This window comes from Thermus sp. NEB1569 (assembly GCF_022385295.1).
GTDB classification, from domain to species: domain Bacteria; phylum Deinococcota; class Deinococci; order Deinococcales; family Thermaceae; genus Thermus; species Thermus scotoductus.
Window position 1 is genome coordinate 650167 of sequence record NZ_CP092445.1, and the last position, 54901, is coordinate 705067.

General features: G+C 65.1%; 51 protein-coding genes and 2 pseudogenes (1 of these 53 cut by a window edge). 23 read left to right on the forward strand and 30 right to left on the reverse strand.

The window, feature by feature from the left end:
* The 9 genes from MI302_RS04135 to gcvPB form a co-directional block, all read left to right on the forward strand.
* A protein-coding gene (locus tag MI302_RS04135; RefSeq protein ID WP_239726299.1) for an HD domain-containing protein crosses the window boundary here: on the forward strand, positions 1-1269 show its 3' portion. The gene continues 261 nt to the left of window position 1, outside the view; the window shows 1269 of its 1530 coding nt (coding positions 262-1530); the start codon falls outside the window, past its left edge; its stop codon occupies positions 1267-1269.
* Between the two features lie 7 nt (positions 1270-1276).
* Positions 1277-1774: a histidine phosphatase family protein gene (locus MI302_RS04140; protein WP_239726300.1), complete on the forward strand. Its 498-nt coding sequence runs from the start codon at positions 1277-1279 to the stop codon at positions 1772-1774.
* A 149-nt stretch (positions 1775-1923) separates the two neighbouring features.
* Positions 1924-3654 (forward strand): NAD-dependent malic enzyme, encoded by a 1731-nt coding sequence (locus MI302_RS04145; RefSeq protein WP_239726301.1) that lies wholly within the window; start codon positions 1924-1926, stop codon positions 3652-3654.
* Between the two features lie 4 nt (positions 3655-3658).
* Positions 3659-4603, forward strand: coding sequence for a DNA double-strand break repair nuclease NurA (locus tag MI302_RS04150; RefSeq protein WP_239726302.1), 945 nt, complete (start codon positions 3659-3661; stop codon positions 4601-4603).
* The gene (locus MI302_RS04155; protein WP_239726303.1) at positions 4603-6336 is read left to right on the forward strand and encodes an ATP-binding protein; all 1734 of its coding nucleotides are present in this window, start codon (positions 4603-4605) and stop codon (positions 6334-6336) included. The genes MI302_RS04150 and MI302_RS04155 overlap by 1 nt, the downstream gene beginning before the upstream one ends.
* Positions 6337-6351: 15 nt before the next feature.
* On the forward strand, positions 6352-7401 hold the full coding sequence (gene gcvT, locus MI302_RS04160) for a glycine cleavage system aminomethyltransferase GcvT (RefSeq protein ID WP_239726304.1): 1050 nt from the start codon (positions 6352-6354) through the stop codon (positions 7399-7401).
* A gap of 18 nt (positions 7402-7419) precedes the next feature.
* On the forward strand, positions 7420-7806 hold the full coding sequence (gene gcvH, locus MI302_RS04165; RefSeq protein ID WP_015716597.1) for a glycine cleavage system protein GcvH: 387 nt from the start codon (positions 7420-7422) through the stop codon (positions 7804-7806).
* A 117-nt stretch (positions 7807-7923) separates the two neighbouring features.
* The gene (gcvPA, locus tag MI302_RS04170; RefSeq protein ID WP_239726305.1) at positions 7924-9240 is read left to right on the forward strand and encodes an aminomethyl-transferring glycine dehydrogenase subunit GcvPA; all 1317 of its coding nucleotides are present in this window, start codon (positions 7924-7926) and stop codon (positions 9238-9240) included.
* Entirely contained in the window at positions 9237-10661 is a 1425-nt protein-coding gene (gene gcvPB, locus MI302_RS04175) for an aminomethyl-transferring glycine dehydrogenase subunit GcvPB (RefSeq protein ID WP_239726306.1), read from the forward strand. Before gcvPA ends, gcvPB begins: the two co-directional genes overlap by 4 nt.
* 72 nt (positions 10662-10733) lie before the next feature.
* Here gcvPB and ribF read toward each other — a convergent pair whose 3' ends face one another.
* On the reverse strand, positions 10734-11618 hold the full coding sequence (gene ribF, locus MI302_RS04180) for a riboflavin biosynthesis protein RibF (RefSeq protein WP_239726307.1): 885 nt from the start codon (positions 11616-11618) through the stop codon (positions 10734-10736).
* Positions 11596-12084, reverse strand: coding sequence for an NUDIX hydrolase (locus MI302_RS04185; RefSeq protein WP_126164687.1), 489 nt, complete (start codon positions 12082-12084; stop codon positions 11596-11598). Before MI302_RS04185 ends, ribF begins: the two co-directional genes overlap by 23 nt.
* Positions 12085-12370: 286 nt before the next feature.
* Here MI302_RS04185 and MI302_RS04190 point away from each other — a divergent pair, with 286 nt between their 5' ends.
* Positions 12371-12871 (forward strand): 2'-5' RNA ligase family protein, encoded by a 501-nt coding sequence (locus tag MI302_RS04190; protein WP_126208981.1) that lies wholly within the window; start codon positions 12371-12373, stop codon positions 12869-12871.
* Between the two features lie 3 nt (positions 12872-12874).
* Here the strand turns inward: MI302_RS04190 and rpoD are convergent, their stop codons facing one another.
* Both rpoD and MI302_RS04200 read right to left on the reverse strand, forming a co-directional pair.
* Positions 12875-14359, reverse strand: coding sequence for an RNA polymerase sigma factor RpoD (rpoD, locus tag MI302_RS04195; protein WP_126203009.1), 1485 nt, complete (start codon positions 14357-14359; stop codon positions 12875-12877).
* A gap of 24 nt (positions 14360-14383) precedes the next feature.
* Positions 14384-15514, reverse strand: coding sequence for a class I SAM-dependent methyltransferase (locus tag MI302_RS04200; RefSeq protein WP_126203008.1), 1131 nt, complete (start codon positions 15512-15514; stop codon positions 14384-14386).
* A gap of 88 nt (positions 15515-15602) precedes the next feature.
* On the opposite strand from MI302_RS04200, the gene MI302_RS04205 reads away from it, so the two are divergent.
* Entirely contained in the window at positions 15603-16820 is a 1218-nt protein-coding gene (locus MI302_RS04205; protein WP_239726308.1) for an aspartate kinase, read from the forward strand.
* Positions 16820-17284 carry a phosphoribosyltransferase gene (locus MI302_RS04210; protein WP_239726309.1) on the forward strand — a complete coding sequence of 155 codons (465 nt, stop codon included), beginning with the start codon at positions 16820-16822 and terminating at the stop codon, positions 17282-17284. The genes MI302_RS04205 and MI302_RS04210 overlap by 1 nt, the downstream gene beginning before the upstream one ends.
* A 42-nt stretch (positions 17285-17326) precedes the next feature.
* On the opposite strand, the gene MI302_RS04215 is transcribed toward MI302_RS04210, so the two are convergent.
* From MI302_RS04215 to MI302_RS04240, 6 genes and pseudogenes are all read right to left on the reverse strand, one after another.
* The gene (locus MI302_RS04215; protein WP_239726310.1) at positions 17327-18310 is read right to left on the reverse strand and encodes a malate dehydrogenase; all 984 of its coding nucleotides are present in this window, start codon (positions 18308-18310) and stop codon (positions 17327-17329) included.
* Positions 18311-18349: 39 nt separating this feature from the next.
* Positions 18350-20080 (reverse strand): DNA primase, encoded by a 1731-nt coding sequence (gene dnaG / locus MI302_RS04220; RefSeq protein ID WP_239726311.1) that lies wholly within the window; start codon positions 20078-20080, stop codon positions 18350-18352.
* Complete coding sequence (locus MI302_RS04225) at positions 20059-22686, reverse strand: adenylate/guanylate cyclase domain-containing protein (protein WP_239726312.1); 2628 nt, start codon at positions 22684-22686, stop codon at positions 20059-20061. Before MI302_RS04225 ends, dnaG begins: the two co-directional genes overlap by 22 nt.
* Position 22687: 1 nt before the next feature.
* Positions 22688-23140: a hypothetical protein gene (locus tag MI302_RS04230; protein ID WP_019549966.1), complete on the reverse strand. Its 453-nt coding sequence runs from the start codon at positions 23138-23140 to the stop codon at positions 22688-22690.
* A 9-nt stretch (positions 23141-23149) separates the two neighbouring features.
* The gene (locus MI302_RS04235; RefSeq protein WP_239726313.1) at positions 23150-25387 is read right to left on the reverse strand and encodes a DEAD/DEAH box helicase; all 2238 of its coding nucleotides are present in this window, start codon (positions 25385-25387) and stop codon (positions 23150-23152) included.
* 41 nt (positions 25388-25428) lie between these two features.
* Positions 25429-26051: pseudogene (locus MI302_RS04240) on the reverse strand (N-acetyltransferase family protein).
* Between the two features lie 147 nt (positions 26052-26198).
* Between MI302_RS04240 and MI302_RS04245 the strand changes: the two are divergent.
* Genes MI302_RS04245 through MI302_RS04255 form a run of 3 tightly spaced genes read left to right on the forward strand, consistent with a single transcriptional unit; the run spans position 26199 to position 29416 of the window.
* Positions 26199-26798 carry an IS607 family transposase gene (locus MI302_RS04245; RefSeq protein WP_172958042.1) on the forward strand — a complete coding sequence of 200 codons (600 nt, stop codon included), beginning with the start codon at positions 26199-26201 and terminating at the stop codon, positions 26796-26798.
* A complete protein-coding gene (locus tag MI302_RS04250; protein ID WP_015716192.1) occupies positions 26773-28359 on the forward strand; it encodes a zinc ribbon domain-containing protein in 1587 nt (528 codons plus the stop codon). The genes MI302_RS04245 and MI302_RS04250 overlap by 26 nt, the downstream gene beginning before the upstream one ends.
* A gap of 28 nt (positions 28360-28387) precedes the next feature.
* Complete coding sequence (locus MI302_RS04255; protein WP_370687361.1) at positions 28388-29416, forward strand: PIG-L deacetylase family protein; 1029 nt, start codon at positions 28388-28390, stop codon at positions 29414-29416.
* On the opposite strand, the gene scpB is transcribed toward MI302_RS04255, so the two are convergent.
* Positions 29363-29884, reverse strand: a complete 522-nt coding sequence (scpB, locus tag MI302_RS04260) for an SMC-Scp complex subunit ScpB (protein WP_041438106.1) — start codon at positions 29882-29884, stop codon at positions 29363-29365. The genes MI302_RS04255 and scpB overlap by 54 nt on opposite strands.
* Entirely contained in the window at positions 29877-30470 is a 594-nt protein-coding gene (locus MI302_RS04265) for an L-threonylcarbamoyladenylate synthase (RefSeq protein WP_239726315.1), read from the reverse strand. Before MI302_RS04265 ends, scpB begins: the two co-directional genes overlap by 8 nt.
* Here MI302_RS04265 and MI302_RS04270 point away from each other — a divergent pair.
* Complete coding sequence (locus MI302_RS04270) at positions 30469-31689, forward strand: type II secretion system F family protein (RefSeq protein ID WP_239726316.1); 1221 nt, start codon at positions 30469-30471, stop codon at positions 31687-31689. The genes MI302_RS04265 and MI302_RS04270 overlap by 2 nt on opposite strands.
* Here the strand turns inward: MI302_RS04270 and MI302_RS04275 are convergent.
* Positions 31664-32116, reverse strand: coding sequence for an EVE domain-containing protein (locus tag MI302_RS04275; protein WP_239726317.1), 453 nt, complete (start codon positions 32114-32116; stop codon positions 31664-31666). The two genes, MI302_RS04270 and MI302_RS04275, sit on opposite strands and share 26 nt — an antisense overlap.
* A 134-nt stretch (positions 32117-32250) precedes the next feature.
* Here MI302_RS04275 and MI302_RS04280 point away from each other — a divergent pair, with 134 nt between their 5' ends.
* Together MI302_RS04280 and MI302_RS04285 are read left to right on the forward strand one after the other, a co-directional pair.
* Positions 32251-33588: an FAD-binding oxidoreductase gene (locus MI302_RS04280; protein WP_239726499.1), complete on the forward strand. Its 1338-nt coding sequence runs from the start codon at positions 32251-32253 to the stop codon at positions 33586-33588.
* A 46-nt stretch (positions 33589-33634) separates the two neighbouring features.
* On the forward strand, positions 33635-34576 hold the full coding sequence (locus tag MI302_RS04285) for a GGDEF domain-containing protein (RefSeq protein WP_239726318.1): 942 nt from the start codon (positions 33635-33637) through the stop codon (positions 34574-34576).
* Between the two features lie 14 nt (positions 34577-34590).
* Here MI302_RS04285 and MI302_RS04290 read toward each other — a convergent pair whose 3' ends face one another.
* The 9 genes from MI302_RS04290 to MI302_RS04330 form a co-directional block, all read right to left on the reverse strand.
* The gene (locus MI302_RS04290) at positions 34591-35670 is read right to left on the reverse strand and encodes a prephenate dehydrogenase/arogenate dehydrogenase family protein (protein ID WP_239726319.1); all 1080 of its coding nucleotides are present in this window, start codon (positions 35668-35670) and stop codon (positions 34591-34593) included.
* Positions 35667-36701 (reverse strand): 3-deoxy-7-phosphoheptulonate synthase, encoded by a 1035-nt coding sequence (gene aroF, locus MI302_RS04295; protein ID WP_038029066.1) that lies wholly within the window; start codon positions 36699-36701, stop codon positions 35667-35669. The genes MI302_RS04290 and aroF overlap by 4 nt, the downstream gene beginning before the upstream one ends.
* A gap of 216 nt (positions 36702-36917) precedes the next feature.
* Positions 36918-37676, reverse strand: coding sequence for a VOC family protein (locus MI302_RS04300; protein ID WP_239726320.1), 759 nt, complete (start codon positions 37674-37676; stop codon positions 36918-36920).
* Complete coding sequence (locus tag MI302_RS04305) at positions 37676-38212, reverse strand: YceI family protein (RefSeq protein ID WP_239726321.1); 537 nt, start codon at positions 38210-38212, stop codon at positions 37676-37678. The genes MI302_RS04300 and MI302_RS04305 overlap by 1 nt, the downstream gene beginning before the upstream one ends.
* Before the next feature lie 66 nt (positions 38213-38278).
* Positions 38279-39091: a menaquinone biosynthetic enzyme MqnA/MqnD family protein gene (locus tag MI302_RS04310; protein ID WP_172955614.1), complete on the reverse strand. Its 813-nt coding sequence runs from the start codon at positions 39089-39091 to the stop codon at positions 38279-38281.
* Positions 39091-40209 carry an aminofutalosine synthase MqnE gene (gene mqnE, locus MI302_RS04315; RefSeq protein ID WP_019549979.1) on the reverse strand — a complete coding sequence of 373 codons (1119 nt, stop codon included), beginning with the start codon at positions 40207-40209 and terminating at the stop codon, positions 39091-39093. Before mqnE ends, MI302_RS04310 begins: the two co-directional genes overlap by 1 nt.
* Before the next feature lie 34 nt (positions 40210-40243).
* A complete protein-coding gene (locus MI302_RS04320) occupies positions 40244-40660 on the reverse strand; it encodes a hypothetical protein (RefSeq protein ID WP_239726322.1) in 417 nt (138 codons plus the stop codon).
* Positions 40661-40665: 5 nt separating this feature from the next.
* Positions 40666-41109, reverse strand: coding sequence for a YqhA family protein (locus tag MI302_RS04325; protein WP_015716635.1), 444 nt, complete (start codon positions 41107-41109; stop codon positions 40666-40668).
* Between the two features lie 9 nt (positions 41110-41118).
* A complete protein-coding gene (locus MI302_RS04330) occupies positions 41119-42153 on the reverse strand; it encodes a substrate-binding domain-containing protein (protein WP_239726323.1) in 1035 nt (344 codons plus the stop codon).
* A 90-nt stretch (positions 42154-42243) separates the two neighbouring features.
* Between MI302_RS04330 and MI302_RS04335 the strand changes: the two genes are divergently transcribed.
* The 5 genes from MI302_RS04335 to purD are packed head-to-tail and all read left to right on the forward strand — an operon-like array spanning position 42244 to position 46619.
* The gene (locus MI302_RS04335; RefSeq protein WP_038029078.1) at positions 42244-42777 is read left to right on the forward strand and encodes a glycerol-3-phosphate acyltransferase; all 534 of its coding nucleotides are present in this window, start codon (positions 42244-42246) and stop codon (positions 42775-42777) included.
* A 9-nt stretch (positions 42778-42786) separates the two neighbouring features.
* Entirely contained in the window at positions 42787-43581 is a 795-nt protein-coding gene (locus MI302_RS04340) for a fumarylacetoacetate hydrolase family protein (RefSeq protein WP_239726324.1), read from the forward strand.
* Positions 43575-44471, forward strand: a complete 897-nt coding sequence (locus MI302_RS04345) for an MBL fold metallo-hydrolase (RefSeq protein ID WP_126164745.1) — start codon at positions 43575-43577, stop codon at positions 44469-44471. Before MI302_RS04340 ends, MI302_RS04345 begins: the two co-directional genes overlap by 7 nt.
* 4 nt (positions 44472-44475) lie before the next feature.
* Positions 44476-45375 (forward strand): phosphoribosylglycinamide formyltransferase, encoded by a 900-nt coding sequence (gene purN / locus MI302_RS04350; RefSeq protein ID WP_019549985.1) that lies wholly within the window; start codon positions 44476-44478, stop codon positions 45373-45375.
* The gene (gene purD, locus MI302_RS04355; RefSeq protein WP_126164826.1) at positions 45372-46619 is read left to right on the forward strand and encodes a phosphoribosylamine--glycine ligase; all 1248 of its coding nucleotides are present in this window, start codon (positions 45372-45374) and stop codon (positions 46617-46619) included. Before purN ends, purD begins: the two co-directional genes overlap by 4 nt.
* Here purD and MI302_RS04360 read toward each other — a convergent pair.
* The 8 genes and pseudogenes from MI302_RS04360 to MI302_RS04395 form a co-directional block, all read right to left on the reverse strand.
* Positions 46616-47491 (reverse strand): annotated as a pseudogene (locus MI302_RS04360) (PolC-type DNA polymerase III); the annotation flags it as partial. The gene purD and the pseudogene MI302_RS04360 overlap by 4 nt on opposite strands.
* Positions 47492-47499: 8 nt before the next feature.
* Positions 47500-48720 carry an IS256-like element ISTth4 family transposase gene (locus MI302_RS04365; RefSeq protein WP_054391492.1) on the reverse strand — a complete coding sequence of 407 codons (1221 nt, stop codon included), beginning with the start codon at positions 48718-48720 and terminating at the stop codon, positions 47500-47502.
* Positions 48713-49777, reverse strand: coding sequence for a PAS domain-containing protein (locus MI302_RS04370; protein WP_239726325.1), 1065 nt, complete (start codon positions 49775-49777; stop codon positions 48713-48715). The genes MI302_RS04365 and MI302_RS04370 overlap by 8 nt, the downstream gene beginning before the upstream one ends.
* On the reverse strand, positions 49774-50130 hold the full coding sequence (locus MI302_RS04375; protein ID WP_239726326.1) for a response regulator transcription factor: 357 nt from the start codon (positions 50128-50130) through the stop codon (positions 49774-49776). Before MI302_RS04375 ends, MI302_RS04370 begins: the two co-directional genes overlap by 4 nt.
* Positions 50105-52615, reverse strand: coding sequence for a sensor histidine kinase (locus MI302_RS04380; RefSeq protein ID WP_239726327.1), 2511 nt, complete (start codon positions 52613-52615; stop codon positions 50105-50107). Before MI302_RS04380 ends, MI302_RS04375 begins: the two co-directional genes overlap by 26 nt.
* Positions 52612-52788 (reverse strand): hypothetical protein, encoded by a 177-nt coding sequence (locus MI302_RS04385; protein WP_019549990.1) that lies wholly within the window; start codon positions 52786-52788, stop codon positions 52612-52614. The genes MI302_RS04380 and MI302_RS04385 overlap by 4 nt, the downstream gene beginning before the upstream one ends.
* Complete coding sequence (locus tag MI302_RS04390) at positions 52785-54533, reverse strand: DUF294 nucleotidyltransferase-like domain-containing protein (protein ID WP_239726328.1); 1749 nt, start codon at positions 54531-54533, stop codon at positions 52785-52787. Before MI302_RS04390 ends, MI302_RS04385 begins: the two co-directional genes overlap by 4 nt.
* A complete protein-coding gene (locus MI302_RS04395; RefSeq protein ID WP_126204344.1) occupies positions 54493-54858 on the reverse strand; it encodes a hypothetical protein in 366 nt (121 codons plus the stop codon). The genes MI302_RS04390 and MI302_RS04395 overlap by 41 nt, the downstream gene beginning before the upstream one ends.
* Between the last annotated feature and the right edge of the window lie 43 nt (positions 54859-54901).

Sequence of the window (54901 nt, forward strand, 5' to 3'; positions counted from 1 at the left end):
GAGGTGCGCATCCTGGCCACCAGCGCCATCCGGGACAGCGAAAACGGCCGGGAGATCCTGGAGGAGGCCCTGGCCCTGGGGCTTTCCCCCAAGCTTCTTTCCGGGGAGGAGGAGGCCCGGCTTGGGGTGTTGGCGGTGGCCAACGCCCTGCCCCTAGAGGAGGCCTTGGTGGTGGACCAGGGTGGGGGGAGTGCCCAGGTTTCCCGCATGCAGGGGCGTCGGTTCCTGTGGGGCAGGGCCCTTCCCTTGGGGGCCTTGCGCCTCACGGAGGGGTTTTTGGCTTCCGACCCGCCCGCCAGGGCCGAGGTGAGGGCCCTGGTCCAGGCGGTGATGGCCCACCTCGAGGCCCTGCCCCTGGAGCCCGGCGTGCCCGTGGTGGGCCTGGGGGGAAATGTCCGGGCGGTGGCCCGCCTGCACCAGAAAAGGCGGGGCTATCCCCTGGATTTCGTGCACGGCTACTACCTGCCCCGGGAGGGAGTGGAGGAGCTTTACGAGGACGTGCTGAGCTTGAGCTTGAAGGCCCGTTCGGAGCTTCCTGGCCTCCAGCAGGACCGGGCCCGGACCCTTCCCGCCACCTTGGTGCTGCTCCGCACCCTGCTGCGCCATACCCGGGCCCCGGGCCTCTGGCTGAGCGGGATGGGGATCCGGGAGGGTGCCCTTTTCCAGCACCTCCTGCCCTCGCCCCACCTTCTCCCCGACCCCCGGGCCTTTGCCGTGGAGAACCTCTTCCGCCGCTATCCCTTTCGGGCGGACCACCGGGAGCGGGTGAAGGCCTTAGCATTGGCCCTGTACCGTGGCCTTTCCCCCCTGCACGGCTACGGCCCGGAGGAGGAGCGCCTTCTCCTGGAGGCCGCCCACCTTCACGACATCGGCATGCACCTGGGCTACCACGAGCACCACAAGCACGGGGCCTACCTGGTCCTCTCCGAGCCCCTCTTGGGAACGCCCCACCGGGAGCAGGTTTTCCTGGCCCTTTTGGTGCGCTACCACCGGCGCGGAGAGCCTTCTTTGGGAGGCTACCGCAACCTCATGGCCCGGGGGGATGGCAAGAGGCTTTGGCGCCTGGCTGCCCTGCTTCGCCTGGCGGAGATGCTGGAGCGCACCCGTTCCGGCCGGGTGAAGGGGGTGCGGGTGGAGCTGGGAGAGAGGGTGCGCCTGACCCTGGAGGCGGAGGAGGACCCGTGGGTGGAGCGCCTGGAGGCGGAGAAGCAAGGGGGGCTTTTCCAGGAGGCCTTCGGGCTTCCCCTCGAGGTGGTGTGGGGAAGATAATGTCCCAATGGAGCTCCTCCTGGTACGGCATGCCCTGGCCCTGCCTCCCGAGGGAGAGGGGGAGGAGGCGGACCGCCTCCGTCCCTTGGCACCCCGGGGGGTGCGGCGGTTCCGCAAGGTGGTGCGGGGCCTTCGGGGGCTTGGGGTCAAGCTGGATCTGATCCTCACCAGTCCCAAGCGACGGGCCCTGGAAACCGCCGAGCTCCTGGCGGACCTCCTGGAGGGGGAAACTCGGGTAACTCCCCTCCTGGCGGCCCCACCCTCGGAAGCCCTCCTGGCCGAGATACCCCATCAGGGCCGGGTGGCCCTGGTGGGACATGAACCTTACCTTTCCACCCTCCTGGCTTGGCTTCTCCTGGGGAACTTCATGGGGGCCTCGGCCCGGGAGCCCCTGGGGGCCCGCTTCCCCTTGAAGAAAGGAGGCGTAGCCTGGCTGGAGGGGAACCCTGTGCCCGGGGGGATGGTGCTTAAAGCCCTGCTTCCGCCCAAGGTTTTCCGGCTGTGAGTGAGTTTCCATCCTTGGCCTCTGGCAAACCCCTTGAGGGTTTTCTGTCGCCGAGAGCCATGTGCCCGTCCTATCCTTTCGTGTGGACTTGGCCCGACCAGGACGTTCCTACCCTAGCCCTACGGCCTGGGGAGTGGAAGAATAGGGCTATGCCGGTTAGCCGCTATTACGATGTCAAGCGGGATGAGCGAGGCGAGCGCTACCTGGAGCCCTATGTTTCCGGTTTCCTTCTGCTGAGGCTTCCCCTCCTCAACAAGGGCACGGCCTTCACCGAGGAGGAGCGGAGAGCCCTGGGCCTCGAGGGCCTTCTTCCCCCCCATGTGAACACCCTCGAGGAGCAGAAGGAGAGGGTCTACCGCCGCTACCGCCTTATCCAGAGCCCTTTGGAGAAACACATCTACCTACGCCACCTCCAGGACCGCAACGAGGTGCTCTTTTATGCCCTTTTGGTGGACCACCTGGAGGAGATGCTGCCCATCCTCTACACCCCCACGGTGGGGGAGGCGGTGCGGGAGTTTTCCCACATCTACCGGTACCCCCGGGGCTTCACCGCCAGCACCAAAAACATCGACCGCCTCGAGGAGGCCCTGGCCAATGTTCCCCTGGAGGAGGTCCGCCTCATCGTGGCCACAGATTCTTCCGCCATCCTGGGGATCGGGGACCAGGGGTATGGGGGCATGGCCATCTCCATCGGGAAGCTCACCCTTTACACCGCTGTGGGGGGTGTGGGACCCGACAAGACCCTTCCCGCGGAGCTGGACGTGGGCACGGACCGGGAGGACCTCCTCACGGATCCCCTGTACCTGGGCGTGCGGCACAGGCGCCTGAGGGGTGAGGAGTATTATCGCTTTTTGGACCGCTTTGTGGAGGCGGTGCGCAGGCGCTACCCCAAGGCCCTGATCCAGTGGGAGGACTTTGCCAAGGAGGCGGCTTTTAATGTGCTGGAGCGCTACCGCAAGGTGGTGCCCTCCTTCAACGACGACATCCAGGGCACAGGGGCGGTGGCTTTGGCAGGGGTGCTCTCCGCCTGCCGTCTGAAGGGGGAGAAGCTTTCCGACCAGGTGGTCGTGATCTATGGGGCGGGCGCCGGGGGCATCGGGGTGGCCTGGGCCTTGCGGGAGGGGATGAGGCGGGAAGGCCTTTCCGAGGAGGAGGCCCGGGCCCGGGTGCTGGTGCTGGATTCCAAGGGCCTCCTGGTGGAAGGCTGGAGCATGGAGGCTTACAAGCAACCCTATGCGCAACGGCGGGAGCGCATCGCCGGGTGGGAGTTTGCGGGTTCCTACCCCAACCTCTTGGAAACCATCCGCAACGCCCAGGCCACCGTGCTTTTGGGGCTTTCCGGCCAGGGGGGAAGCTTTACCGAGCCGGTGGTGCGGGCCATGATGGAAAACACCCCTCGCCCGGTGATCTTTCCCCTTTCCAACCCCACCTCGGCCTCCGAGGCTCTTCCCGATGACCTCATCTACTGGACCGAGGGAAGGGCCCTGGTGGCGGCGGGAAGCCCCTTTCCCCCTGTGGGCTACATGGGGCGGACCATCCCCATCGGCCAGGGAAACAACGCCTTCATCTTCCCGGGCCTCGGCCTAGGGGCGGTTTTGGCCCGGGCCCGGGAGGTGACGGACGGGATGGTGCTGGAGGCGGCCTATGCCCTTTACGACTACACGCAAGGCCACTTCCCCGAGTTTCTTTACCCCCCGGTTTCCCGGCTGAGGGAGGTTTCCCCTTACGTGGCGGCCCGGGTGATGCAGAAGGCCCTCGAGGAGGGCGTGGCGGAGGAGGAACGGGTGAAGGGCCTTTCCTTCAAGGGGCTTATGGAGTTCGTGCGTAGCCGCTTCTGGGAGCCCAAGTACCTCCCCTATCGCCCGGCCCCGGTAATCTAAGGGCATGGCCTGGCGGCTTTACTCCCTGGATCTTTCCCGCCTCGAGGGCACGGCAGGGGAAGTTCTTTCTGGGGCCCCGGAAGGCGCTGAGGAGGGCTACCCTGCCAGCTTCCAGCCCCTGGAGGAGCCATGGGAGGCCAGAAGGGCTGATCCCGTGCCCTGGCCCGAGCCCCTTTACTTCGTGGACGGCCGGGAACGCGGGGAGGCGGTGCTTTCCGACGGGAGGAGGCTTGCCCTCTTGGGGTGCGTGGCCGCCGGTGCCGTGGTTTATCAGCAAGGGAATATGCGCCTGCTGGAAACCAGGGTGCGCCGGGTGGGGGTGGGGTTGGAGGAGGCCTTGCGCCTGGGGGAGCTGGTGTACGAACCCCTGCCCCTCGAGGGCCCTCCAAGCCCGGGGGACGTCCTCAGGGCCCTTCAGGAGGGTTTGCGGAAGGCCAGGACCCTCTTGGAGGAGAAGCTGGCCGGGGCCCTCGCAGGAGGCCTTCTCGTGGTGGACGGTCCCGTGCGCTTAAGGCGGCAGGGCCCGGTTTTGGGGTACATCAAGACCCACTGGGCCCGTTACCTCCCCGAGGACCGGGAAGCCCTCCTCTCCACCCTGAAGCCCGGGGAGCGCACCCCCATGTTCAGGGTGCGCCGGAAGGGGCAGGAACTGGCCAGCTGGTACCTGCGCCTGCCCCTAACCCCGGAGGGGGTGCGCCCGCCGGAAAGCGGGCTTCTGCGGGTGGAAACCCCGCTACAAGGGGATTTCGGCGCCCTGGCGGACCTGTCCTTAAGCCTCTTTCCCGCCTTGGCCTCCCACCCGGTGAAGGACCCCAGGGCCCCGCAGAACCTTCTGCCCGTTGGCGGGCTTGAGCGGGAGCTGGCCCGCAGGATGGGGAGCCGCGAGGTGGTGGCCCGCATCCTTGCCCGGCACCAGGATAGCCTGTCGGCGGATCAGGGAGGTGGTTGATGGAGCGCATCGGGGTGGTGTTGGGCAGGCGGGAGGCCACCCCCCTGGAGTTCTGGGTGGGGGTGGAGGGGGAGGGCCTTCTGCGCCTGGACGACCTGGTGGTGGTGGAGGGGTTTCACCCCAAGGTAGGCAAGGTGCGCTACTTCGGCATGGTGGACCTGGTGGCCAAGGCCCACGAGGGGGAAAGCTTTGACACGGATGTCTTCTTGGCGGTGCAGGGGAAGATCCCCGTGAGCCTGGCCTACGTGGCCCATGTGAGCGTGACCCGTATCGTGCCCGAGGAGTTTTTCCCCCCCGATCCCGGCTCCGCTGTGTACCTGGCCCGGGGGGAGGACCTGGAGCTTGCCCTTTACTACGACGCCATGAAAAACCAAAGGGGAAGCACCAAGCTTCCTGCGGGGTTTTTAAAGAGCGGGGAGGTGGCCTACCTGAACCTGGAGTTCCTGAACGGGGTGAAGGGGGGGCATGTGAACATCTCGGGCATCAGCGGGGTGGCGGCCAAGACCAGCTACGCCACCTTCCTCCTGAAAAGCCTTTTGGAAAGCGAGGTCCTCGAGGAGGCCCACCAGGCCCGGGTACTCCTATTTAACGTGAAGGGGGAGGACCTCCTCTTCCTGGACAAGCCGAACCTAAGGCTTTCCGAGGAGGCCAAGGAGGAGTACCGCCGCCTGGGCCTTCCCCCCACCCCCTTTGGAAGCGTGCGCTTCCTGGCCCCGCCCAAGAAGGGAGAGGAGGGGATTCTCCCCGATGTGGAAACCCGCCTGGAGGGGGTGAAGGCTTACCATTGGGACCTGGTGCAGTTTGCCCAGAAAGGGCTTCTCCCCTTCCTCTTCACCGACAAGGGGGCCCTCACCAACCTGGGCTTCCTGGTGGCCCACGTGACGGAGAAGCTGAGGCGGCTTGCGGAGGGGCAGAAGGGGCCCCACCTCCTGGTGGCGGACTGGCCCGGAGGGGAGCTTCCGGAGGACATCACCTTTGACGACCTGGGCAGGGTGCGGTTGAAAAGCTTCTCCGACCTGGTGCGCTACCTGGAGTACAAGCTTTTGGGCCCCGAAACCGGGGAAGGGGAGGGGGACCGGACCTGGGTCGCCCGCCAGGCCCGCCCTACCCTCGAGGCCTTTGTCCGGCGCCTCCGTTCAAGCGTGGAGAACGTGGGCCACCTAATCCGGGGAGACCGCAAGGGCAACCCCCCGGACCCCCTCTCGGGAAGCCACCAGGTGCACGTGGTGGACCTGGCCAAACTCTCCCCCCAGGGCCAGATGTTCGTGGTGGGGAGCCTTCTTTCCGACCTCTTCGCCAAAAAGGAGCGGGGCCAGTACCGGGGCCGGGTTTTTGTGGTGCTGGACGAGCTCAACAAGTACGCTCCCCGGGACGAGGAAAGCCCCATCAAGGACGTGCTCCTGGACATCGCCGAACGGGGCCGCTCCCTAGGGGTGATCCTCATCGGGGCCCAGCAGACCGCCAGCGAGGTGGAAAGAAGGGTGGTGGGCAACGCCGCCATCCGGGTGGTGGGAAGGCTGGATGCCGCCGAGGCCGAGCGGCCCGAGTACCGCTACCTTCCCACCTCCTTCCGCCAGCGGGCCCTGATCCTGCCCCAGGGGATGGTGATCCTGCACCAACCGGAGATCCCCGTGCCCCTATTGGTGCGCTTTCCCTTCCCGGCCTGGGCCACCAAGCGGGAGGAGGTCCTCGAGGACAACTCCGCCGAGGCCTTGAGGAGGGAGTTCTTTTAGTAGGATGGGGCTGCCATGAAGCGGACACCCCTTTATGAAGCCCATCTGCGCCACGGGGGGCGCATGGTGGAGTTTGCCGGCTATGCCCTTCCCCTGCAGTACACCTCCATTGTGGAGGAGCACCTGGCGGTGCGCCGGGGGGCTGGGCTTTTCGACGTGAGCCACATGGGGGAGTTCCTCATCCGGGGCAGGGAGGCCCTGGCCTTCCTCCAGTGGGCCACGGCCAACGATGCCGCCAAGCTAAAAGTGGGCCGGGCCCAGTACTCCATGCTCCCCAACGCCCGAGGGGGGGTGGTGGACGACATCTACCTGTACCGGCTCGGCGAGGAGGAGTACCTCATGGTGGTGAACGCCGCCAACATCGCCAAGGACTTCGCCCACCTTAAGGAGCTCTCCCGGGGCTTTGCCGTGGAACTCACCGACCTCTCCGAGGAAACCGCCCTCCTGGCCCTGCAGGGTCCCAAGGCGGCTTCCCTCCTCCAGGGCTTGACCGACGCCGACCTTTCCCAAAGGAAAAGGAACGACGTGTTCAGCGCCCGGGTGGCGGGCCGGCCCGCCCGCCTGGCCCGCACCGGGTACACGGGGGAGGATGGCTTTGAGCTCTTTCTGGCTCCCGAAGATGCCGAGGCGGTCTTTGAAGCCCTTTTGGAGGCGGGAGCGACCCCGGCGGGCCTGGGAGCCCGGGACACCCTGAGGCTGGAGGCGGGGTTTCCCCTTTACGGCCACGAGCTTACCGACGACATCAACCCCCTTTGCACCCCCTGGGCCTGGGTGGTGAAGAAGGAGAAGGATTTCCACGGCAAGGAGGCGATGCTGGCCACGCCGTGCGCTGAGAAACTCGTCGGCCTGGTGCTGGAGGCGGGGATTCCCCGGGAGGGGTATAGGGTATACTCCGGCGACCGGGCGGTGGGCCGGGTGACCAGCGGGGGTTATTCTCCCCTCTTGGAAAAGGGCATCGCCCTGGCCTACGTGGAGAAGGAGGCGCAGGAGCCCTTCTTTGTGGAGGTTCGGGGGCGCAAGGCGGGGGCTTCCCTTAGCCCATTGCCCTTTGTGCCGCTAAAATAGCGGGGGTTAGGAGGCGCTATGGACATACCCAAGGACCGCTTTTACACCAAGACCCACGAGTGGGCCCTGCCCGAAGGGGACACGGTTTTGGTGGGCATCACCGACTACGCCCAGGATGCCTTAGGGGACGTGGTGTACGTGGAGTTACCCGAGGTGGGGCGCAAGGTGGAGAAGGGCGAGGCGGTGGCCGTGGTGGAGAGCGTGAAGACCGCCTCCGACATCTATGCCCCAGTATCGGGCGAGGTGGTAGAGGTGAACACCGCTTTGGAGAAGACCCCGGAGCTCATCAACCAGGACCCCTATGGGGAGGGCTGGATCTTCCGCATCCGCCCCTTGGACATGGGGCACCTGGATGACCTGCTGGATGCCGCTGGCTACCAGGAGGTCTTGGAGAGCGAAGGGTAAGGCGGCTGGTATGGCGAGCTCTGGGCTTTGGGGTGCCCGGATGTCCTTAGCCGGGCGGCAGAGCCCTTCTGTGGCCCCGGGTCAAATGGCCCGGGGGTTTTGTTTAAGGATGATCCTATGGACTACACGCCCCATACCGAGGAAGAGATCCAGGCCATGCTGGAACGGGTGGGGGCCGGAAGCCTCGAGGACCTTTACCGGCACCTGCCAAAGGAGGTTTTAAACCCCGAGATTGCCCTGCCCGAGCCCTTGCCGGAGTGGGCGGTGCTGGAGGAGCTCAAGCGGCTTGCGGGGAAAAACCAACCGGCCTTTAAGGCTTTTTTGGGGGGTGGGGTTCGTAGCCACCACACCCCGCCCGTGGTCCAGGCCCTGGCGAGCCGGGGGGAGTTTTTGACCGCCTACACCCCCTACCAGCCAGAGGTGAGCCAGGGGGTTTTGCAGGCCACCTTTGAGTACCAGACCATGGTGGCGGAGCTTGCGGGCCTCGAGGTGGCCAACGCTTCCATGTACGACGGGGCTACTGCCCTGGCGGAGGGGGTTCTTCTGGCCCTCAGGGAAACGGGAAGGATGCGGGTCCTGGTTTCCCAGGGAGTACACCCGGAGTACCGGGAGGTGCTTAGGAGCTATTTGGAGGCGGTGGGGGCGGAGCTCATCACCCTGCCCCTGGAGGGGGGCCGCACCCCCGTGGGGGAGGTTCCCGAGGGCACGGGGGCGGTGGTGGCGCAAAACCCCAACTACCTGGGGGCTTTGGAGGATCTCGCCCCCTTGGCGGAGAGGGCCCATGGGGTGGGGGCGCTTTTCGTGGCGGTGGCCGACCCCCTTTCCCTGGGGGTCCTGGAGCCCCCCGGGGCCTACGGGGCGGACATCGCCGTGGGGGATGGACAGGTGCTGGGGCTTCCCATGGGCTTCGGCGGGCCCCACTTCGGGTACCTGGCTACCCGGAAGGCCTTCGTGCGCCAGATGCCCGGGCGGTTGGTCTCGGAAACCGTGGACGCCGAGGGAAAGCGGGGCTACATCCTCACCCTCCAGGCCCGGGAGCAGTACATCCGCCGGGCCAAGGCCAAGAGCAACATCACCACCAACGCCCAGCTCACCGCCCTCATGGGGGCCATGTACCTGGCGGCCTTGGGGCCTTTGGGGCTTAAGGAGGTGGCCCTGAAAAGCGTGGCCATGGCCCACCGCCTCTGGGAGCTTCTTTTGGAGATCCCGGGGGTGGAGCCCTTCACCCCAAAGCCCTTCTTCAACGAGTTTGTTCTCAGGCTTCCCAAGGAACCTGAGGCGGTGCGGGAAGCCTTGGCGGCAAGGGGCTTCCATGCCGCCACCCCGGTGCCGAAGGAGTACGGGGAGAACCTCGCCCTTTTTGCTGCCACGGAGCTCCACCGGGAGGAGGACCTTTTGGTTCTACAAGCGGCCATGCGGGAGGTGTTGGCATGAGCTACCCCTTGATCTTTGAGCGAAGCCGCCCGGGAAGGCGGGGCCTTAAGCTGGTGGAAGTAGTCCTTGAGGCCAGCCGGTATATCCCGGAAAAATTTCTACGGAAGAACCCCCCAAGGCTTCCCGAGGTGGACGAGCTCACCCTGGTGCGCCACTACACCGGACTTTCCCGCCGCCAAGTGGGGGTGGACACCACCTTCTACCCCTTGGGTAGCTGCACCATGAAGTACAACCCCAAGTTGCACGAGGAGGCGGTGCGGCTCTTCGCCGACCTTCATCCCTACCAGGACCCCAGGACCGTCCAGGGGGCCTTGGAGCTCATGTGGCAGCTTTCGGAGTACTTGAAGGCCCTCACGGGCATGGATGCCATCACCCTGGAGCCCGCCGCCGGAGCCCACGGGGAGCTTACCGGGATCCTCATCATCCGCGCCTACTACGAGGACCGGGGGGAGGGGAAAGAGAGGCGGCTGGTTCTGGTGCCGGATTCCGCCCACGGCTCCAACCCCGCCACCGCCAGCATGGCGGGCTACCAGGTGAGGGAGGTTCCCTCGGGGCCGGATGGGGAGGTAGACCTCGAGGCCCTGAAGCGGGAGCTTGGTCCCCACGTGGCCGCCATCATGCTCACCAACCCCAACACCCTGGGCCTTTTTGAGCGGCGCATCCTGGAGATCTCCCGCATCAGCAAGGAGGCCGGGGTGCAGCTTTACTACGACGGGGCCAACCTGAACGCCATCATGGGCTGGGCCCGGCCGGGGGACATGGGCTTCGACGTGGTCCACCTGAACCTGCACAAGACCTTCACCGTGCCCCACGGGGGGGGTGGTCCGGGCTCGGGGCCCGTGGGGGTGAAGGCCCACCTGGCTCCCTACCTCCCCGTGCCCACGGTGGAGAGGGGCGAGGAGGGCTTCTACCTGAACTTTGACCTTCCCAAGAGCATCGGCCGGGTGCGGAGCTTTTACGGGAACTTCTTGGCCTTGGTAAGGGCCTGGGCCTACATCCGCACCCTGGGGCTAAAGGGCCTCAAGAAGGCGGCCGCCCTTTCCGTGCTCAACGCCCGTTACCTCAAGGAACTTCTCAAGGAGAAGGGGTACAAGGTGCCCTACGACGGCCCTTGCATGCACGAGTTCGTGGCCCAGCCCCCCCAGGGCTTCCGCACCCTGGACCTGGCCAAGGGGCTTTTGGAGATGGGCTTCCATCCCCCCACCGTGTACTTCCCCTTGATCGTTAAGGAGGCCCTGATGATCGAGCCCACGGAAACCGAGGCCAAGGAGACCCTCGAGGCCTTCGCCGAGGCCATGGGGGAGCTTTTGCAAAAGCCCAAGGAGTGGCTGGAGGGGGCTCCCTACACCACCCCGGTCCGGCGGCTGGACGAGGTCCGGGCCAACAAATACCCCAAGCTCACCTTTTTCGACCGGGAGTAGGAAGGAAGAAAGGGAGGGGCGCTGGGCCGCCTACCGGGGCTCCCAGCCTGGCGAAGCCAGGCTGGGGTGGTATTAGAGGCCAAAGTAAGCGCGGGCCGAGGCTACATCCTTGGCGATCTGGGCCTGGAGCTCCTCGAGGCTCGCAAAACGCCTTTCTTCCCGGAGGCGCTTCAGAAAGACCAGGCGCATCTCCTCGCCGTAAAGGTCGCCGGCGAAACCCAAAAGGTGAACTTCCAGCCGCCTTTCCGAGCCGTTTACCGTGGGCCTCGTGCCCACGTTGGCCACTCCCTTGTACCGGCCAAAAGCCCCCTGGGCCTCCACGGCGAATACCCCTGGAGGGAGGACCTTATTTGGGTGAACGGCCAGGTTGGCGGTGGGGAAGCCCAGTTTCCTCCCTAGCTTCTCCCCCTCCACCACCACCCCGTAGGCCCCGTAGGGCCGGCCCAGGAGGTGGCGCGCCTCCTCCACCCGGCCCTCCTGTAACAGGGCGCGGATGCGGCTACTTTTCACCGGTTCCCCACCTAGGGTCAAAAGGGGAACGGTACGCACAGGGGCCACCTGGGCCAGGTCCTCTGGACCCCCGCTCCGGCCCCTGCCGAAGCGGAAATCCTCCCCCACGTAGATGCGGCTGGCTCCAAGCTTCCTCAGATCCTCCAAAAACTCCTCCGCCTTCCTCTTCGCAAAGGTTTCGTTAAAGGCCACCGCCAGGATGAGCTCCACCCCCAGGGCCCTCAGGGCCTCCACCTTCTCCGTAAGGTCCATCAGGAACCCTTCCCCCCGGGTAAAGACCTTGGTGGGGGGGTCAAAGGTGTAGACCAGAAGGGGCTGGTGTAGGCTCTTAGCCTCGGCTAGGGCTTGGTGCAGAAGGTACTGGTGGCCAAGGTGCACCCCATCAAAGGAGCCCACGGCCACCACTTTGGGTCCTTTCGGAACGTCAACGACCTCGGAGAAAAGCATGGTAGTAGAGAACCCCCACAAGGCCCGTGGCCGAGAACTCCAGCTCCCCTTCTTGGTGCATCCGGAGGGCCTTTTCCGGTTCCAACCAGACTACCTGGATATCCTCGTCGTCATCCGGGGTGGCCGGTACTTCCCGTAGATTCTCTGCCAGGAAGACGTGGGTTTTCTCGTCGGTGAAGCCGGGGGAGACGTAGTAGCTGAAAAGGTAGGTGAGGTCTCCCGCAAGGCCCGTTTCCTCGGCCAGCTCCCGCTTTGCCGCCTCCAGGGGGTCCTCCCCGGGCTCGATGAGGCCGGCCGGGATCTCTAAGGGGGCCAGGCCTACGGCAGGCCTAGGCTGGCGCACGAAGAGCATCTTCCCATCCCTTAGGGCGATGATGGCCACCGCCGGTTTGTGTTCCACGATCTCGTAGGGGCCTTGCAAGGCTAGGTTCAGGATGCGGCCCCGGTACAGGTAAGTGCGGCTCACGTACCCATGTTAAGACCAAAAGCCCCGGGGCAGGGGGCCCCGGGGTTGCCCGCCGCTGGTTACTGGAGCGCGTTCAGCGTGGCCAGGAGGACGGCACGGGTATAGGTGGGGTTATGCACACCTTTGGAACCGTCGTTATCCAGCAGCAGGTAGTTCCAGCTGGCCCGTACGATGGGGTCTTTGGTGGCGAAGGGGCCAGTCTACACCCCCATCATGGCTTAAGTCAAAGGATAGGATGTCCCGGTGAAGGCGGAGGTGGGGGGGCGTTGTGGGTATACTGGGCGGCGTGTACGGGGTGCTGGTGTGGCCGCCGGAAGACCTTAAAGGTTTTCTGGAAAGGCTACAGGCCCAGTATGGGGTGAGGGGGTTTGGCCCCCCTCACCTCAACCTGCGCCAGCCCTTTGACTGGCCCTATGAGGAGGAGGCTTTGAAGATCGCCCTTGCGGGCATCCTCCGGGGGCATGCCCCTTTCCGGTTACGCCTGGGGGGCTTTGGGTATTTCCCCCAGGGGGTGGTTTACCTGAGGGCCTATGGGGGCACGCCTTTCCGGCGGCTTTACCACGCCCTGGAGCCCTTGGCCCCGCCCCTTAAGGAGATCGAGGGTCCCAGCTACCTGCCCCACATCACCTTAGCCCTGGGGCTTAGCGAGGAGGAGGCCAAAGGGCTGGTAGAGAAGCTTCCTAAGCCGCCCCGGCGTTCCTTTATGGTGAGGGAGGTGGCCTTGGCGCGAGACGAAGATGAGGGCCACCTCGAGGAGGTGGCCCGGTTTCCCCTCGGTAGCTGCTAAGGGTTAGTCCAGGAAGTCCCGCAGTTTGCGGGTGCGGGACTCGTGGTACTTGAGCTTCCTCAGGGCCTTGTTCTCGATCTGACGGATGCGCTCCCGGGTGACCCCGAAGTAGGCCCCCACCTCCTCGAGGGTGTGCTCCCGTCCATCAATCAGCCCTTTACGGAGTTTCAGCACCATGGCCTCGCGTTCGGAGAGCTTGGAAAGGGCCTTTTCCAGCTCCTCCGCCAGGAGGCTCTGGGCGGCGGCGTCCACGGGGGAGGGGAGGTGCTCGTCGGGGATGAAGTCTCCGTAGAAGCTGTCCTTTTCGTCCCCGATGGGGGTTTCCAGGGAAACCGGTTCCTGGGCGATCTTTAAGGTTTCCTCCACCCGCTTGGCGTCCCAGCCCGGGCCCATGGCCTCGGCGATCTCCTCGTAGGTGGGCTCCCGGCCCAGTTCCTGCTGGAGGGAGCGGGCGGTGCGGGAGAGCTTGTTGATGGTCTCCACCATGTGGACGGGAATGCGGATGGTGCGGGCCTGGTCGGCGATGGCCCGGTTGATGGCCTGGCGGATCCACCAGGTGGCGTAGGTGGAGAACTTGAAGCGCCGCTTGTACTCGAACTTCTCCACGGCCCGGATGAGGCCCTGGTTGCCCTCCTGGATCAGATCCAGGAAGGAGAGCCCGCGGCCGGTGTACTTCTTGGCGATGGACACCACCAGCCTCAGGTTGGCCTCGATGAGGTGCTGGCGGGCGGCCTCGCCTTCGCGGGCGATGTGGAGGTAGCGCTTTAGTTCCTTGGGGAGGCTTTTGAGCTTTTGGTCGATTTCCTCCACCGTCTTGGGGTCCAGCTTCTCCTTCAGGCCCGGGATCTGGCTAATGCGGGCCGAACCCAGGATCTTGGCCCGCACCACCTCCCGGATCAGGTCCTGGTCCAGCCCTGTGGCCTCGGAGAGCTTTTTGATGGCCTCCATCCCCTCCTCCACCTTCCTGGCCAGCTCGATCTCCTCCTCCAGGGTGAGGAGGGGGACCTGGCCGATCTCGTGCAGGTACTGGCGCACGGGATCGGAGGTGGAAACCTTGGGCAGGGCAAGCTCCTCCTCTTCCTCGAAGAGCTCCTCGCCCAGGTAGTCCGGGGAGGGACCTTCCTCGGGAAGGAGGAGGTCATCGGCTTCCAAGTAGCTCTCGTCCGCCATGGGATCTAAGGGCTCGTCCAGGAAGATCTCGGGGGCGAGGTCGGGCCCCTCTACCTCGAGGGGGGGTTCTTCCGGGGCCTCCAGGTAGCTTCCCTGGAGGGGATCCTGGGCCAGGGGTGCCATTTCCTCCTCGTGAGGGATTTCCTCTTTAGCCTCCAGGGGGGCCGGTGGGGCCTTCTTCCGGTTTTTCGAGGTGGTTCCCCCGGAGCCCGCCTTGGGGGCTTTTTCCGTGGCGGTCATGGATTCTTGGGTCTGGAGGGCCATCCTTTCCTCTTCCCCGGCAGTAACCTGCTTCACCTTGTTCTTGGTCTTCTTCAACGCGGACCTCCCTCCTTGGGGTTGCTATCCCCGTCTGGCCTTCTCAGCGAAAAGCACCTTGTACTCCCTCACCAAAAGCGTCCTAAAAGCGCCAAAGCGCTCTTCCAGTAGGGGCTCGTACTTGAGAAAGGGGTTTGCCACCAGGAAAAACCCACCGCCCGGCTTCAGCCGGGCCGCCGCCGCTTCCACGAAGGCCTGGGCCACATCCAGGATGACCGCTCCCCCCACGTGAAAGGGGGGGTTCGTAACTATGATGTCAAATGCCTCTTCCTCTGTCAAGGCCTCGTCCACATCGGAGTGGAACACCCTGGCGGAAAGGCGGTTTTCCGCCAGGTTCCTTTCTAGGGAATGGACCGACACCAGGTCGTCCTCGAGGGCCGTCACCTCCCCGCCCAGGCGGGCCAGGGGCAGGGTGAGGGCTCCGTAGCCTGCCCCCAGGTCCAGGATGCGCCTGCCGCGGATACCTTCCCGGCCTACCTCCCCCACCAGGGCTTCCAGGAGAAGCACCGAGGCCTTGTCCACCTTCCCCGCGGAAAAGACCCCCGGCAGGTGGAAGAAGGTGAAGGTCTCCCCCAAAAGCCTTGCCTGGAACGGGTGCCAGAGGGAGGGTAGAGGTGGGGCTTCCCGTTCCTTTTCCAGAAGGGCCACCCGCACTGGGCCTTCCCGCTTGAGGACCAGGCCGTACCCCAGAAGGGCCCGGGCTTCCTTGAAGTAGCGCTCAAAGCCCTTGTTCTTGTCCCCGGCCAGGTAGACCCGGCCCCCCATCCTCAAGGCCCGGGCGGCGGACACCAAGGTGGCCTCTACGTAAGCGGTGCCCCGGCCTGCGGGCAGGGCCAGGACCACCAGGTCGTAGGCGTTTTTCTCCGCTTCCCAAGGAGGGGCCAGGCGGGCCTTCAGGCCGCTGGACTGGAGGCAGCGGAAGGCGGCCCTCGAGGTTTCCAGCCTGTCCACCTCCATCCGGCCCTCCAGGGGCAGGCTGGCCAGACCCACCCCGGGGTTCAGGTCCAGGGCCCTCTGGCCGAAGGGGGCCACGGCAGCCTGTAGGGCCTCGTAAACCGGGTCCCGGTACCCACGGGCCCCCGGCTTCACGTAAAGCACCCCCCCGGGCCGGGGCAGGGGGGTAAGGCGGTGGTACTCGGCTAGGGTCAGGCCCACATCGCTTTAGGATACGGGGCTTGGGGTGAAGGGGCAAATGTGATAATATTCCTTTTCAAGCCGCCCCTTGGGCGGAAAGGAGGCAAGCGTGTCCCTGGTCGTGCAAAAATATGGCGGCACCTCCGTGGGCGACCTGGAGCGCATCCACAAGGTGGCCCAGCGCATCGCCCACTACCGGGAGAAGGGGCATAGGCTGGCGGTGGTGGTTTCGGCCATGGGCCACACCACCGACGAGCTCATCGCTCTGGCCAAGCGGGTGAACCCGAGACCTCCCTTCCGGGAGCTGGACCTCCTCACCACCACAGGGGAGCAGGTTTCCGTGGCCCTCCTTTCCATGCAACTCTGGGCCATGGGCATCCCGGCCAGGGGCTTTGTGCAGCACCAGATCGGCATCGTCACGGATGGGCGCTTTGGCGATGCCCGTATCCTCGAGGTGAACCCAAACCGCATCCAGGAGGCCCTGGACCAGGGGTATGTGGCGGTGATCGCCGGCTTCATGGGCACCACCCCCGAGGGGGAGATCACCACCTTGGGCCGGGGGGGGTCCGACACCACCGCCGTGGCCATTGCCGCCGCCCTGGGGGCCAAGGAGTGCGAGATCTACACGGACACGGAAGGGGTTTACACCACGGACCCCCACCTGATTCCCGAGGCCCGGAAGCTTGAGGTGATCGGCTACGACCAGATGCTGGAGATGGCCGCCCTGGGGGCCAGGGTCCTCCACCCCCGGGCGGTGTACTATGCCAAGCGTTACGGGGTGGTGCTCCACGTCCGCTCCAGCTTTTCCTATAACCCCGGTACCCTGGTGAAGGAGGTCAACATGGAAATGGGCAAGGTGGTGACGGGTGCGGCCTTGGATCTGGACCACGCCCAGATCGGGCTTATCGGGATCCCCGACCAGCCGGGGATTGCCGCCAAGGTCTTCCAGGCCCTGGCCGAGCGGGGCATCGCCGTGGACATGATCATCCAGGGGGTTCCCGGGCACGATCCCTCCCGGCAGCAGATGGCCTTCACCGTGAAGAAGGATTTCGCCCAGGAGGCCCTCGAGGCCCTGGAGCCCGTTTTGGCCGAGATTGGGGGAGAGGCCCTTCTGCGCCCCGATATCGCCAAGGTGTCCATCGTGGGGGTGGGGCTGGCCTCGGCCCCGGAGATCCCCGCCAGGATGTTCCAGGTGGTGGCCTCCACCGGGGCCAACATTGAGATGATCGCCACCAGCGAGGTGCGCATCTCCGTCATCATCCCGGCCCAATTTGCCGAGGCTGCCCTGAGGGCTGTCCACCAAGCCTTTGAGCTGGATAAGCCCTGATGGAAAGGCTTTTCCTCTCCTGGGAATCGCTCCTTGGCCTGGTGCGCCACCTGGCCGGAAGGCTTCAGGGGGAGGAGTTTGACCTCATCCTGGGGATCGCCCGGGGTGGACTCATCCCCACGGCCCTTCTGGCCCAGGCCCTGGGCGCGCGGGACATCCTCACGGCGGCGGTGATGTTCTACGAGGGAGAGGAGGCCCTTCCCGAGCCCGTGTTCTTGCAGTTCCCCCCGGATCCCTTGCTCTTCGGCAAAAGGGTCTTGCTGGTGGACGACGTTTGGGACTCGGGGCGGACGGCCCTGGCGGTGAAGGCCCGGGTCCGCCAGGCGGGAGGGTTTCCCCTGGTGGCCACCCTGCACTTCAAGCCCGGCCGGAACCAGGTGCCGGACGAACCCGACGTGTACGCCGAGGCCACGGAGGCCTGGGTGGTCTACCCCTGGGCCACGGAGGTCTGGCTAAAAACCTGACCCCGCCCTGGCCAAAGGCGAGGGCGGGGGCCCGGCCAGGCCCTAAATAAGCCCTAGGGCCTTCACCTGTTCCATCTCGTCCAGAAGCTCCTTTGCGGTGATCTCCATCCGCTTCCTGGCGAACTCGTTGATCTCCAGGCCCTGGACGATCTCGTACTTCCCGCCCCTAGCGGTGACGGGGAAGGAGTAGACGATGCCCTCGGGAACCCCGTAGGAACTATCCGAAGGAATGGCCATGGAAACCCAGTCCCCCTCGGGGGTGCCCAGGGCCCAGTCCCGGATGTGCTCTATGGCGGCGTTGGCGGCGCTGGCGGCGCTGGAGGCGCCCCGGGCCTGGATGATGGCCGCTCCCCTTTGGGCCACGGTGGGGATGAACTCCTTCTCGTACCAATCCATGTCCACCAGCTCCAAAGCGGGCTTCCCGTCCACTTCCGCATGGAAGAGGTCGGGGAACATGGTGGAGGAGTGGTTGCCCCACACGGCAATGCGGCGGATCCGGTCCACGGGAACCCCCGTCTTCTTGGAAAGCTGGGCCTTGGCCCGGTTGTGGTCCAGCCGGGTCATGGCGGTGAAGTTTTTGGGGTCAAGGCCCTCTGCGTTTTTGTAGGCGATGAGGGCGTTGGTGTTGGCGGGGTTGCCCACCACCAGGACCTTGACGTCCCGCTTGGCCACCTCGGCCAGGGCCCGGCCCTGCTCGGTGAAGATCTTGCCGTTCATCTCCAGGAGGTCGCGGCGCTCCATGCCCGCCTTCCTGGGGGCCGCCCCCACCAGAAGGGCATAGTCGGCGTCCTTAAAGGCCACCTTGGGGTCGTCCGTGGCCACGATCCCCGCCAAAAGGGGGAAGGCGCAGTCCTCGAGTTCCATGATGACGCCCTCCAGGGCTCTCAGGGCCTGGGGAATCTCCAGGAGCTGGAGGATCACGGGCTGGTCCTTTCCCAGCATCTCGCCTGCGGCGATGCGGAAAAGAAGGCTGTAACCGATCTGGCCGGCAGCGCCGGTGACCGCCACACGAACGGGGCTTTTCATCCTTTACCTCCTTGGGCCTAAGCCCGAAAGGATTTTACCTTAAAGCTTCCGGTAGATGCGCCGTTCTGCCTCTATGGCCTGGTCCAGTTCCTGGATTTCCCGCAAGATCTCCATGCTGGGGTTGCGGCTTAGCTCCTCCTTCAGTTTGGCCCGGCGCTCCAGGTAGTAGGCCTCCCGCAGGCGGGCCAGGGTTTTCTCCAGGATCTCGGGGAACCTGGGCTCGTCCACAGAGGGGACCAGCATCAACCTTTCCAGAAGGATGCCCCCCGCCTCCTTGCGGCTTAGCACCTGGCGCAGGTAGTCCCGGCGGGGTTCGCGGCTGGCCAGCTCCAGGAACTCGGAAAGTAAGGAGCCTTCCGGGGGCCAGACGTGAAGGGCCGTGTGGTGCACCCACTCGGCGAAGCGTTCCTCCGGCACGGAGAGGAGGAGGGCCATCACGTCCAGCTCCAGAAGGAGGACCCGGTTTTTGGGCTCGGCCTTGGGGGGTTGGGGGGGTGGACGCCGGCCCCGCTTGAGGCTGGCCAGGTAATCCTCCAGCTGGCGCAGGGAAAGGCCCAACCGCTCCACCACCAGGGCCTTAAGGCGGTCGGCCACCGGGTCGAAGGGCTCAGGGGAGAGCATCCTGGGGGTGAGGGCTTCCAGGACCTTCCGTTTGTGCTCGGGGCGGGTCAGGTCCAGGCCCCGGGTGGCCTCCTGGAAGCGGAACTCCACCTCGGGAAGGGCTTCCTCTAAGGCTTTCTGGAATAGGGCCGGGCCCTCGGGCAGAAGAAGGAGGTCGCCCGGGTCCTTGCTGGGCAGGCGCACCGCATAGAAGAGGAACTTCCGGGCCAAGGAGAGGTCCAGGCTTTGCAGGGTGGCCCTTTGCCCCGCCTCGTCGGCATCAAAGGCCAGGTAGACTTCCCGCACCTCCTGCATCTCCAGAAGACGGGCTTGCTCCTCGGAAAGCCCCGAGCCCAAGACCGCCACCGCCTCCGCGAAGCCCATCTGGTGCAGGGCGATGGCGTCGAAAAGTCCCTCCACCACGATGGCCCGTCCCTGGCGCAGCTTGGCCTTGGCCTCCGGGTAGGCGAAGAGCACCTCCCGCTTGCGGAAGAGGGGGGTTTCCGGGGAGTTCAGGTACTTGGGGGTTTCCTCCCCCAGGGCCCTTCCCGTGAAGGCGACGATCCTGCCCAGGTGATCCTTGATGGGGAAGGTGATGCGGTTCCTGAAGCGGTCATAGAAGCGCCCATCCTTTTCCGCCAGGACCCCCGCTTTAAGGCCTTCCTCCGGGCTGATGCCGTGTCGGCTCAGGTGGGTGAGGAGGCCGTCCCCCTTGGTCGGGGCGTAGCCCAGGCCGAAGCGGGCGATGCTTTCCGGGGAAAGCCCCCGCCTTTGCAGGTACTCCTGGGCCTCGAGGGAAGCCTTGAGCCCCTCCAGGAAGTACTCCTGGGAGAGCTTGAGGACATCCAAAAGCTCCCGGCGCTTGGCGGGGGCACCCGCCTTAGGAATCTCCACCCCCGCTTCCTCCGCCAGGCGCTCCAGGGCCTGCATGAAGTCCAGGCCCTCAATTTTCTCCACGAAAGCGAAAAGATCTCCCCCGGCCTTGCAGCCGAAGCAGTGGAAAAGCCCCTTCTCCTCATCCACGTAAAAGGAGGGGGTCTTCTCCTGGTGGAAGGGGCAAAGGCCCTTCCAGCGGCCGCGGCCAGCGGGTTTCAGGGCCACGTAGCGGGAAACCACCTCCTTTAGGGAGAGGCGGCGCTTGATGGCCTCTACCGCTTGTGCCGCATCCATCCTGCCCCCCGCTTACGCCATAGCCTTAGGACCCACCTTCCCAGGATACCGTACCCTCGGAGGTCGCCATCAGGCTCTTCGCCTGCCAAAACCGCCTGCCACACCCGCGTTAGGGGGACGGAAGGGGGGAAACCCAGGAGGTGTTCCACCTTTTCCCCCTGCTCCAGGAGGAGCTGGGCCCTAAGGAGCCTCGCTACCTCCAGGTGCACCGCAAACCCCGTGCGGTGGGTCTGGTAGAGGAGGTACTGGGAAAGCGTCTTGGCCTTGTTGGGAGACCTGGGCCAAAGGTAAAGGGCCAAGGAGGTCAGGGCCAGGTGGTAGACGTAAGGGTTGGAAAGCCGGCGAGCCTCCCGCAAGGTCTCCTTGAGGAGGGGGGTGGGGTCCAGGTTCCTCTGCCAGCGGTGGTGGGCCAAGGCCAGGATGCCGAGGCCCTTGCCGTCGGGGTGCCTTAGGGCTTCCTGGAAGAGGTCCTCCCGGAAGCGCCCCTTGAGGGTCCAGGCGGAGAGGAGGGCGGCGGCCAGCCAGGGATGGGGCATCTGGCGGTGGGCGGCCTCGCCTTCCTCCAGGGCCTCAGGAAGGCGGCCGGTTTCCAGAAGGAGGCGAAGCCGGGTGGCTTGGAAGCGGGTTTCCGATTCCAGGTCCCCGGGTGGCTTCTCCTTTAGCAGGGCTTCCGCTTCGGCATAGCGGCCCAGGTCCATGAGGAGGCCGGCCTTCAGGCTTTGCCCGTGGAGCCTCAAGGAGGCGGGCACCAGGGGATGGAACTCGTTAAGGACCTCGAGGGCCTGCCGGGGCTGGAAGGCCCGCCACAAGGCCCCCCCCACCTGGAGGCGGGCCTGGGCTTCCTCCAGGGGGTAGGGCTTGAGGCCAGGGAGCAGGGGGAGGAGGTCCAGGGGGTTTTGGGCTTGGCGGAAGGACGCCAGGACGGGGTCTTGGGACCTGGGGCCTCCTTGGGCCTCCGGGGCCTGGCCCAAGGAGGCCTGGGCGTCCTGGAGTTCCTTCTGAAGGCTTGCCCGCCAGGAGGAGGGGGCGGCCTCGAGGGCCTCCTGGTAAAGGGGTATGGCCCTTTCCGGATGGCCCTGCCGCCAGGCCTTTTGGGCGAGGATCCTCAGAGCCTGGGCGGCCTCCCTTTTCTCTTGGGCCCGCTTGAGGTGCTGGACCATGAGCCGGAAGTCTCCCTTATCCCGGTAAAACTGGGCGGCTGCCCGGTGCCAGGCTTTGGCCTGTTCCTCCGGCACCAGGGCCCGGGCCACTTGAAGGATTTCCGGGAGGGGCTTACCCTCCTGCAAAAGGCCTTCTTTCTCCAGGCGTCTGGTGGAGAAGGTTCCCATGAGCCGCTCTGCGATCCTGAGCAGCTCGGTCCGGCTTTGCTCCAAACGAAGGGTGACCAGGGCTTCGTGCAACACCCCGAGGGCCAGAAGGGCTTGCCGTTCCGCTAGGGGAAGGGCATCCAGGGCGGGCTGCAATGCGAGAAGCGGGGGTGCCTTCAGGCCCTGGACCTCCAGGGTGGGTTGGAAGAGGGGCTTGCGGCTTTCCGCCAAAACCATCAGGTGAGGGAAGGAGTGCTGAAGGAGGGATTGCAGGATGCCATCGGGGGTATGGAGGTTTTTGGCCACCAGGAGAAGGGGGTGGGGCAGGTTTTCCAAAACCCTTTTCCAGGCCTCGTAGATGGCGGCCTCCAGGGCCTCGCGCTTCCAGGGGGGGCGGGCCTCGAGGCCCAGGCTGTACCGAAGGGCCACGGAAAGTTCTGGGGAAAGCTCCGCCAGGGCCAGAAAAGCCTCCACCTGGCCGAAGGTTCGTTCCACCGCCTGGCTTAGGGTGGAGCGCAAGGGGGTTTCCGGCCCCATGCGCTCCAGGACCACCACGGGGTGAGGGGCCAGCTCTATGAACCTATCCAGGATGAGGCTCTTTCCGCTTCCCGGTGGCCCCACCAGGTTGAGGCGGGCAGGAGGGCCCTGAAAGGTCTTCAGCAAGGTGGCCAGGAGGTCCTCGCCTTCCGGCCCCAGGTCCAGGCTCACGCTCCTTACCCGAAAAACCTCCACTGCCCCAAGCCCCTTGGCCTCCCTAGGGCCCAGGGGGTCCGCCGCCACCCCCGGGGCCAGGGCCAGGGTGGTGGGCTCGGTGAGCACTTCCTTGGGGTGGGCCAGTTTGCTGAGCCGCTCGGCCAGGACCACCGGCGGGCCTACCGCCGTGGGTTCCCCTGCCTGGCCGCTTCCTAAGGGGGCCCAAAGCACTTCCCCGCTGGCCACTCCGGCCCGGGCAGGAAGAGGTGAGGAGCCCACCATCTCCAAGGCGGCCTCCAGGGCCCGCCAGGGCTCCTTTCCCCGGGCCCTGGGGGCCCCGAAGAGGACGAGGATGCCATCCCCCAGGAAGCGGTGGACGAATCCTCCCTTAGCCCGGGCCACGCGGGCGGCCTCCTCGAGGGCCTCCTGAAGCTGCTGGTAGGCCACCTGGAGGCCGGCTTGGAAGTGCTGGCTGGAGTTCACCAGGTCGTAGAAGAGGACGCTCACATACCGCCTCTCCTCGGGCAGAAGAGCCCCCAACGCCCGGCCGCAGGCCATGCAGAACCGGGCCTCAGGAGGGTTTTTCTGCCCGCATTCGCAGCGCATCTCACTCCCGGAAGAGCATGAGGGGCGGCCAGAGGAGGACCTCGGCCCGTTTCGGCAGAGGGATATCGCTGTAAACCACCACCCGTAGGGGGCCCTCCAACAGGTAAAACCCTTCTCCCAAGGGGGTGGTTTCTCCTCCTATCCGGTAGCTGGCCCCTTCCCGCTCCACGAAGGCCTCCCTCCTTAACGGCTCGGCTTGGCGCACCATCCCGTGGAGGAGCACCGGCACTCCCCCCGTAGGGGCTGGGGGGGCTCCCCGGTCAAAGGCGTAGACGATCTGGCCTTGGACCAGGGCCTCCAACACGGGGCTTCCCCAGGGCTCGGGGAAGAGGTAGGCCTCTACCCTATAGGCGCGGAAGCGGTCAAGAAAGCTTTCGGGGCTTTCCTCAATGGAGCCTATCGGCTGACCAATGTGGCCTATGGGCTGGCCCTGGGTGGGGCCTTTGGGGTTCATGGGAAGAGTTTAATGCAGGGTCCTTTGGGGGAGGGAGAGGGTGAGGCTGGCCGCCAGCATAAGGGCGGCCTTTTTATCCAGGTATTGGTTGCCGTTGCCGCACTTGGGGGAGAGGATGCAGCGGGGGCATCCCTCCTCGCAGGGGCAGGCCTTGAGGAGTTCCAGGGCCGATCGCACCCACTCGGGGAAGCGGCGGGCTGCCTGCCGGACGTAGCCCACGCCTCCTGGATAGCCGTCATAGATGAAGATGGTGGGGCCCCCTCCCGAAGGGAGGGGCCGGGGGTAGGAGGGGTAGGAGATCCCTCCGATGTCCTGCCGTTCCGCCAGGACAAAAAGGGGAAGAAGGCCGATCAGGGTGTGCTCCAGGGCGTGGATACCCCCGGGGATCTGCTGGAAAGGGATCACCAGGGGAGGGTGGAACCAAAGGGCCTCCGTGGGAAAGGAGATCTCGGGAAGCTCCAGGGGTACCTCCTCCAAGATGCTTCCCGTGAAGAAGCGTTTCTTGACATAGGCCACCACCCTCTCCCTTAGGACCACCTTGCCCACCCAGACCCCATGCCCCATGGCCTCCCCCGAGAGGACCTCGAGGTCGGTTTCCGCCCGGGGCTCGGTGTAGTGGTCCTCGAGGGCCGGCAAAAGCCAGATCTCCCGCCTCTCCGGGTCAATGTTGCGCACCAAAAAGCTCTCCCCCCCGTGAAGGTAAATAGCCCCGGGATGGGCCTCCCAGTAGGCCTGGCGTTCGTCCAGGTAGCCCAGCACCTCCCCGTCTGGCCCCTTCAGGGTGAAGGTGTTGCCCAGGCCCCTTAAGGTCAGGTCCCGGTGGGGGTGGCGCTTGGGGGTGTAGTAGCGGCCTTCCTTCTCCCGAAGCTCAGCCAGGGCCTCGGGGCAGGGGATAAAAGGCCCGGGGGATCCCGCTTGGCCAGGGTGGACTTCTTCCCGGGAAAGGGGCTTTTCCCAAGCGGCGGCGTGGAGGTGAAGGGGGCAGAGCACGGGGTTTTTCGGATCGGCTACCGCCACCTCGGGTGGCGTCCTTAGAAGGAGTTCGGGCCGATGGAGGAAGTACTCGTCCAAGGGATCCTCCCTGGGGATGTAGACCACCAGGGCCCTTCGCCTTCCCCGGCCTGCCCGGCCTGCCCGCTGCCAGAAGGCGGACACGGAGCCCGGGTAGCCCACCAGGGCCACGGCGTCTAGCTCCCCGATGTCCACCCCTAGCTCCAGGGCGCTGGTGGAGACCAGGACCTGGACCTCCCCCGTCTTCAAGGCCTCCTCCAGGCGACGCCTCTCCTTGGCGGTGTAGCCCGCCCGATACGGGCGCACCCTGGGGTGGGCGGCGTAGCGGGCGATGAGCTCGGCGCTTTTCCTGGCGTTGGTGAAGATGAGCCCCCTTATGCCCCCTTCGGCCCAGGTCCGGGCCAGGTAGGCGGCCTCCAGGAGGGGGCTTCGCCGCCTTTCCCCCTTGGCGTCTAAGGGCTTGGGAAGAAGCACCAGAAGCTCCCGCTCCGAGCGGGCCACCTCCTCCCTTAGCTCCACAAAGGGAAGGCCGGTGAGGCCTTCTGCGTGCTCCCTGGCGTTGCCGATGGTGGCGCTGGCGGCAATCACCTGGGGGTTCGCCCCGTAGTGGCGGGCCAGGCGCAATAGGCGGAAGAGGACCAGGGCCACGTGGGTCCCGAAGACCCCCCGGTAGGCGTGAAGCTCGTCCAGGACCAGGTAGCGGAGCCGGGAAAGGAAGGAGGCGAACTCCCCGTGCCGGGGTAGAAGGCCAAAGTGGAGCATGTCGGGATTGCTGAGGAGGATGAGGCCCTCTTGCTTGGCCTTCCGCCTTACCTCCCCCCGGGTATCCCCGTCGTAGGGGTAGATCCCCTGGACCCCCAAGGCTTCGGCCATGGCCTTAAGCCGCCCTAGCTGGTCGTGGGCCAGGGCCTTGGTGGGGAAAAGGAGAAGGCTGGTTCCTCCCTCCATGGCGGCCTTGAGCACGGGGATTTGGAAGACCAGGCTCTTGCCCGCGGCGGTGGAGTAGGCCATGACCACGTTTTTCCCCTCCTCTATGGCCTTGAGGGCTTCCTTTTGGTGGGCGAAGGGTTTCAGGCCCAAGGCCTCGAGGACCCCGGCAAAGATCCCCTGATAGGGGACTGTTCTAGGGGGGTTGGGGGGAAGGGTCTTGGCGAAGACAAACCGGCCCCGGAACTCCGGATTCGCTTCTAACCAGTCCCGGTAGCTTTCCCATCCCCGTAAGGCCTCAGGCAGCACCTTTCCATTATGGCCCTTCGCTCCTTTTCCTTGGGGAGGGGCTATAGTTCCTTGACCCAGACCTCGTGGATGACGGGGTGGCCGTGGTAGGGAGCCCAGAAGGGGCTGGCCCGCTTGGCATAGAGGCGGAAGCCCTGGCTCTGGTAGAGCCTACGGGCGGCGGTGTTGGCCCGGGTGGTGGAGAGCTGGACCCCCTTTACCCCTTTTTGCTTGAGACACTCCAGGAAGTCGGCAAGGAGAGCTTTTCCCAGACCCTTCCCTTGGGCTTTTGGGTCCACGGCGATGTGCAGGTGGGCGGGGTAGAGCCTCTTGGGGGCCTTGGGGCCTGGGAAGAGCAGAAGCCTTAGAAGGTAGCGGAGGTGGGGGAGGGGGGGCCGTAAAACCCTAGGAGGAGCTTGAGAAAAAGAAGGGGGAGGCGGGGAAGAAGGTAGAGGGTAAGGGCCAGGTTGGAGCAGGCACCCAGGATGTAGCCCAGAATTTCCCCTTGTTCCTCCGCCACCCGGTTGCAACAACCCCGCCTGAGGTAAGGGGCCACAAAAAGCTCCCCCCATAGCTCCCGGCTGGGGAAGACCAAAGGGCCTTGGCGGCCCAGGAGGAGGGTCTCATGGGAAAGCCGGGTGATGGCGGGGAGGTCCCTTTCCTCGGCGGGGCGGAGGAGGGCCACGGAACTACTCTAGCCTTAAAATGCCCCTTGTGCGCCGCCTAGCCCCCTGGCAGTGGTTTTTGGCCCTCCTGGTCCTGATACCGGTTGCCAAAGTTGTGGTCTGTTATTGACGTCTATCCTCTTCTGTGTTAAGGTAAAGGCGGAGAGATAGGGGTGAAGCTGTCCCATTGGGCCAGAAAGCACGGGATTCCCTACCGCACCGCCTGGAAGTGGTTCAAGCAAGGGATTCTGCCTGCCAGGGCCATCCAGCTACCCACGGGCACCATCCTGGTTCTTGAGGAAGAGGAAGAGGTTAGGCTCCCCCAGGATGCTGCGGCCATCTACACCCGGGTCTCGGTGCACGAGGCCAGGGACGACCTGGAACGCCAGGTCCAGAGGCTCCAGGACTACGCCGCTGCCAGGGGTTACCGGGTGGTGCGGGTGGTGAAGGAAGTGGCTTCGGGTCTGAACGATCGCAGGCCTCGTCTGGAAAAACTGCTTTTGGAGAAAGACTACGGGGTGCTCCTGGTAGAGCACAGGGACCGCCTGACCCGTTTCGGCTTTCACTATCTGGAACTGCTTCTCCATGAGCAGGGGAAGCGGGTGGAGGTGGTGAACGAGGCGGACACTCCCAGGGCGGATCTCATTGAAGACTTCGTGGCGGTGATCTACTCGTTTGCCGCAAGGCTGTACGGTTTGAGGGGGAAAAGGAAAGCCCGCAAGATCGTCTCGGAGCTGGTGGATGAAGCGCGGGAAGCGAACGGATGAAATCTACGGAAGCTACCTCCTCCCCCACGCCATGAACCGGGGGAAGGAGGAGAAGGTTCTTCAGGTGCTCCGCCAGTACCGCAGGGCGGCGGAAGGGATCCAACGCCTCCACCTGCGCCGTTTCTTTGAGGAAGGTAGCCTCTCCCGTTTCCTGGACCCCACAAGCGTTGGTCAGCCCCAAGGGGGCTACCTTGAAAGCCCCCTCTCCGACCGCTACCTGTGGGTGTGCTCCCAGCAGGTGGTGGACATGCTCAAGGGGCACCTGGAGCACCTGAAGAACAGGGTACGGGAGATTCTTCTTGGCTCTTCCCTTCCCAGGGAGAAGCGGGAGGTGCTCCTTCTTCTCAACTCCCGGGAGGCCTGGCTGAAGCCCGAGGTGCGCCAGGCCCTGGCCGAAGGGCAACCGCTGGTCTTTAAGGTTGTACGGAAAGACGAGAGCGGCAGGGAAAGGACCAAAACCCTCCAGGCCACCCCCGAGGACCTGCGCCTCCTACTCCATCTGTTCCGCCGGGCCAGGAAGGAACTTACCTGGCCCGGCATGCACCGCATCCAGATGCACCTGGATGGGAAGGTGGTCCGCTACGAGCCCAGGGGAAGGGGAAGGGGGAAACAAGCCACCCACTTCCCCGCCTGGCTCCATCTGGCCACCCTGGAGAAGGGGAAGAGGGTGGCCATCCCCCTGGGGGAGAACCCTTATGCCGAGGGCCGTAAGGGAGAGTGGCGGGATTTCTTTCAGGTCGGAGAGGAGAATGGAAGGGTCCAGATCCGTAGGGTTAAGGCCCTGAGCCCTAAGCCTTACACTCCCAGAACTGAACGCCTGGCGGTGGATATCGGGCTTTCCCCCCTTATCGCCACGGATCGCGGGGACCTCCTGGGCCGGGGTTTCCTGCGCCTTCTTGCCGCCTACGATACCGAGATCCAAACCATAGCCAAAAGAGCACAAAGGGAAGGCCGAAAGCTCTCCCAGGTACCCGAGTACCGAGAAGCGATGGGAAGACTCCGGGGATTCCTGAAAAACGAGGTGAACCGCCTTCTCAACCGGCTGGTGGCACTGCACGCACCCGCGGTGCTGGTGGTGGAAAGACTGGACCTGCGTTCTCCCGAGCTTTCCCGCCGGATGAACCGTCTTCTCTCCAACTTCGGGAGGCGCTACCTGAAGGAGAAACTGGCCCGGCTCGGGGAACTTTACGGGATCAAGGTGGTGGAGGTAAATCCCGCGTACTCCTCCCAAGCGTGCTCACGGTGCGGGTACGTGGACCCCAGGAACCGCAGGGATACCCAGACCTTTGTCTGCCAGGCTTGTGGGCACAGGGGCAACGCCCAGGTGAACGCGGCCAGAAACCTTCTCCGGAGAAGTTCTCCGGAGGAGTCCGTCATCACCTTCACCCCGAAAAGGGAGACCCTTCGCCTGCTTCTGCGGAGGTATGCGGAGAGGTCTCGCCCCGGGTCAAGGCTGAGACCCGGGATACCGGGCGGAAGGAGTGCCGCCCTGGAGCAGGTGTGGGGGAAGAACCCTTACCTGAAGGGCTTTCCCGACCTGCTCCGAACCCTGGGGGGATAGAAGGGAATAAAAGGGGGAACTCCTCTACCTGCTTTTGGCGGAGGCCTTAAGGCTTTGGTTGGGCCTTCTTTGGGCGGAACGGGTAGGACTCCTTTTGGCGGCCTTGGGGGTTTGGGCCTTCATCAACGGGCGGTTCATCTTTGCCTACTACCACGCCCTCACCACCTCCTTCCGGGTGCGAAGGCTTCCCCTCTTCCCGGAACCCGAGCCAGGGGAACACCTCCTGGTCCTATCTCCCCACCCGGACGACGAGGTGCTGGCGGCGGCGGGGCTGATGCGCCGCACCCTTCTAAGGGGAGGACGGGTGAGCGTGGCCTACCTCACCTCGGGGGATGCCTTTGATCTGGCGGCGGGAAGCCCTCTGCCTTCTAAAGAGGCCATGCGCCGGCTGGCCTTAAGGCGCATGGTGGAGGCCTGGCGGGGCCTTAAGGCCCTGGGCCTTTCCCGGGACAGCGCCTACTTCCTGGGCTTTCCCGACCAGGGTCTTTTCGCCCTCTTCACCACCTACTACTACCTGCCTTACGAGAGCCCCTACACGGGCCTGAAAGCGGTGGCCTACCCCGGGTGTTACCGCTTGGGGCTTCCCTACACGGGAAAGGCCCTCGAGGCCACCTTGGTGGAACTTCTGGCCGCCCTGAAGCCCACCCGCATCCTCCTGCCAAGCCCTTTGGACGCCCACCGGGACCATCAGGCCACCGCCTACTTCGGCATGCGGGCGGCGGCCTTTCTGGGCCTGGAGGATCGCCTGGAGTACTACGTGGTCCACGGGGGCTACCAGTACCCCCTCCCCAAGGGCCTCCACCCCCGCCTTCCCCTCTACCCTCCGCCCCGGGGCCGGGGGCTTCCCTGGCGGCGCTTTCCCCTCACCGAGGAGGAGGTTAGGCTAAAGGAAAAGGCCATCCGGGCCCACAAAAGCCAGATGCGCCTTCTCGGCCGGTTTCTTTTGGCCTTCGTGCGGCAGAACGAGCTCTATAGCCCCCTTCCCATCCCTGCCCGGGAGGCCCTAGCCCCGGAGGAGGAGGGGTGGGCCGTCCTCGAGGGGCGGGAGGTCCTTTAGGCTTTCCAGGCCGAAGACCTCCAGGAAGCGCTTTGTGGTGCCGTAGAGCTTGGGCCGGCCCGGGGCTTCCTTCTCGCCCACCACCTGGATAAGCCCCCGCTCCAAAAGGCTTTCCAGGGTTCCTTCCACGCTTTTCCCCCGCATGGCCTCAAGCTCCGCCCGGGCGATGGGCTGGTGGTAGGCGATGAGGGCCAGGACCTCGAGGGCCGCCTTGGAGAGCCGGGGCGGGCTGGGCTTGAGGACCCGTTCCACCGCTTCCAGGGCGCCCTCGTGCACTACAAGCCGCCACCCCCCGGCCACCCGTTCCAGGGCCACCCCCAGGCTTCCCTCCTTAAGCTCCGCCTCCAGGGCCTGAAGCGTCCTAAGGAGGGTTTCCTCCGGGTGGCCCAAGGCCTTGAGTTCCCTCAGGGCCACGGGCCTTCCCGCGGCGAAAAGGACCGCCAACACCTCCGCCTTCAGGTTAGACATCTTGCAGGTAGGGCAACAGGGCCTCCTTGGGAATGGCTCCCTCCCTCAGGACCTCCCCCGTGCGCAGGTCCACCACGCTGGAAGCCAGGCCCAGGGCTTCCCCCGGGAAGACATAGTCCACGCCGAATTCCCGGGCCTCCTTTTCCGTGCGCACCGGGGGCTCGCCGCTCCTGTTGAGGCTGGTGGCCGCGGCATACCCGCCTACCCGGCGGAGAAGCTCCCGAAGCAGGACATGATCCGGCATCCTCAGCCCCACGGAACCATCCCGGCTGATCCAGGGGGGGATATTTTGCCCCGGTACCACCACGGTGAGGCCCCCGGGCCAGAAGGCCTCCGCCAGGCGCAGGAACTTATCCCGTAGCTTCCCGAGGTCCGCAAGCTTAAGGGCGCTTTCCAGGTCCGCCACCAGCACCTGGAGGGGCTTTTCCTCCTCCCGTCCCTTAAGCTCGTAGATGCGCCGGCAGGCGGCCTCGTCCTCCATCCGGGCCAGCACCCCCCAGACGGTGTCCGTGGGAAAGGCCACCAGGCCCCCACGCCGAAGGGTTTCCGCTGCTTCCTGTAGCTCCTTCTGGTATACTTCTGCCATGCCAGTCTACCAGTATAAGGCCCGCGACCGCCAGGGCCGCCTGGTGGAGGCCACCATTGAGGCGGAGGACCTGCGCACCGCCGCCAGGCTCCTGAGGGACCGGGGGCTTTTCGTGGCCGAGATCAAGGAGCCGGGGAGGGGCCTGCAGGCCGAGGTGCGCCTTCCTGCCCTGGAGAGGGGTCCTGGCCTTAAGGACCTGGCCATCTTCTCCCGGCAGCTGGCCACCATGCTGGGGGCGGGGCTCACGCTTTTGCAGTCCCTTTCCATCCTGGAAAGGCAGACCGAGAACAAGAAGTTCCGGGAGATCATTAAGAAGGTCCGCACCGACATCGAAGGGGGCATGGCTTTTTCCGATGCCCTGGCCAAGCACAAGCTCTTCTCCCGGCTTTACGTGAACCTGGTGCGGGCCGGGGAGACCTCGGGCGGGCTGGACGTGATCCTGGACCGCCTGGCCACCTTCCTGGAGAAGGACCTGGAGCTCAGGGGCAAGATCCGTAGCGCCATGACCTATCCCGTGATCGTCTTCGTCTTCGCCGTGGGTGTGGCCTACTTTCTCCTCACGGGCATCGTGCCCCAGTTCGCCCAGATCCTCACGGACCTCGGTTCGGAGCTCCCCCTCCTCACCCGGTTCCTCATCGCCCTTTCGGGCTTCCTCCGGGCGGCCACCTTGCCCCTGGTGCTTTTGGCGGTGGTGCTCTTCTTCGTCTACCGCTGGTACTACCGGACCCCCCAGGGGCGGAAGGTAGTGGACCGGATCAAGCTCCGCGTCCCCGTCTTCGGCAACCTCAACCGTAAGACTGCCGTGGCCCGCTTCTCCCGCACCCTGGCCCTCCTCCTTTCCAGCGGGGTCAACATCGTGGAGTCCTTGGATATCACCAAAGGGACGGCGGGGAACAGCGTGGTGGAGGAAATCGTGGACACGGCCAAGCTCAAGGTGCAACAGGGGGAGCCCTTGAACCTCACCCTGGCCCAGCACCCCTTCGTCTTTCCCCCAATGGTGAGCTCCATGGTGGCCATCGGCGAGGAGACGGGGGCCCTGGACACCCTCCTTGCCAAGATCGCCGACTTCTACGAGCGGGAGGTGGACGAGGCGGTGGCCAGCCTCACCGCCGCCATCGAGCCCCTCATGATCATCTTCCTGGGCGTGATCGTGGGCATGATCGTGGCGGGGATGTTCCTGCCCCTCTTCAAGATCATCGGCACCCTTTCCGCGCAATAAGCCTTTCGGCCACCTCCGGGGGAACCGGCATCACGGAAAGCCGGTTTCCCCTTTTCACTAGGGGGTGGTCTGGGGGAAAGCAGGCCTTGAGCTCCTCCAGGGGAATGAGGGGCCAGGCCTCGAGGAACTCTACCTCCACCGTGTACCACCGGGGGTTTTCCCGGGTGGCCCTGGGGTCAAAGTAGGGGCTAGAGGGGTCAAACTGGGTGGGGTCGGGGACTAGGGTCCCCACCACCCGGCAAAGCCCGGCGATCCCCGGGGGGTTGGCGTTGGAGTGGTAGAAGAAGCAGAGGTCCCCTAGTTGCATGTGCATCAGATAGTTCCGGGCCTGGTAGTTGCGCACCCCGTCCCAAATGGCCCTGCCCTCCCGTTTCAGGTCCAGGATGCTGTACACCTCGGGTTCGGATTTCAAAAGCCAGTAGGCCATGGCCCAAGTCTAAAGGGGTCTTTAGGCGGGACAAAGCCTTGCGGCTGGGGGCTACGGGGAGGATGGGGGCATGCGGGGGCTTGTTCTCCGATTCCTCCCCCTATTGCGACCCCACCTGGTAGCCTTAGGGCATGATGGGGGTGCAGGCGGAACTCAAGGCCCTTTTCGGCCCTAGGGCCCTCCTCTCCCCGGCGGAAAAGGGGGTTTACCGCTATGACGCCATCCTGGTGGGGCCAGAGCCCTTGGCGGTGGTCCTGCCGGAAACCCGCGAGGAGGTGCAGGCCCTGGTGCGCCTGGCCCGCCGGTATGGGCTTCCCCTGGTTCCCCGGGGGGCGGGAAGCGGTTTGAGCGGCGGGGCGGTGCCCGAGGAGGGAGCCATTGTGGTGGCCTTTACCCGCATGGCCCGCCTGGAGCTGGACCCCGTGGGCCGCACCGCCTGGGCCGAGCCCGGCGTCACCACGGCTAGAATCTCGGAGGAGGCCAGGCCCTATGGGCTTTTCTACCCGCCTGACCCCGCCTCTTGGCGCACCAGCACCCTGGGGGGCAACCTGGGAGAGAATGCCGGAGGGCCCCTGTGCTTCAAGTACGGGGTTACGGGGGACTACGTCTTGGAGCTGGAGTTTGTGGATTCCTGGGGGGAGGTGCACCGCCTGGGCCGCCAGGCCTACGATCTCCCTGGCCTCCTCATCGGTTCGGAGGGGACCTTGGGCCTGATCACCGGGGCCAGGGTGCGCCTTCTCCCCCTTCCCCGGTACCGGGCCACCTTGATGGCGGCTTTTCCCGAGGTGGGGGCCTTGGCGGAGGCGGTTTCCCGGGCCATCGCCCTGGGGGCGGTGCCCGCCAGGCTGGAGTTTTTGGACCCTATCTGCGTGAACGCCGTGGAGGACTACCTGGGCATGGGCCTTCCCCGGGGGCACGCCCTCCTCCTGGCGGAAACCGATGGGGATGCCCTCGAGGTGGTCCAGGAGGAGCTTTCCCTGGTTGAGGAAACCGCGGCCAGCCTTGGAGCTAGGGTGCAAAGGGCCCGGGATGAAAGGGAGGCGGAGGCCCTTTGGCGGGCCAGGCGGAGCGTGAGCCCTGCCTTGGGCCGCATCCGCCCTAAACGGGTCAACGAGGACATCGCGGTGCCCAGGAGCGAGCTTCCTAAGGTGGTGCGGGAGATCGCCGCTTTAGGCGAGGCCTATGGCCTGGTGGTGGCCCAGTTCGGCCACATCGGGGATGGGAACCTGCACCCCAACATCCTCTTTGACCCCAGGAGGGAAAGGGAGGAGCGGGTTTGGGAGCTGGCCCACGAGATCGCCCGGGTGGCCTTGAGGCACGGGGGGGTGCTTTCCGGAGAGCACGGGATCGGCCTCATGAAGCGGGCCTTCATGGAGGAGGCGGTGGATGAAGGGACCCTCGAGGCCTTCCGCACCGTAAAGGCCACCCTGGATCCTCATGGGCTCCTGAATCCCGGCAAGGTTCTTCCCTAGTCCAGTTTTCACAGGCTTTTAACGGGAACCGGTCTACCATGGAAGCATGGATGGCCGGGGCCGGGTCTTTTACTTTGCCAGCTGGGCCGGGATGGCCCTTGGCCTTTTGCTCCAGGCGCAGAGATTCCCGCCCCAGGGCCTGGAAGTTTTGCTCTACGCTTTTTTCGTTCTCTGGGCCCTTTGGGCCCTGCGCCGGGGTCCTAAGGTGGCGCCCCGCCTTCTTCTCCATCTCCTTGGAGCCTATTTGCTGTTTGAACTATGGCGGGTGGGGGAGAACTGGCCTTTGGTGGGGCTCTTTATCCCGGCCCTTTACCTGCTGGCTGGGTTCGCCTATCCCCCCTGGTCCTTGGGGCACCTTTTGGGGGCCTTCTGGGGTGGGGTTTTGGTTCTTGCCCCCCTGGTTTTGGGGCGCAACCTGGATTTCTGGCCCCATTTTGCCGTGAGCCAGGTTATTCTCTTAAGCCTTACCTTTCTCCTGGCCCGCTTCCGCGAGGCCCACGGCCAGATGCGCTTCTGGAAGGAACAGGCCCTCACGGATCCCCTCACCGGGCTGCCCAACAGGAGGGCTTTGGAGGTGGCCTTAGAAAGGGAAGCCGCCCGGGTGGAACGGGGAGAGAAGCCCTTCTGCTTGGTGCTTATGGACCTGGACGACTTTAAACGGGTGAACGACACCCATGGCCACCAGGTGGGGGACCGGATCCTTAAGGAGGTGGCCCAGTACCTGGTGGCCCACGTGCGCCAGGGGGACCTGGTGGGGCGCTGGGGTGGGGAGGAGTTTGCCGTTATCCTCCCCCGCACCGAGGGGAAGGAGGCGGTCCAGGTGGCGGACAGGCTGAGGGAAGGCCTGAAGACCTTGGGGATCACCGCAAGCTTTGGGGTGGCGGTGTATGGGGGTGATCCCAGGGATCTCTTCCAAAGGGCGGACGGAGCCCTTTACCAGGCTAAGGGCTCGGGAAAGAACCAGGTGAGGCTGGATTCGGGTTCTTAGAGGGGGAGCCGGTTTCAGGAAACCCGGTACCCTACCCGAGAGAGGACTTCCCGGGCCCTTTCCCTTTCCTCCCGGCTGGCGAAGCCTAAGCGGATGGCCCCGGCCTCCTCCCGGATGGTGAGGACCTCGATGTCCTTGATGTTCACCCCGGCCTCCCCCAAGGCGGTGGCGATCCTGGCGATCTGGCCGGGCCGGTCGGGCACCTGGACCACCAGGTCGTGCATCTCGGGGAGCAGGCTTCGGCGCACGATGGGAAGGCTGTCCCGGGTGCGCTTGGCCTCCTCCGCTGCCCGGAGAAGGGCTTCGGGCTGGTCCAGAAGCTCCTCCAACTCTCCAAGCACCCCTCTGAGCTCATAGATGGCCTCTTTGAGGGCTTCCTTGTTCTCCACCACCATGTCCCGGCTCATCCGGGGAGACCCTGAGGCCACCCGGGTGAGGTCGCGAAACCCCCCGGCCGCCAAAAACATCAGGAGGTCCCGGTGGGGGCTATGAGCCACCAGGCGGTTTAGGGCCACGGCTAAAAGGTAGGGCAGGTGGGAGATGCGGGCCACCAAGCGGTCGTGAAGCTCCGGGGGGATTTCCAAGGGGTAGGCTCCCAAGGCCTCCACCAGCTTCTTAATCCCTTCGCGCGCCTTAGGGCTGGTCCGTGGCGTAGGGGTTAAAACCCAGATGGCGTTGTGCAGAAGGCCCGCGTGGGCGTGTTCCACCCCGGCCCGCTCGCTTCCCGCCATGGGGTGGCTTCCCAGGAAGTGGGGCAGGGTGCCCTCGAGGTCCCCCACCACCCGGGCCTTCACGCTGCCCACATCGGTCCAGAGGCTATCGGGGTGGGCTAAGGGAGCCAGCCTCCTGCCCAGGTCCACCAGGGCTCCCACAGGGGCCGCCAGGATGCCCAGCTCCAGCTCCCCCACCCAAGGGCCAAGCTGGGGGTGCACCCGGTCGGCTACCCCCAGGAAGAGGGCCTTCTCCAAGGCTTCGGGGTCCTGGTCGTAGGCGTGGATCTCCTCGGCCAGGAAGCGCTCCTTTAGGCCCAGGGCCACGCTTCCCCCCAGAAGGCCCACCCCGAAGATGCCCACCTTGCCAAAAAGCGGTTTCATCCCAAGACGGGTGCGGAGAGGGTCTTGTCCAGGGCTTCCAAAAGCCGCTTAGCCTTTTGCATCAGCTCGGCGAACTCGTGCTCGTGGAGCTGCTGGGCTGCGTCGGAAAGGGCTTTTTCCGGCTCGGGGTGGGTTTCCACGATGAGGCCATCCGCCCCTGCCGCAAGCCCCGCCAGGGCCAAGGGGATGACCCACTCCCGCTTGCCTGCGGGGTGGGAGGGATCCACCCATACGGGGAGGTGGGTGAAGCTTTTGAGCACGGGCACCGCCGAGACATCCAGGGTGAAGCGGGTGGTCTTCTCAAAGGTGCGGATCCCCCGCTCTACCAGGATCACCTGCATGTTGCCCCGGGAGAGGATGTACTCGGCGCTCATCAAGAACTCTTCCAGGGTCATGCTCATACCCCGCTTGAGGAGCACGGGCTTTTTCACCTCCCCCACCGCCTGGAGGAGGGCGAAGTTCTGGGCGTTGCGGGCCCCGATCTGCAGGGCGTCGGCATACTCCGCCACCAGTTCCACCTGCTCCGGGGAGAGGACCTCGGTGACCACGGGAAGCCCCGTCTCCCGCCGGGCCTCCGCCAGGATCTTGAGCCCTTCCAGGCCCAGCCCTTGGAAGGCGTAGGGGCTGGTCCTGGGCTTGAAGGCCCCGCCCCTCAGCATCCCCGCCCCGTGGGCCTTCACGTAGCGGGCGGCTTTCAAGGTCTGCTCCCGAGACTCTACCCCACAGGGCCCTGCGGCGATCAGCACATGGCCTCCCCCCGTTTTGCCCGTGGGGAACTCCAAGACGGTGGGGAAGGGCTGGACCTCGAGGCTCGCCAGCTTATAGGGCTTGGAGATGGGGATCACCTCCGCCACCCCGGGAAGGGCACGGAAGTGCTCCATGAGCTCCGGGGTAGGCCCCCGGCCGATGGCCCCCACCAGGGTGGTCTCCACTCCCCGGGAGACGTGGGGCCGGTAGCCCACCTTCTCAATTTCCCGCACCACCTCTTCTAACTCCGCTTCCGTGTGTCCCCGCTTCATCACGATGAGCATCCTTCCCTCCTAAAAGCCTTGGGCGCCCCCTTTTTTGGGGGCGCCCTTCTTGCGGAAAAACCCTATGCGGACCGCAGGGCGCCCCCGGCGGGATAATAAAAGCCGAAGTAGCGCCCTAGGGTCCGCATATTGCCTCCAAGCATAGGGGAGGGGGGAAGACCTGTCAAGAGGGGCAGAGCGGGGACCGAAAGGCCCTTGCCCCGCGGGTTATTCCCTTTAGAAGCTGGCCGTAAGGCGCATTTGTGCTCCCGTGGGGTCTTGCAGCTCCATCCTCCGGCCCCAGGGGTCCAAGAGCACGTAGCCCAGAAGCCCTGTGGACTCCGGGGAAGCCCTTCGGCTTCCTGCCCAGACGTTGGCCCCCACGTGGTGGTGGTAGCCATCCCAGGCGAAAAAGAGGGCCCCGGGGTAGGTGCGCAGGGTGACCTCCATGCCCAGGTGGTTGGCAAAAAGGGCCTCGGCCTCCTTGAGGTCTTCCACATGTAGGTGCAGATGGCCGAGGAGGGTTTCGGGTGGAAGGGAGCTAGGTTTTGGGGCTTGGGAAAGGAGCCCTTCCAGGTTCAAGGGGGCGGTGAACATAAGGGGTTCGGAGGGCCAGGCCCCTTGGGGCCGGTCCCAGTAGAGCTCGAGGCCATTCCCCTCAGGATCGCGAAAGTAAAGGGCCTCGGAAACCCCGTGATCCGCTGCTCCCTCGAAGTAGGCACCAGCCTGGAGGAGCCTTTGGGCGACCCCGGCCAAGGCCCTGCGGTCGGGGAGGAGGAGGGCGAAGTGGTAAAGGCCCACCGAGGGATAGGGCCTCAGGGGAGCTTCAGGAGCATGGACCAGCTCCAGGTGAAACCCCTGGCCTCTCGGGTAAAGGCGGTAGCGGGGTGGGTCGGCCTCCAGCCTCAGGCCCAGGAGGCCCTGGTAGAAGGAGAGGGCCGCCTCGAGGTCCCTCACCCTAAGGGTGAGGGCCAAAAGCCGCGGGGGAAAGGCCATTACCCGGCCACCGCCTCCTGCGCCTTGACCGCTTCGGTGTCCACGCTGAAGCGCACTTCCTCGCCCACCAGTACCCCGCCCATCTCCAGGGGCATGTTCCAGGTGAGGCCGAAGTCCTTGCGGTTCAGCCGGCCTTCAAAGTGGGCGGCGATGCGTTCGTTGCCCCAGGGGTCCTTGGCAGGGCCATAGGTCTCCACCTCGAAGGAGAGGGGCCGGGTGACCCCGCGGATGGTTACCTCCCCCTCCACCCTGTACCGCCCCTCGCCCAAGGGGGTAATCCTCTCGCTTCGGAAGACGATCTCGGGGTAGCGCTCCACATCCAGGAAGTCGGGGGAGCGCAGGTGGTTGTCCCGGTCGGGCACCCCGGTGTGGATGCTTTTCGCATCCAGCCGGGCCTCCACCTTAAGGGGCTTCCCGGTTTCGTCCGTCTCCACGTAACCCTCTTTGAGGTTTAAGGTGCCCTTGACCGTGGCGATCATCATATGCCGCACGGCGAACTCGATGCTGGTGTGGGCTGGGTCTAGGTTCCAACGCATGTTTTGACCTCCTTGGGTCCAAGGACCCAGTACTATGCTACTCAGGGTGCTATATAAAGTCAAGCACTATGCGGGATAGTATGTAGGGGCAAAGGGAAGGCCCAAAGCGTCGGCGAAAGCCTTTAGCCCCAGGCGGTCGGGCTCCTCCAGGTGGTAGCGGAAGTTCCAAAGGTAGTGCTCCATGAGCACAGGGTGGATTCCAAGCCGCTTGGCCTCGGCTTCCGCTACTTCTCCCAGCCGGCTAAGCCCCTGGCGCCGGGCCTTTCTCAGGGCTTGCACCAACTTTAAGGGGGGAGGGTTTTCCCTGCGGTAGGCCCAGACGGCGAAGACGAAGGGCAGCCGGGTGCGTTCAAACCAGAGCATGGAGAGGTCCACCACCTCTACCTCCCCAAAGCGGGTGGGAAGGGCATGGGGGGTCTCAGGGAGATGGTCTAGGAGGCTGGCGTAGGCCTGGATGGCTTTGTCGCCGATGAGGAGGACCCCGTCGTACTCCTTAAGGAGCTCCAGTCCCCCTTCCTTGGCCTCGTACTGGGGAAAAACCCCCTGTTCCCCAAGGAGGAGCTTTAGGAGCTCCACGCTGGTGGCGCTTTCCGTGGTGAGGGCAATGCGCCTTAGATCTACAAGGTTTCCCTTATGGAAGAGGTTCACCGAGTACACCCGCCCCAGGACCGCTACGGAAAAATCGGGGAGAAGCCCTAGCTCCTCCTGGTGCTCCAGGTAAAAGTAGCTGGAAACCAGGGAAAGCCCCACCTCTCCCGAGAGCACCATCCGGTTGAGCTCTGCGGGAACCCCATAGCAAAGCCGCCAGCCATCGGGCTCCAGAAACTGGTAGAGGGGGGCGGTGTTGGCGTAGGGGGGAACCCCCAGGGCGTAGGCCATCAGGCCTCCACGGCGTCCCAGATCCGGATCTCCCGGTAAAGGGCATCCCGCTCCACGGGGATGCGGCCCGCCTTGCGGATGATGCCCGCAAGCTCCTTCTTGGATAGCCCCTTGGGGGTGGGGCTTCCCGCCATGTGCACGATGCGCTCTTCAATCAAGGTGCCGTCGATATCCGTCACCCCCCAGTCCAGGGAAACCTGGGCCAGCTCCGGGGTCAGGGTGGCCCAGTAGCCCTTGATGTGGGGGATGTTGTCCAGGTAGAGCCGGGCCACCGCCAGGTTGCGGAGGTCGTCTAGGCCGGTGGTGAACTCCCGTTTCCCTAGCCTTTGGGCCAGATGGTTCCCGTCGGGTTGGAAGGCCAAGGGGATGAAGCTCATGAACCCCCCCGTTTCGTCCTGGAGCTGCCGCAGGCGGTCCATGTGGTCCAGGCGCTCCTCGAGGGTTTCTATGTGCCCGTAGAGCATGGTGGCGTTGGTGGGGATGCCGAGTTCGTGGGCGGTCCGGTGGATCAAAAGCCAACCCTCGGCGGAAACCTTGGCCCGGGCGATCTCCTTGCGCACCCTTTCGGCGAAGATCTCCGCCCCGCCCCCCGGCATGGCGTCCAGCCCCGCTTCCTTAAGGGCCTGGAGCACCTCCTTGTAGGGGAGGCGGGCGATCTTGGAGAAGTGGTGGATCTCCGCTGCCGTCCAGGCCTTCACCTGGACCCCGGGGAAGCTCGCTTTTAGGGCCCGCACCAGGTCCAGGTAGTAGGAAAAGGGCCTTTTGGGGTGGTGGCCCGCCGTCATGTGGATCTCCGTGAGGCCGGGCTGGTACCGCTCCCTCACCCAGGCCACCACCTCCTCCACATCCCAATCCCAGGCCCCCTCCTCCCCGAACTTTCTCTGGAAGGCGCAGAAGGTGCAGCCCACGTAGCAGATGTTGGTCTGGGAAACGCGGATGGAGTGGACAAAGTAGGTCTTGTGCCCGTGCTTTTTCTCCCGCACCCGGTTGGCCAGGCGCATGAGGCCTGGCAGGTCCTGGGTCTCGTAGAGGATTAGCCCCTCGGCGAAGGTGAGGCGTTCGCCGGCCTCCACCTTCTCGGCGATGGGCCAGAGCTTGGGGTCCCGGATGCCCTTCACGAGGAGGAGTCTACCCCTTCCCGGAACCTTTGGACTAGGGCCATGACTTCCCTTCGCCTCCCCCCCACGCTTTTCCCCGGCAAAAGGCCTCGCAGGTAGCGATCGGTGAGGAGGAGAGGTCGGCGGGGGACTCCCAGCTTCCCCCCCGCCAGAGGAAGTCCTCCCGGGAAAGCCCCCGCTCCTGGCGCACGGCCACCTCCTGCCAGGGGCGCACCCAGTACCCCTGGGAAAGCTCGGAGAAGAGGTCTTGCAAGGCAGGTAGCAGGTAGCCTGCCTTTTCCTCGGGACCCTGGATGGGGTAAAGGGTTTCCAGCACGTGAAAGGGGCTTGGGGGGGCTAAGGCCTTGCCCCTTAGGGCCAGGTAGAGCTCGCCGAAGGCCTCGTGCCCCCGCTGGCCCAGGCGATGCTTGGCCATGCGGCTGGCGTGGTTTTGGTCCAGGTAGACCAGCAACTCCCTCAGTCTTTGGCCTTGGCCAGCCAAAGGGCGGAGGCCAGGAGGGCCACCCCGCCGGCGAAGAGGAGGAAGTCCAAGGAGGTCTGGGGCTTGAAGGCCGAGGCCTTTTCAAAGAACTTCACCACCAGGATCATGACGATCACCTGGCCCAGCTTGCCCTTGAGGTCCGCCAGGCTTTCCACCGTGAGGACGTTTTCCATGGGAAGTTCCAGCTTGCGGATGAAAAGCTCAAAAAGGCCCAGGCTGAAGATGAGGAAAACGGCGCTTAAAAGGGCCAGGTCCACGGCACCCACCAGGACGGGAAGGGCTTCGTCCAAGGGTTTTTGCACCGCAAGGAGGGTTTCCTCGAGGGCATGCCAGGCGAAGTAGAGGGCCCCGAGGAGCATCCCCACCACGGGGAGAAGCATGAGCCAGCGCAAAGGGTAAACCAGGGCTTCCGGGCGCATGGGGAGATTCTAAGGCAGGTAGGGAACTGCAGGAGAGGTGCGGGTGGAGGCCCGTTCGATCAGGAGGGGTTCAAAGCGCACGGCCCGGGGAGGGCCCGCATAGCCCTGCATCCTCTCCAGGAGAAGTTGCGCCGCCCGGGCGCCCATGGCCTCCACCGGCTGGGCGATGGTGGAAAGGCCCACCTCGTGGGTGAAGGGATGCCCGTCAAAGCCCAGAACCCGCACCTCCTTGCCCACGGTAAGCCCAAGCCTTTCCGCCTCCTCCAAAACGCCCAGGGCCATCTGGTCGGCCCCGGCGAAGACGTTGAGGGGCGGGGAGGCCTTCTCCAGGAAGTAGCGGAGGGCGAGCCTCCCCCCTTCCTGGGAGAGCCGGGTAGTGTAGAGGTGCTCCTCGGGGAAGGGGCGGCCTGCGGCCTTGAGGGCTTCCCGGAAGCCGGCCAGGCGTTCGGCGAAGACCGTGTGGTGGAAGGCCCGGTCGGGTTCCTCCTCCACCTTCACGGCGAAGATGGGGCCGGGGAAGCGCGCCAGGTACTCCCCGGCCAGGTGACCCCCCAGGAAGTTGTCCAGGTAAACGGAGTCGTACCGGGGGTTTTGGGTGTCCACGAAGACCACGGGGCGGTCGGTGGGGAGCCTCCCTCCCTCAAAGTGCTCGCTGAGGTCATAGGAGGCGAGGATGAGGCCGTCGGTGAGGAAGGCCAGAGTGGAGCTTTCCAAATACCGCCTGAGCCGGGCCTGGGAGAGAATGGGGAATAGGGCCAGGTCATAGCGCTTTTCCAGGAGGACGCCTTCGATCCCCTCCACCAGCCTTCGGTAAAACTCCGTGGCCACGAAGGGAAGGAGGACGGAGACCGTGTAGCTTCTTCCTCCCGCGATGCGCCGGGCATGGGGGTTCGGGGTGTAGCCCAGTTCCTCCATGGCCTTCAGCACCCGGGCCCGGGTTTCCGGGCGCACCGCCTTGTGGTTGTTGAGCACCCGGCTCACCGTGCCCAGGCCCACCCCGGCCCGGGCGGCCACCTCGAGGATGGTGGGTTTCTTCTTGCTCATAGTCTGGTTCCCTGTTCCTGGTGGAAGCGCTTCATGGAAACTTCCATAACCAGCATAGGGCAAGGAAAAGGTTTTTGCAAGAATGGGGGCATGGCCTACGTGCTTCTGGCGTACCTCCTGGGTTCCCTGGTGGGGGGGCTCCTCTTCTTCCCCGAGGTGCGGGCCAAAGATCTTCCGGGGGGCTCGGGGGTTTTCCGCCGCAAGGGTCCTTGGGCTGCCCTCTGGGTGGTGCTGTGGGACCTGGGCAAGGGAGCCTTGGCCCTTCTCCTCGTCCCTTCAGAGTGGCGGGTGTGGGCCGCGGCGGCGGTGGTGGCGGGGCACAACTGGCCCCTGTTCTTCCGCTTCCGGGGCGGGGGTGGGATTGCTCCCTCCCTGGGCTACTTCCTGGCCTGGCTTCCCAGGGAAACCCTGGGGGCGGCGCTTTTGGGCCTGGGGGTGGCGGGGGTCTACCACCTCCTTTACTGGAGGAAGCAGCGTAAGGGTATTTATCCCATACCCTTCGGGGCCATCTTCGGCTACCTGGCGCTTTTGCTCCTGGCCCCCGCCGAGGGGCGGCTTGCGGCCTTGCTGGTGGCCCTGGTGGTGGCCCTGAGGGGTCTGCAAATCCTCTCGGGAAGATGGTAGCTTTAGGGCATGAAGATTCTCCGGTTTAACGGGGGGCGTTGGGGAATACTGGAAGGCGAGCTTGTCCTGGAGACCGATGGCCCTGGGGGCAACCCCACGGGGAAGCGTTACGACCTGGCTGCGGTCCGCCTTCTGGTCCCGGCCACGCCCAGCAAGATTGTGTGCGTGGGGAGAAACTACCGGGAGCACATCCGGGAGATGGGGCACGATTTCGGCCAGGACCTGCCCAAGGAGCCGGGCCTGTTCCTGAAGGCCCCCAACACCCTAGCCCACCCCGGCAACCCGCGGGATCCCTGGAACACGGGGGATGCGGTGCCCTACCCCTTCTTCACCCAGGAGCTCCATTACGAAGGGGAGCTGGCCGTGGTGATCGGGGACCGCATGCGAAACGTGCCTCCTGAGAAGGCCCTAGACCACGTCCTGGGTTATACCATTGCCGTGGACATCACCGCCCGGGATGCCCAGAAACAGGACCTCCAGTGGGTGAGGGCCAAGAGCGCCGACAAGTTTCTGCCCCTAGGCCCCTGGATTGAAACCGATCTGGACCCGCAGAACACCTGGGTGCGCACCTACGTGAACGACCAGCTTCGCCAGGAGGGGCACACCTCCGCCATGATCTTCAGCGTGGCCGAGATCCTCTCCTACATCTCCAGCTTCATGACCCTGGAGCCCTTGGATGTGGTCCTCACCGGCACCCCGGAGGGCGTGGGGGCCTTAGAGCCGGGGGACAGGCTGGAGGTGGCCATTGAGGGCATCGGCACCCTGCACACCCGGATCGGCCCTAAGGAGGCGCGCCCATGGTGAAGGTCTTGGACCTCCAGTTTCAGGGGGTGGAGAAGGTCATCGCCAGCTTCCTCCTCCAGTCCCGGGAGGGGCCGGTTCTGATCGAAACGGGGCCGGAGAGTACCTATGCCCGACTCGAGGCGGCCTTGAAGCAGGAGGGAGTGCACCCAAAGGAGGTCCGCCATGTCTTCGTGACCCACATCCACCTGGACCACGCCGGGGCTGCCTGGCGGTTTGCGGAGCTTGGGGCCACGGTGTACGTGCATCCCCGAGGGGCCCCGCACCTGGTGGATCCATCGAGGCTTCTGGCCTCCGCCGAGCGCATCTACGGGGCGATGCTGAAACCCCTCTGGGGGGAGCTTAAGGGGATCCCCCAGGAGCGGGTGCGGGTCCTGGAGGACGGGGAGGTGGTGGACCTCGGGGGGCTTAGGGTCCAAGCCCTGGAAACCCTGGGCCACGCCTCCCACCACCATGCTTACCTGGTGGATGGCCTGCTCTTTGCCGGGGACATCGCCGGGGTAAGGATTGGCCAGGGCCCGGTCCTGCCGCCCACCCCACCCCCCGACATCCACCTGGAAAGCTGGTACGCTTCCCTGGACCGCATCCTGGCCCTCAGGCCCGAGGTCCTCTACCTCACCCACTTCGGTCCTTACCGGGACGTGGAGGCCCACCTCCTGGCCTTGCGAGGGGTTTTAGAGGAGTGGGCGGGCTGGGTCCTGCACCGGCTTAAGGAGGGGCTTTCCCTGGAGGAGATGACCGAGCGCTTTGAGGCCTACTGGCGGGAGGGCTTGAGGCGAGCCGGGGTGGAGAAGGAGGGAATGCGCCTCTACAAGCTCGCCGATCCCCCCTACATGAACCTGCAAGGTCTGGTGCGCTACTGGCAGAAGCACCACCCGGAGGCCCTGGGATAGGCCTATGCTGAGCCCGTTTCCCTTGGGCCGTCCCGCGCGGATGGCGGTTATGGCCTCGGGCCGGGGTACCAACCTGGAGGCCCTCCTGGAGGCTTTTTCCCCCCAAAACCCCTGGGGGGAGGTGGTGCTGGTCCTCTCCGACAACCCGGAGGCCTACGCTTTGAAGCGGGCCTCGAGGCGGGGGGTGGAGGCGGTGGCCATCCCCTGGCGGGGGCGGAAGGCGTTTGAAAGGGAGGCCCTGGACCTGTTGCGGGCCAGGGGTGTGGACCTGGTGCTCCTGGCTGGCTTCATGCGCCTCCTCTCCCCGGGTTTTGTGGAACCCTGGTACGGGCGCCTTTTGAACATCCACCCTTCCCTCCTCCCGGACTACCCGGGGCTACACGTGCACCGGAGGGTCTTGGAGGCGGGGGAAAGGGAAACGGGCTCCACGGTGCACTTCGTGGACCAGGGGATGGACACCGGGCCCATCGTCCTCCAGGGGCGGGTGCCCGTTCTGCCCGGGGATACCCCGGAAACCCTGGAAAGGCGGGTGCTTTTCCTGGAGCACCGCCTTTACCCCAGGGCGGTGCGCCTGGTGCTTTCGGGAATGGCCTTCCCCCCGGGGGAGGGCCTGAAGGCCCTTCTTGGGGAGGCTTGGCCCCGCTTCCAGGGGCTCAGTCCCAGGGAGAAGCCCCTTTATCTCCGGGCCGCGGTCCTGCTTTCCGTCTGGGGCCTGGGGGGCCTGGTGCCGGCCGCCTTTATGGGCCAAGGGGGGGAGTGGGCCCGGGGGGCCTTCCTTACCGCCCACCTCCTGGCGGCGGTGGAGGGGGGCCATCCCGCCCTGCGCCAGGAGCTTTCGGAACTCCCCGAGGAGGTTCGCCTAAAGGCCGAGGAGGTCTTAAGGCGGGTAGAATCTTCCCCATGAAGGTGCTGGTGGTGGGTTCTGGGGGGCGGGAGCATGCCCTCCTTTGGAAGGCGGCGCAAAGCCCCTTGGTGGATAGGCTCTATGCCGCTCCCGGCAATGCCGGGATGGCCCCTTTGGCGGAACTGGTGCCTTGGAATGGGGATGTGGAGGCCTTGGCGGACTGGGCCCTGGGCGAGGGGATAGACCTTACCCTGGTGGGCCCTGAAGCCCCCCTGGTGGAGGGGATTGCCGATGCCTTCCAAAAAAGGGGGCTCCTCATCTTTGGCCCCACCCAGAAGGCGGCCATGATTGAGGGTTCCAAGGCCTTTGCCAAGGGGCTTATGGAGCGGTACGGGATCCCCACGGCCCGCTATAGGGTTTTCCAGGATCCTATCCTGGCCCTGGAGTACCTGGAGGAGGTGGGGGTGCCCATCGTCATCAAGGACTCCGGGCTGGCGGCGGGCAAGGGGGTGACGGTGGCCTTTGACCTCCATACCGCCAAGCAGGCGGTGTCCAACCTCCTCTCGGGGCCCGAGGGCGGCGAGGTGGTCATGGAGGAGTACCTGGAAGGGGAGGAGGCCACGGTCCTGGCCTTAACCGATGGGGAGACCATCCTACCCCTCCTCCCTTCCCAGGACCACAAGCGCCTTCTGGATGGGGACCAGGGTCCCATGACCGGGGGAATGGGGGCGGTGGCCCCTTATCCCATGGACGCCGCCATCTTCAGGCGGGTGGAGGAGGAGATCCTAAAGCCCTTGATCCAGGGTCTAAGGGCTGAAGGCGTGGTCTACCGGGGGGTGGTCTATGCGGGGCTGATGCTTACCCGGGAAGGCCCCAAGGTGTTGGAGTTCAACGCCCGTTTCGGCGACCCCGAGGCCCAGGCCCTTTTGCCCCTTTTGCAAAGCGATCTGGTGGAGCTGGCTCTGAGGGTGGCGGAGGGGCGGCTTAAGGGGGCGGAGCTCTCCTGGAGGGAGGGGGCCTCGGCCTGCGTGGTCCTTGCGGCCCCGGGCTACCCGGAAAACCCCAGGAAGGGCATTCCCCTGCACGTACCCGAGCCTCCGGAAGGGGTCCTGGTTTTCCATGCGGGGACCCGCCTCGAGGGTGGGGTGCTTTGGAGCCAGGGGGGCAGGGTGCTGAACGTGGTGGGTCTGGGCCAGGACCTGAAGGAGGCCTTGGAGCGCGCCTATGCCTTTATCCCCCGGGTGGGGTTCCCCGGGGCCCAGTACCGAAAGGACATTGGCCTTAGGGCCCTCAAAAGGGGCTAATACGTTAGCTTGGCCAAGGGAAGCTGGGCGCAGGCCCTAAGCACCTCCCCCAGGGTGCGGTAGCCCTTCTCCTTGAGGAGGGGGACCATGCGGGCGAAGACCTCGGCGGTCATGAGGGCGTCCCCCAAGGCGGTATGCCGCCCGACCACCGGTACCCCAAACCGCTCCGCCAAAGCCTCTAGACGGTGGTCCTTGAGGTCGGGGAAGAGGAGGTGGGAGAGGAGGAGGGTATCCACCAAGGGGGGTTGGTGGATACCCACCCGCCGCAGAAAGGCCATGTCAAAGGCTCCGTTATGGGCCAGGAGGACGCTATCCTCCAAAAAGGCGCGGAAGGCGGGAAGGACTTCTTCCAGGCGGGGCTTTCCCTTAAGCATCTCCCAGGTCAGCCCATGCACCTCGCTGGAGACCTTGGGGATGGGCCGGCCTGGGTCCACCAGGGCCTCAAAGGCCTCTTGGCGGAGCACCCTTTGCCCCAGGACGTGCACCCCTCCTAGGGCGATGATGGCATCTTTTTCCGGGTCCAGGCCCGTGGTTTCCAGGTCAAAGGCGGTGTAGAGGAGGCTTTCCAAGGGGGCTTCTTCCAGGGCCTCCGGGACCTGGAGGAGAGTGAGGTCAAAGACCACGGCCCGGGGAGGGGGGCCCTCCTGGGTGGGAAGACGGGGGGCCTCCCGTGCGGGGAGAAGGAGGTGAAGGCGGGAAGCCTCGCCCCAGGCGCTTCCCCCCGAGCGTCCGGCTGCCTCCTCCAGAAGAGGGGGGAGCCGGATGCCCCGGCCTTCTTGGAGGGTCAGGGTCAGGTGGAGGAAACCATCCTCCCGCCTTCCTTCCAAAAAAGCTTCCTCCACCTCTTGGAGAGCCTCCGCCAAGCCCCTGGCCGGTCGTGTCAAGAGTTATGTGTAAGAGTCTGTGTACGGGGGGCATACCGCTCCTGAAGCATCTTCTCCAGCACCTCCTTCACCTCCGAGAACCCCTTTAGTTTCCGTTCTGCCCACCTCCCTTCCTGCCTCTCCGACTCCAGGTAAAGAAGCTTGTACACCGCCTCTTCCTTAGGAAACTTGTGGTCCCGCACCTTCGTCCCCCGCCGTAGCTCCCGGATAAACCGCTCCATCAGGTTGGTGCTCCGCAGGTACGGCCAAAGCACCTTGGGGTACCCGTAGAACCGCAGGAAGGCCCCCGAATCCTGTACCCAAAGCCCCACCACCCCCGGGTACCGCGAACCCCAGGCGGCCTTCACCTCCTCCAAGGCCCCAAGAGCTTCTTCCCGGCTCTCCGCCCCGTACACCCGCCTCAGGTCCTCCGCCAGCAGGGCCCGGTCCCGGGAGCGCACCTGGGACAGGCTCCACCGCACCCCGTGCACCACGCACCGCTGCCACTCCGCCTGAGGGTAGACCCTGCGGATCGCCTCGGGAAGCCCGGGCAGCCCGTCGGTGATGAAGAGCAATACCCGCCGCAGGCCCCGCTGCCAAAGCTCCCCCAGGACCCCCTCCCATCCCAGGGCGCTCTCCGTGGGCAACAGCCAAAACCCCAGGACCCGCCTCTCCCCATTAGGGGCGATGCCCAGGGCCACATACACGCTTTCCCGTACGATCCCTTCTCCTTCCCTGAAGACCTTTAGGGAAAGCCCGTCCAGGTAGACGAAGGCCATCTCCTCGGGCAAAGGCCGGGTGCGGAAGGCTCCTGCCGCCTCCAGGACCTCGTCCGTCAGGGCGCTCAGGGTCTCGTGGGAGTAGCGGTGGCCTAAGAGCAGGCTCAGTATCTCGGCCGCCTTGCGCTGACTGACCCCGGCGGCGTAAAGGGCTACCGCCACTTCCCCCACGTCCACCAGGCGGCGGACGTAGGGCTTAAGGAAAGCCGGGTAATACCGAGATTCCCGATCCCTAGGGACCTTCAGGTCCACCTGGCCGAAGGTGGTCTCCAGCTTGCGGGGGTAGTAGCCGTTCCTGCGGCCTCCGTGCACCTGCAAGAAGGCCGTCCGGTCCAGCTCCAGAACCGTCTGCAGAACCTCGGCTACTGTCTCCCGCACCGCTTCCCTCAGCAAGATCCGCAAGGTATCCTGGTCCACGGGGCACCTCCTCGTGCTAAGGTGTGCCCCCCTATTAAACACGGACCCTTACACATAAATCCTTACACGACCCCCTGGCCAGGACATAGGTATCGGCCAGGACGAGAAGACCCTTGGCCTCCTCCTCCAGGGAGAAGCCCGGGGTAATCCCCACTTCCCGCTCCAGGGTTTGCGCCAGGAGGGAAAGGAGGTCCTCCGCCAGCACCTCCGCCGCCTGGGCTTTGGGCTTCCAGGAGGCGATGAGCTGGCTGAGTTCTTCCGCCGTGGCCCTGGCGGTGCGCAGGAGGGATTGGAGGTGGGGGCTTTGCACCTCGAGGTCCAGGACCTCCACCAAGGCCTTGAGCCCGGCCAACTTGTCCCGCAGGCGGTGGAGAAGCCTTCCATCCAGGGCTCCTTCCTCCTTGGCCCCTTCCAGGAGGACCAGATGCCCCTTCTCTCCCTCCAAGGGCACCACCTGAAGCCACAGGGCCCCCCTGGGTCCTTGGGTGAGGAAGCGCGCCTCCGGAAGGTTCAGGGCATGGACCCATAACCCCCGGTCCAAAAGGCCCAGAAGGCTCTTGCCCACCCCCAAGCCCTCCCCCAGAAGCTCCCGGGCGGCAGGGTTGTAGAGGAGGACCTGGCCCCTGGGGTTGGCCAAAACCACCCCTTGGGGTAGGTGGGCGATGAGGGCTGAAAGCCTCTTCCGCTCCTCTTCCAGGAGGGTCTTGGCCTCGGCGACCCGGGCTGCCACCTCTCTTTCCAGGGCCTCCTTCTCCTGGGCCAAGCGGTTGATGAGGCGGGCTAGGGTCTGGAGTTCCAAGGGGCCCCTAGGGCGGAGGCGGTGGCCCGGGTTGCTGAGGATTACCCCTGCTTCCTGCCCAAGGGCACGGGTTACTGCCAAGTAACCTAAAAACACCGGATATAGGAGGGCCCCAAGCACCAGAGCGAAGAGAGACCCGACGAAAAGGAGGGCAGGAACCTTGGTTTGAACCAGCCGGAGAAGTTCCCGGGCTAAGGTTTCCTCTCCTTGGAGCAGGAGAAGTAAGCCCAGGATCGCCGTACCCCCCACCAGAAGGAGGCCCAGGAGGAGGGCGCCCAAGAAGCGAAAGACCTCCTTCATCTCCCCGCCAGCCTTTCCACCTGGGAAAGGAGGTCCTGGGTGGCGAAGGGCTTGGCCATGAAGGCCTCGGCCCCGAGGGCCAGGGCCTTAGCCCGGTCCGCCTCCCGCCCCCGGGCGGTGAGGACCAGGACCTTGGGCCTTTGGGGCAGGGCCTTGGCCCGCTCCAAAACGGCGAAGCCATCCATGCCCGGAAGCATGAGGTCCAGCACCAAAAGGTCAAAGGCCCCTTGGCTCAGGGATTCCCAGGCCTCCTCCCCCGTGCGGGCCAGGACCACTTCGTGCCCTGCCTTCCTTAGCAGGAATTCCAGGGGAACCAGGATGCTTTCCTCATCGTCCACCACCAGGATTCTCATGGGCCACCTCCAAGGGAAGGGTAAAGGCGAAGACCGCTCCTTCCTCATTTTCCAGCCATATCCGTCCCCCGAGACCTTCCACGAGTTTGCGCGCCAGGAAGAGCCCAAGCCCTGTGCCACCGGAGAAGCTCTGGAAGGGTTCAAACACCAAGGCCCGGGCTTCCTCGGGTACCCCAGGTCCGTCGTCCTGGATGCGGAAAAGGGCTTCGGGGCCCGTCGTGGTGAGCTCGAGGCGCACCCGGCTTCGCGCGTGGCGCAAAGCGTTGTGCAGTAGGTTTAGGAGCACCTGGAGCACCCGGTCCCGATCGGTGAGGGCCTGGACCCCCGCCAGTTGGCATTCCATTGCAATCCCCTTTTCGCGGGCCAGGGGTTCCACCAAGGCCAAAGCCTCCTCCGCCAGGGCCTTTAGGTCCGTGGGGCTACGGGCCAAAGGTACCCCCGCTTGCAATCGGGTATAGGCCAGGACCTCTTCCACCAGGCGGGAAAGCCTGGCGGCCTCCTTGGCCAAAAGGGCGGTGAAGCGGCGCCTTTCCTCCTCCTCTAGGTCAGGGTTGGCCTCGAGGATCTCCGCTAAAGCCCGGACCGCGGTGAGTGGGGTTTTGAGCTCGTGGGAAACCGCGGCCAGGATCTCGTCCTTGGCCTGGTCCAGGGCTTTTAGGCGCTCGTAGGCTTCGGAAAGCTCCCTTTTGGCCTCCTCCAAGGCCCGGGCGTAGGCCCGCACCTCCCGCGACTCCCGGGCAGCTTCCTCCAGCAGGGTCTCCAGGGGAGGTGGGGGGGCTTCCGGGGCTTCCTGGGTGGCGGAAAGGAGGAGAAGCCTGGCGGTGGCGGGTCCTAGGGAAGCGGAGAGCCAAGACTCCGCCAAAGCCACCGCCTGGGGGCCTGTTAGGCCCAGGGCCTCTTCCCGGAACGCCTTTCCCACCTCGGGACCTAAGACCCGTTCCACCAAGGCGGTAAGCTCCGTAAGCTCGCCCGTCCGCCCCACCGGGATGCGCCCTTTACGGGTAAAGAGGGATACCCCCACCGCCAGGGCCAGGTTGACCCCCAGGCTTGCCAGAAAGCCGTGGGTGACCGGGTCCAGCCCCTGGATCCCCAGAAGCCCCTCCGGGTGGAGAAGGGGGTGGGGACCTTCCAAAAAACTGGGGGGAAGCCAACCGGAACGGGCCAGGGCGGGTAAAAAAAGGGTATAGGCCCAAACCAGCATGCCCCCAAGGAGGCCGGCCAGGGCTCCCTGGGGGGTGGCTCCCCTCCAAAAGAGGCCCAAGAGGCTTGCCGGGGCCAGCTGGGCCACGGCCACGAAGGAGATGAGGCCCATGGCCACCAAAGCGTAGGCCTCTCCCGCCAGCCGGAAGTAAAGGTAGGCCAGAAGCATCACCAGCAAAATGGAAATCCGCCGCCCCACCAAGAGGCTTCCCAAAGCCTTCCGGCGCAGAAGCAAGGGGGAAAGGAGGTGGTTGGAGATGAGGATGGAAAGGGCCAGGCTTTCCACGATGACCATAGCGGTGGCGGCGGAAACCCCACCCAGGAAGGCCAAAAGGGCGAGCGCCGGACTTACGAACTCCAAGGGCAAGGCCAGCACGTAAAGGTCGGGGTTCTCCTGGGGCAGGAGGAGCCTTCCCCAAAGGGCCAGGGGGACCACCGGCAGGTTGATGAGGAGGAGGTAGAGGGGAAAGAGCCAGGCGGCCAGGCGCAGGTGATGGGGGTTGGCGTTTTCCACCACGCTCACGTGAAACTGCCGGGGCAGAAAGAGAAAGGCCAAGCCGGAAAGGAGGACCAGGCTCACCCAGGCCAGATGGCCGGAAAGCCCTTCATGGGGTAGGAGGAGGGGCCGCAATCTGGGGTCCTCCTGGGCTTGAGGGAAGGGGTTTCCCAGTTGCCAAAGCACCACCCCCCCCACGAGGAGGAAGGCGAGGAGCTTGACCCAGGATTCAAAGGCCACCGCCAGCACTAGCCCTGGGTGCTTTTCCGAAGGGTCCAGGTGCCGGGTACCAAAAAGGATGGCAAAAAGGGCCAAGAGCAAGGCGGTGGGGAGGGCCACGTCCACCAGGGGGGCTCTTCCCCCGCTCAAGAAGAGAAAGCCTTGGGCGATGGCCTTGAGCTGAAGGGCCAGGTAGGGCAATAGACCTACCACCAGGAAGCCAGCCACCAAGGAGCCTAAGGGGCCAGGGCCATAGCGCAGGAAAAGGAAGTCGGCCCAGGAGGTGAGGCGGTGGGTGCGGGCGAGTTCCAGTAGCCTTCCATGTAAAAAGGGCCAGAGGAGGAGGACCAGGGTCGGTCCCAGGTAGATGGAGAGGAAGCCCATGCCCTCGGTAGCCGCTCGGCCCACGCTGCCGAAAAAGGTCCAAGCTGTAGCGTAGACGGCCAGGGAAAAGGCGTAGGCGTGGGCGCTTTGGGCTAGGGTTCTACCTCGGCCCTCTCCCCATAGGGCCACCAGGAACAAGGAGGCCAGGTAGAGGAAAAGGATGAGGAGAACCCAGAGGGTGCTCATGGCTTGCGGTAAAGAAAGTAGGCGAGGAGGATCACCAAGCCCCAGGCCAGGAAGAGGTAAAGGTATAAAAGGGGAAGCCCCCAAGGCCCCTTTTCCCCTAGGGGGAGGAGATCGAAGGGAGGGGTAAAGAGGACCCAAGCTAAAAAGAAGAGGGCCAGCGCTCTTTCCTTCATCGCAACTGGAAGCTTCTTGCGGTACTTTCCTGGAGTTCGGCGATGGCACGGAAGCCCTCGAGGGCCCTCCGCCTCTCCCCGGGGGTTAAGGCGGACCAGAGCACCCGGTTCTCCACCTCCTTCCCCTGCCTCAGGGCCGTAAGCTGGTGCTTAAGGCGCAGGGCGAAGAAGAAGCGGAAGGCCTCCTCGAGGCGCTCCGCTCCCTCTTGGCTTAGGGTGCCTCCTTCCGCCGCTGCCTTGAGCCTTTCCACCGTGCCCTTGGCCAGACTCCCCGCCATGAGGGCGTAAAGCCGGGCCAAGGCCACGATGGGGGCGAGGGCGTGCCGCTTCAGGTCTATAAAGCCCTCCTCGGTACGCACCCTTCCCAGAAAGCCCAAGGGGGGGCGGAAGGCCAGGCTGGCCTGGGCCAGGTGGTAGCGGAACACACCTTTTTGGCTTCCTTCCAGAACCGCTTCCTCCAAGGGCTTCAGGGAAAGGCTTCCTGCGGCGGAGCGGAAATCGAAAAAGATCTGGGTATCCAGGAGGGCCTGGGGTTCAGGGGTTTCCATCCAACGGCGGAAGGTGTTCTGCCACTCCGGTAGCGTCATACGCCAGCGGGTGGCCATATACCCTCCCTTGCACTCGGGGATCCCCGCCTGGATCAGCCCCTTTACCACGTGCTCCGCCAGGGCCTGGAAGTAGGGGTCGTGGCCTTCTTCGCCCAGGACCAAGGCGTTGTCCTGATCGGTGAGGAGGGCCTGTTCCCGCCTTCCCTCCGAGCCGAAGACCATGAAGGCGTAGACTACCGGGGGAGGGCCGAGGGCAGCTTCCGCCTCCTTCACCAGGCGGCGGATAAGGGCGTCGTTGAGGGAAGCCACCACGCGTCCGATCTCTACGCCCCCTAGTCCCCTATGGAAAAGGCTTTCCACTAGGGAGGCTACTTCAGGGCTATACCGCTCCAGCTCCAGCCTTTCTATGCGCCTAAGAAGGAGCAAGGGGCTTTGTGCCTGGTTTAGGAGTATGTCCGTGTGGGTGACCACGCCCACCACCTTTTCCCCCTCGGTGAGGGGCAGGTGGTGAATACCCCGTTCCACCATGGCGGCCAAGGCCTCGTAAATGGGGGTTTCCACCGGGAGGGTAAAAAGGGGAGCAGTCATCACTTCCGCCACCGGCGTGGTGGGTGGGCGGCCCTCGGCCAACACCCGGTTTCTCAGGTCCCGGTCCGTGAGGATACCCAAGGGGCTTGCCTCCACGAGAAGGCTAGAGATCCCTTCCTCGCGCATCCGCCTGGCTGCTTCCTCCACCGTGGCCGAGGCGGGGATGAGGGCGGGTGGCCTCCGCACCAGGCTGCCTACCGGTGCGAACAAGGAGGGCTCCGGCACCCTCCTGAGCTGTACCCTTTGGACCAGGCCTTGCCCGAAAAAGCGGGCGACCTCCGGATACATCAGTAGCCTTTGGAAGGCCTCTTGCGGAAAGGAGAGGACCTTCACGGGGGTCTTGGCCACCACGCTCAAGGCAGGGGGTTCTCCGGAGAGAAGGGAAGGGAAGCCGAAAAACTCTCCTGCCTCGAGGGTTTCCACCTCCTGCTCCCCATCCAGGAGGGCCACCTGGCCCTCGAGGAGCAGGTACAAGGCCTTGGCTGGCTGCCCGCCTTGTTCCAGAAACGTGGTCCCGGGGGGATGGGTTTCCTCCAAGGCTTTGCGGAGGAGGACCTCCAGCTCGGCCTCAGGAAGGGTGCTTAGGGGGTGTAGGTTCTTGGGATCCATAGGCGGGGGTAAGCCAGGCCATCAAGGGGATGAGGTAGGACAGGGCCACCTGAGCCTGGAGGAGGATGAGCAGTCCAATTCCCAGCATGAAGGCGGGAGGAAGCAGGATGAAAAGCCGGATCACACGGCCAATCCCCGGGGGAGGTAGGGGCCAGATGCGGTGGTAAACCAGGCCCAAGGCCATTCCTACGGCAACCCCCAAGGCGATTTGGAACAGGACCAAAGGGGTGGGAAAAGGGAAGCCCAACAAGTAATGACCGCTTAGGTATAAGCCGAAGAGGACCGCCAGGCTTCCCAGGTAAAACCTCAGGTAGAGAAGGGGCATAAGGATATTTTAGGGGGGCTTTCGCCCCCCTTGTGCTGGGTTT

Excerpts from the sequence above, each read along its gene's own strand:
- MI302_RS04140 (WP_239726300.1), top strand. The coding sequence starts at position 1,277 with ATGGAGCTCCTCCTGGTACGGCATGCCCTGGCCCTGCCTCCCGAGGGA.
- MI302_RS04145 (WP_239726301.1), top strand. The coding sequence starts at position 1,924 with ATGCCGGTTAGCCGCTATTACGATGTCAAGCGGGATGAGCGAGGCGAG.
- MI302_RS04150 (WP_239726302.1), top strand. The coding sequence starts at position 3,659 with ATGGCCTGGCGGCTTTACTCCCTGGATCTTTCCCGCCTCGAGGGCACG.
- MI302_RS04155 (WP_239726303.1), top strand. The coding sequence starts at position 4,603 with ATGGAGCGCATCGGGGTGGTGTTGGGCAGGCGGGAGGCCACCCCCCTG.
- gcvT (WP_239726304.1), top strand. The coding sequence starts at position 6,352 with ATGAAGCGGACACCCCTTTATGAAGCCCATCTGCGCCACGGGGGGCGC.
- gcvH (WP_015716597.1), top strand. The coding sequence starts at position 7,420 with ATGGACATACCCAAGGACCGCTTTTACACCAAGACCCACGAGTGGGCC.
- gcvPA (WP_239726305.1), top strand. The coding sequence starts at position 7,924 with ATGGACTACACGCCCCATACCGAGGAAGAGATCCAGGCCATGCTGGAA.
- gcvPB (WP_239726306.1), top strand. The coding sequence starts at position 9,237 with ATGAGCTACCCCTTGATCTTTGAGCGAAGCCGCCCGGGAAGGCGGGGC.
- ribF (WP_239726307.1), bottom strand. The coding sequence starts at position 11,618 with ATGCTTTTCTCCGAGGTCGTTGACGTTCCGAAAGGACCCAAAGTGGTG.
- MI302_RS04210 (WP_239726309.1), top strand. The coding sequence starts at position 16,820 with ATGGAAAGGCTTTTCCTCTCCTGGGAATCGCTCCTTGGCCTGGTGCGC.
- MI302_RS04215 (WP_239726310.1), bottom strand. The coding sequence starts at position 18,310 with ATGAAAAGCCCCGTTCGTGTGGCGGTCACCGGCGCTGCCGGCCAGATC.
- dnaG (WP_239726311.1), bottom strand. The coding sequence starts at position 20,080 with ATGGATGCGGCACAAGCGGTAGAGGCCATCAAGCGCCGCCTCTCCCTA.
- MI302_RS04225 (WP_239726312.1), bottom strand. The coding sequence starts at position 22,686 with ATGCGCTGCGAATGCGGGCAGAAAAACCCTCCTGAGGCCCGGTTCTGC.
- MI302_RS04230 (WP_019549966.1), bottom strand. The coding sequence starts at position 23,140 with ATGAACCCCAAAGGCCCCACCCAGGGCCAGCCCATAGGCCACATTGGT.
- MI302_RS04250 (WP_015716192.1), top strand. The coding sequence starts at position 26,773 with ATGAAGCGCGGGAAGCGAACGGATGAAATCTACGGAAGCTACCTCCTC.
- scpB (WP_041438106.1), bottom strand. The coding sequence starts at position 29,884 with ATGTCTAACCTGAAGGCGGAGGTGTTGGCGGTCCTTTTCGCCGCGGGA.
- MI302_RS04270 (WP_239726316.1), top strand. The coding sequence starts at position 30,469 with ATGCCAGTCTACCAGTATAAGGCCCGCGACCGCCAGGGCCGCCTGGTG.
- MI302_RS04265 (WP_239726315.1), bottom strand. The coding sequence starts at position 30,470 with ATGGCAGAAGTATACCAGAAGGAGCTACAGGAAGCAGCGGAAACCCTT.
- MI302_RS04275 (WP_239726317.1), bottom strand. The coding sequence starts at position 32,116 with ATGGCCTACTGGCTTTTGAAATCCGAACCCGAGGTGTACAGCATCCTG.
- MI302_RS04280 (WP_239726499.1), top strand. The coding sequence starts at position 32,251 with ATGGGGGTGCAGGCGGAACTCAAGGCCCTTTTCGGCCCTAGGGCCCTC.
- MI302_RS04285 (WP_239726318.1), top strand. The coding sequence starts at position 33,635 with ATGGATGGCCGGGGCCGGGTCTTTTACTTTGCCAGCTGGGCCGGGATG.
- MI302_RS04290 (WP_239726319.1), bottom strand. The coding sequence starts at position 35,670 with ATGAAACCGCTTTTTGGCAAGGTGGGCATCTTCGGGGTGGGCCTTCTG.
- aroF (WP_038029066.1), bottom strand. The coding sequence starts at position 36,701 with ATGCTCATCGTGATGAAGCGGGGACACACGGAAGCGGAGTTAGAAGAG.
- MI302_RS04300 (WP_239726320.1), bottom strand. The coding sequence starts at position 37,676 with ATGGCCTTTCCCCCGCGGCTTTTGGCCCTCACCCTTAGGGTGAGGGAC.
- MI302_RS04305 (WP_239726321.1), bottom strand. The coding sequence starts at position 38,212 with ATGCGTTGGAACCTAGACCCAGCCCACACCAGCATCGAGTTCGCCGTG.
- MI302_RS04310 (WP_172955614.1), bottom strand. The coding sequence starts at position 39,091 with ATGGCCTACGCCCTGGGGGTTCCCCCCTACGCCAACACCGCCCCCCTC.
- MI302_RS04325 (WP_015716635.1), bottom strand. The coding sequence starts at position 41,109 with ATGCGCCCGGAAGCCCTGGTTTACCCTTTGCGCTGGCTCATGCTTCTC.
- MI302_RS04330 (WP_239726323.1), bottom strand. The coding sequence starts at position 42,153 with ATGAGCAAGAAGAAACCCACCATCCTCGAGGTGGCCGCCCGGGCCGGG.
- MI302_RS04335 (WP_038029078.1), top strand. The coding sequence starts at position 42,244 with ATGGCCTACGTGCTTCTGGCGTACCTCCTGGGTTCCCTGGTGGGGGGG.
- MI302_RS04340 (WP_239726324.1), top strand. The coding sequence starts at position 42,787 with ATGAAGATTCTCCGGTTTAACGGGGGGCGTTGGGGAATACTGGAAGGC.
- MI302_RS04345 (WP_126164745.1), top strand. The coding sequence starts at position 43,575 with ATGGTGAAGGTCTTGGACCTCCAGTTTCAGGGGGTGGAGAAGGTCATC.
- purN (WP_019549985.1), top strand. The coding sequence starts at position 44,476 with ATGCTGAGCCCGTTTCCCTTGGGCCGTCCCGCGCGGATGGCGGTTATG.
- purD (WP_126164826.1), top strand. The coding sequence starts at position 45,372 with ATGAAGGTGCTGGTGGTGGGTTCTGGGGGGCGGGAGCATGCCCTCCTT.
- MI302_RS04370 (WP_239726325.1), bottom strand. The coding sequence starts at position 49,777 with ATGAAGGAGGTCTTTCGCTTCTTGGGCGCCCTCCTCCTGGGCCTCCTT.
- MI302_RS04375 (WP_239726326.1), bottom strand. The coding sequence starts at position 50,130 with ATGAGAATCCTGGTGGTGGACGATGAGGAAAGCATCCTGGTTCCCCTG.
- MI302_RS04380 (WP_239726327.1), bottom strand. The coding sequence starts at position 52,615 with ATGAGCACCCTCTGGGTTCTCCTCATCCTTTTCCTCTACCTGGCCTCC.
- MI302_RS04385 (WP_019549990.1), bottom strand. The coding sequence starts at position 52,788 with ATGAAGGAAAGAGCGCTGGCCCTCTTCTTTTTAGCTTGGGTCCTCTTT.
- MI302_RS04390 (WP_239726328.1), bottom strand. The coding sequence starts at position 54,533 with ATGGATCCCAAGAACCTACACCCCCTAAGCACCCTTCCTGAGGCCGAG.
- MI302_RS04395 (WP_126204344.1), bottom strand. The coding sequence starts at position 54,858 with ATGCCCCTTCTCTACCTGAGGTTTTACCTGGGAAGCCTGGCGGTCCTC.